This is a genomic window from Clostridium aminobutyricum, assembly GCF_017255415.1.
GTDB lineage: Bacteria > Bacillota > Clostridia > Peptostreptococcales > Anaerovoracaceae > Aminipila > Aminipila aminobutyrica.
In genome coordinates this window covers 288,178-345,848 of the sequence record NZ_JAFJZZ010000002.1, presented here as the reverse complement: position 1 = coordinate 345,848, position 57,671 = coordinate 288,178, and the positions used below count along the sequence as shown (strand labels likewise).

The following is a 57,671-nucleotide window of genomic DNA, read 5'->3' as shown; positions in this document are numbered from 1 at the left end:
GCAGAAGCTATCGGCAACAGTAAAACCATGAATATTGTGCTTCTCGGTGCACTTGTAAAGGCGATGAATGTAGACGGCGCTGATTGGAAAAAGGCAATTGTGAATAACGTGAAAAAAGGATTTGAAGAAATTAATTTAAAAGCCTTTGAAGCAGGTTTTCAATTATAATTTATGAAAAGACGTAAATTCTTGAGCTGTCAGGCAGCGAGTCGGGTTTGTTTCAATCCGGCTGAACAAAAACAAAATTTGAGGAGAGCATAAAATATATGAGAAATTTTGAAGAACTAATCGAACTGGTTCAAAAAAATCCTCAAAAGAAAAAAGTAGTAGTTGTGGCAGCTCATGATGAGCACACATTAGAAGGAATTAATAGGGCGTATGAAAACGGCATTGTGTCTCCGATATTAATCGGAGACACTGCTCAAATACGGGAAATTATTAATAAAGAAGGTTTTTCTTTTTCGGATGCAACGATGATTCATTTAACGGATGACATGGAAGCGGCTAAAAAAGCTGTTTTGATGATTCGAGAAGGTGAAGCGGATTTTATTATGAAAGGGAAGATTCAAACGGCCGATTTACTGAGACAAGTAGTCAATCGGGAAACAGGCCTTCGTACAGGCGGTATCATGTCTCATGTGGGACTGTTTGAAATACCCGGTTATCGTAAATTAATCGTCATCACAGACGGCGGAATGATCCCTTATCCAACGGTACCGCAAAAAGCGATGATTATCCAAAATGCAGTTTCCGTGCTGAAGCAGTTGGGCTATGAACTGCCGAAGGTTGCCGCTTTAGCTGCGACGGAAGTGATCAATGATGAGATTCAGGAATCCCTGGATGCTGCACAGCTGAAAAAAATGAATCTGGAAGGGAAAATAACCGGCTGCATCGTAGAAGGGCCTATTTCCTATGACTTGATGATGAGTAAAGAATCTGCCTATATAAAAGGGTATGACAGTCCGGTGACGGGGAATACCGATATTCTTTTAACCCCGGATATGACAACCGGAAATCTGCTTGCCAAGGCGCTGCTTTTTAATGCGGGAAGCAGGATGGCAGGGATCATCGTAGGGGCGAAGGCTCCGATTGTTTTAGTATCAAGAGGGGCCAGCTCGGAAGAAAAATATTTATCCCTAGTATTAGCGTCTGCGGCATCTAACATGTGGGTAAAGGACCAAAGAGCAGATCATAAAAATAAAATAGTAGCCATTAATCCGGGCTCTACTTCAACAAAGGTTGCGTTGTATGAAGAGGATAAAAAGGTATTTGAACACACTATCGAACATACGTCGGAAGAGTTGGCTGAATTTGAAGAACTGACCGATCAATTGGAATTTAGATATCAACTGATTGAATCGGTATTGAAAAAAGAAAACGTCAATCTTAATGAGTTGACGGCTGTCGTTGGAAGAGGGGGACTCCTTCCAAACATGGGCAGCGGCGGTTATGTGGTAAATGACGCGATGCTGGACGCCTTACAAACCGGATTGGCCTCCCCGCATGCCTCTAATTTAGGCGCACTCTTGGCTCATAAAATGGCTCAGCCACTGGGAATAGCCGCGTATATTTACGATGCGGTGACATCAGACGAGTTTGAAGAGATCGCTAAAATAACAGGTATGCCTGAAGTACGAAGGCAAAGTATGTGCCATGTATTAAATATGAAAGCCGTATCTCGAAAAGTAGCTCAGAAATATGGTAAAACCTATGAGGAGTTGAACCTGATTGTGGTGCATATGGGCGGAGGCATCAGCATCGGGGTCCACAGCGGCGGAAAAATCATCGATGCGATACGGGATGATGCGGGGCCGTTTGCTCCGGAGCGCGCAGGCGGACTGCCGCTGCTGTATATTGTAGATATGTGTTATTCCGGAAAGTATAATAAAAAACAGATGATCAAAAAAATCCGAGGCGAAGGAGGACTCAAAGCTTATTTAGGAACTTCGGATTGCAGGAAGATTGAAAAAATGATTGCGGAAGGCAATCAGAAAGCGGAGCTTCTGTATGAAGCATTGGCTTATCAGGTGGCAAAAGGAATCGGAGAACTGGCTCCTGTTTTAAAAGGTAAAGTTGATTTTATCATTTTAACGGGAGGTTTGGCTTATTCAGCAAAGATGGTAGAAATGGTCACCGAAAGAGTTCAGTTTATAGCACCGATTGAAGTGGCGCCCGGTGAGGATGAGATGGAAGCATTGTCCTTGGGGGCCTTGAGACTTTTAAAAGGCGAAGAGACTGCGAAAGAGTATGTATTGCCAAAGGAGGACAATAGAAAATGATTGCAAAAAGTATGGAAAGCTATGTGACAGGCAGTTCTGCCATTCGGGCGATGTTTGAAGAAGGTGCTAAACTAGCGAAAATTTACGGAGCTGAAAATGTATATGATTTCAGCTTAGGAAATCCCAATTTAAATCCGCCGGAAGAAATCAAGCAGGCGATTCTTGATGTGCTAAATGAAGAAGAGCCTACGTTTGTTCACGGCTATATGAACAATGCCGGCTATGAAGATGTAAGAGCGAAGATTGCAGAACATCTCAATAAGAAGTTTTCGGCAACATTAAAGGCCGATAACATTTTGATGACCGTGGGTGCAGCCGGCGGGTTAAATGTTATTTTCAAGACCTTATTGGATCCGGGGGATGAAGTCATCGTATTTGCGCCATACTTTGGAGAATATCGCAGCTATATAGCCAACTATAGCGGCAAGCTGGTGACCATACCGCCGAATACGGAAACCTTCCAGCCGAATTTGGAAACTTTGAAAGGCAGTATTACGCAAAAGACAAAGGCCGTCCTGATCAATTCGCCGAACAATCCAACGGGAGTCGTTTATTCGGAAGCCACGCTGAAAGAACTTGCCGCCATTCTGACAGAAAAAGAAAAAGAATTCGGCATCGACATTTATTTGGTTGCAGATGAACCTTACAGAGAATTGGTGTACGATGGCGCAGAAGTTCCTTATGTACCACATTATTTTAAAAACACAATCATTGGCTATTCCTACAGCAAATCCCTTTCTTTGCCCGGTGATCGAATCGGCTATTTGGTTGTGCCGGAAGAAGTGGCAGATTTTGAAAATCTGATGGTTGCAGCAAGTACAGCGAATCGTATCATGGGCTTTGTGAATGCACCATCCCTCATGCAAAGAATGGTTGCAAGGTGCTTAGATTGTTCTGTAGATATTGAGATTTACAACCGAAATAGAGAAGCTCTTTACAACGGCCTCACGGATTTCGGCTATGAATGCATTAAGCCGGAGGGGTCTTTCTACTTATTTGTAAAGGCACCGATCGAAGATGATGTAGCGTTTTGCAGAGTCGCTAAGGATTATAGAATATTGATCGTACCGGGAAGTGCATTTGGTTGTCCGGGTTATGTGCGAATTGTATATTGTGTGGCCTATGACACCATCATTCATGCGCTACCGCAGTTTAAGAAGCTAATCGAAGACATAAAAAATAAATAATCGCAGATACATAATTGAAGCAAGGTTCTTCTGAAGAGGGCCTTGTTTTTTTATGTAATAGGAAATGTCGTTGGCTTTTCCTATTACATAAAAAAGGGAAGTGCAGAGGGGTGGAAGTCTCTTTGCCGATCCAGGAGGGTGCGCAGCGAATGACGTGAGCGCCGAAGGGAGCCATAGGGTTCCCTAGCGGAGTGGCGAAGCCATTTTTTTATGTACCGGAAATTTTATCGGACTCACTTTCTGTCGATTAATTGTTTTAATAAGGTATCAAAATAAAGTTTAGTAACATACAATGAATAAAAAATGAGATCACGAATATAGATAAGACTATAGGCTGGAAATACGTTGCAAATAATGTAAATAACTGTTGAAAATTGCTGGTTTGTAGCGTAATATTAACCATGCGAGCTTAAGGAAGTTAAATAAATGTTTAGATGTAAATACCGATTTAGAAACAATGTTTATATAGTAATGAAGGAGTTTCGAGAATGAATGTCGTAACTTGTATACAAAATACAATCAAAGCAAATATAAATTTGATAGTAGATACTATATGGGTTAACAATTCTATTATGAACGAGATTACGTTAATGAACTTTAAGAGGATATCCTATTTTTCTGTTATTGGAATGATCGTAAATTTGACCAGCATAGTTGTTTTAAATCTAAATGCAGAAATAGAAGATCAAATCTTAATGGAATGGCGTAAAGGAATTATTATAAGCCATAGCGTCTTATTTATCATCTTTGCGGTGACAGGCATCTGGTGCTTTTTAATCAGAGAAAAAGAAAAAGCCAATTTTAGTATGAGGTTTATTCAAGGATTTATTAACATAAATACGTTTATATTTGGAACGATTATCACTTTTATCGATCAGCTTGTTACGACCAATATAACACCATTTTTAGTTGCTTGTACGATTACCGGCGCGGTCTTTCTGATGAGACCGGTCTTCGCCTTGATTTTATATCTGGCAGCATATGCTGGATTTCATTATACGATTGGATTGGCACAGCTCAGTCCGATTATCTTGCTTTCCGACCGAATCAATGCGATTACTGCGATTGGGATCGGTTTCTGTATTTCATTAATCATGTGGCAGACTAATAAATCGAGCATCATACAAAAAAGAGTGATTTCAACCCAGCAGGAGGTATTGGAACAAAGTAACTTAAAGCTTCAGACTCTTGCTTTTTATGATTCATTGACGGGGCTTTACAGCAGAAGAAAATTTGAAGAACTGCTTCAAAGTGAGATCTATGATATCCTTCACCATGAGCATGAGTCTTGCTTAATCATTTCAGATATTGATTTTTTTAAAGAGATTAATGACAATTACGGTCATCCTATAGGCGATATGGTGATTAAACAAATGGCTTCTTTATTGAAGAAAAATGTTCGGAAAACAGATTCCGTTGCCAGATGGGGCGGTGATGAGTTTCTGATACTATTGCCCCATACGTCAACAGTGGAAGGCACAGAAATTGCGGAGAAACTCAGAAAGACCATTGAAAAGAAAGCGTTCTTTATTAAAGAAAAAGACATTCAGGTTACATCAAGCTTTGGTGTGGCCGGATTGAAAATCGACACGACTGACACACTTGAATTCGCATATAAGGATGCGGATAAAGCGCTGTATAGTGCAAAAGAGAAAGGCAGAAACCGAGTGGAAACAGCCTGATATACGGTAGATTAAAAGAGGACTCCTAGTTGGAGTCCTTTAAAGATTTCGCCTTTGTTTTATTTACGAGCAGCGAGATTTCAATTAAAAGCGCAGCTAAAGAAACAAACTGAGGATAAGCTAGGTACATAGGGGCCCAATCCGGATCGAATTTATTTTTAAATTTACGCAACCCTTCAAAACTATAAATGAGTCTGCCATGTTTATATACGAAGTGAGCCACTTTTTCCGCAAGATGTGCCTTAGGACCCGCACCCACTTGAGAGAGGGGAGCAACACTGAAGCTAAAATAATGGTAGCCTTCTTCTTTAAAATACATCAACAAACGAATGAAAATAAAGTCCATGGTTGAATTCGGTACATTATTTTTAAACCGCATCAAATCAATACCGATCGTTTCTCGCTGTTGATCATGATAGGTCAAAGAAACAAAGGCTATGATCTCTTGATCTGCCGATCGTTTTACAACAGCTATCGGAGACTGCTGCAGGTAGTCTCTGTTAAACCATCCTACGCAAAAACCCATCTCTTTTCTTTTACCCAGCCATTCCGAAGAGATTTGTTCCAGTTCTTCCAAAAATTCATCTCGAAAAGGCGGATACAGCACTTCAAATTCATATCCATCTTTCGCAAACCGATTGACCGTATTGCGGAACGTTCTGCGATTGGAGCCCAGCATTTCAAAACAAGATAAATCGACTACCGCTTCTTCTCCAAGCTTAAAAAAATAAAAGCCATTATCATGATACATGGACATATTGGATTCTTCGACTTCATAAAAAGCAGCTTTATAGCCGTAAAGGTCGATGAATTGCTGGAATTCTTGGATTCCCTGTGAAAAGAGAGCGGGTTCACCCATCGGATCACCCAATACAATGGCTTTGTCGGAGTATCTGGAATAGGCGATTAGTACTTGACCGTCCGCTGCCCAGAACAAGTTTTTATCGCCGAGATAAATCAAGTGGGATAAGTGATGCCCTTTATATTTTGCAAAGAACTCTTTTAACTTTTTTTCATCGGCTCCCTCAAAACGTGCATCTTCATCGATACCCTCCCGCTTGATATACCAAACAATCATGAAAAGCAGAAACAGACTGTAAACCACAATTCCCGAATGGATAAACGTATGAATGTGATGAAAACCTAGGTGCGGATAGTGGAATATCTTAATGTAGTGAAAAAACAGGCTATGGCTGATCTTCAAATGCACAATCAAAAGTGCAAGAACACTGAGTGAAGCTGCTATAAAATGGCTGGGTTTAGTCAAGACACTTTTTCGATAAAAGTTGGTTTTGGATAATCGCAGAACACCCATTGAAATGAGAATAAAAATAAACTCTTCAAAATCAAGTCCTTTAATAAAAGTGAAAATGCCTCCGATCAAAAAGAGGAGCATCGTAGCATGATAAGCGCGTTTTACCCGAAAGAATATTTCCTTTGCCGTGATCAAAAGCATGAAGCCAACGGCAATGGAGATACTGCGGGAATACTGCAGGAACGTAATCGACGTTAAATCTGCAATCAGTTTACTTCTTGAAATCAGACCGGGTGTCAAACCGGAGATTAGCAGAACCAAGCTGCACATTAATACGATAGTAGCCATAATGGTTGCAATCAATTGGCCGTAAGCGTCTGATTTGATGGCATACCCTTTTTGCTCCGTACGGTTTAAAACTTGTAAAGAGAAAACCAAGATGGCAACTCCTGCCGGAATAAAATAATAGAAAACTCGATACAAGATCGCTACGACAATGGCCTGGCTTGCTGTTAACCCCATCATTTGAAGCGCAATAACCGCGATTAAGTCAAAGGCACCGATACCGCATGGCAAGAAACTCAATAGACCGATTATAGAGGCGATAACGAAAATGGACAGCGTGTTTATGTAGCTAATCTCCGTATTATAATAGTGAACCAGCGCATAGAAAAGCACACTGGTCAACAGCCATTCTCCGGTGGATACGGTTAAAAGCTGAACCCTTAAAATAAACAGCTTTGAAGCACCAAAAATCTCGGGCCACAGCCGACAGCCTTTCACCAAGCGATCCAGAAAAAAATAGGCAGGCAAATATAAGCTGGCAAGCAGCAGACAAAGCAAAACCCATTGATGCTGCTCGATGATAAATGAAATGCTGTGCAGATGAAAGAATGTGAATATCGAAAGAAAAGAGAGGCCCGTCACAGTCGATAAAGCCAAAACATTGTGATAGCACGCTACTTCCTCCGGCTCGATATAACGCGTTTTAAAGAGCAGTTTTTTAACCGAAATTCCTGTGATTCCACCGAAGCCAAATAAAGCATTTAATACATTCGAAACAAAAGAAATGCTGAATAAGTCTTTTATTTCTATTTTACTTTTTAAGTTCTTTAACGCGAAGACATCATAAAAGACCATCGACATGGAAGCGATAATCCCTAGTACGGCAAATAGTAAAAGCCACTGAACAGGAATCGTGCGAATGGTATGCAGAGAGCTTGCAAGGTGAATGCCTTGCAGTTGATGCCTTGCTTCATATAGAATGAGTGTAATCAGTGCACCTGCGAAAAATAATTTAGAAACCCCTTTATAATGTTTTAATAGAAAAACTCTTATCCGTTGAATGATGTTCATACTATCCCCTTTAAATATTTACTTATCCTCAAGAATAGGCAAGCAACTACAGATTGAATAATAGTTACTGCCTTTATCCCTTCCCATGCCTATGGCACTGAACGATAAATAATCTATTAGTGTAATATTATACCATACTCCGCTTTATATCATAGAGAAAATTCAATAGGCTTATATGTTTTAACCAATGCGACGAAGGTATTAGTCGATCGATTGAATGCTGTGTACAAGGCAATTCCGCTATCGCGGAGGAAAGTGCCGCAGTGAAACTCTTTATTGATATGACCAGCAACAGCAGAAATATTACATATTATAAGACCGTTGCTACATTTTGTAAAATATAATATAATTTAACGAATAAGAGTATGTTTACATATATTTGCAAGATACTGTATGAAATCGTAATTAAAAAATAATTGGAGGTAAATTACTATGGATATTGATTATTACGTAGGTGGGATTGTATTATTCCCTTACAGTTTTAACCTATCAGGCTGGCTGCCATGTGAAGGCCAGGAAATTCAAATTATTCAGTATCAGGCTTTGTATACGTTAATTGGTACAAAATTTGGGGGAAATGGATCAACTACTTTTAAATTGCCAAATTTAACAGGTGCAGAGCCAATATCAGGAATGAGGTATTATATTGCAATGACAGGTATTTTCCCATCAAGACAATAAAATAATAAAAATAAATTTATAGGAGGTAATTTATTATGGATTATTACATAGGTGGAATTGTCCTTTTTCCTTATGGTTTTGCTCCATGTGGATGGATGGCATGTGAGGGTCAGATACTCAATATAAATGAAAACCAAGCGTTGTTTGCATTAATAGGACTAAAGTTTGGCGGGAATGGAAGAACTACATTTGCTTTGCCAAATCTAAGGGGTGCAGAGCCGATACCTGGTATGAATTATTATATAGCAACTCAAGGGATTTTCCCGTCAAGGTACTAACTCACTTTTTTAAAAACAATTAATCGCTACTTTCGGAATAAAACAATCAAAATATTTTGATTTAGGAAGGATGGAGATAAAAATGGCAATTACAAATATTGCTTTAAATAAAGCGGCTACAGCAAGCGGATATGTTAAGCCTTTTGCACCATCCATGGCTGTTGATGGCAAGTATACGCCAATTAATCGATGGTTGTACAATGGAGTAAGTGCAAATACTCCCGCCACATTAACTGTTGATTTAGGTAAGCCTTGTGTCATAACGTCATGGGTTGTAAAGCACATGGGAACTATTGCAGGGTGGGCAACACCTGACTACAATCTGTCAGATTTCAAGCTGCAAGGTAGTCTCGGTAACGCAACGTGGGTTAATCTTGATGTTGTAACGGCGAATACGTCCAGTGTTACTAATCGTCCTATTTCTACGCATGCTGTATACAGATATGTAAGATTATATGTAAGCAAAGGTCTGAATGCTAATCACCAATCAGCCTCTGTTGTTGAACTTGAGATTTATGGATATATAACCCCATACCTATCAAGTCTAGGACTTGATGTTAACAGCGTAGCACTTCCTATCAATCCTGCATTTGACTCGATTATTTTCAACTATACAACATCAAATGTGCCTTACAGCACATCAAGTATTAATGTAGTTCCTATCGCGCAGGATCCAACTGCTTCTATAAAGGTGAATAACACACCTGTAGCAAGGGGGTCAAGCACACCTGTTGCATTAAATGTAGGAAGCAACAACATCGGTGTAGTGGTAACAGCAGTAGATGGCGTAACTACTCAAGCTTATACGGTGACGGTGGTGAGGGAAGAGGGTACGATTTGACTGATCCTACAATAAACAGCGATACGCTTAATCCGACATTCTCAAGCAGTACATTTGCTTATACAACTGAAAAAGTAAACATCGTTTTGGGTCAGTACATTACCCAAGATGGTGTTTATTTTTTGGTATATATTGTAATTATTGACTTAATGAAAGTATAATGAGGATAAGAGGGAAAACGAATTCTCTCAATAAGAAAAAAGATTGCTGAGATAAAATTGGAGGGGAAGACATGAATTTAAAGGATAGGATTGAAGAAATTTTATTGGAGTATGTCGCAATAAAAACACATACAGGAACGGAACTGGAGATCAACAATGAGATCTTTTTCAAGAGATGGTTTGAATCAGTACCCTATTTAAAAGAAAATCCTGAATATTGCGGGTTTTATCCGGTTAAAAACGATTATTTAAACAGAACGTGCCCGTGGGCACTCTTAAAGGGAAACGGAAATGACACGGTGATTCTGATGCATCATACAGATACGGTAGATGTGGATGATTTTGGCGCGTTCAAGGACCTTGCTTATCAACCGTATACGTTAGAAAAGTTCATGAAAGAGGGCAATGTCGAGCTGGATGATGCTGCAAGAAATGATTTAGCTTCAGAAGAATGGATGTTTGGAAGAGGGGCATCGGATATGAAAGGCGGTGGCTGCATTCACCTCGCTTTGTTTGAGCAATATTGCCAGCAGCAGGAATTCAATGGAAACCTTTTAATTCTTGCCGTTCCGGATGAAGAAAATCTATCTGCAGGGATGCGGTCAGCAGCTTTTTTATTAAAGGAGTTGAGAGAAAAGTACCAATTGGAATATAAGCTGCTTTTAAATGTAGAACCGCACGAGCGAATGGATGAAAAGAATATAACCATTTACGACGGTTCCGTAGGAAAACTGATGCCGGTGTTTTTGGTGCGCGGTAAACTTTCTCATGTCGGGCAGATTTATAAGGGATTAAATCCGATTCATCTCTTGTCGGCCATTGTGAGAAAGACGGAAATCAATCCGGATTTCATTGAAAAAGACGGCAATACCATCACCCCGCCTCCGGCGTGGTTGTACTTCAAAGACAGAAAGGAAATCTACGATGTATCCTTGCCCCTTTATGCAGGGGGATATATGTCTGTTTTATCCCTGACCAGTTCGCCTAAGGAAATCCTGAGCCGCTTAAAAGTGATCAGCAAAGAGGCTTTTAATGACGTTCTGGCAGATATGAAAAAGAGCTATGAAACATACAATCAGGGACTCGCTGGAAGCGGTGAAGGAATCGAGTGGGAACCTAAAGTAAAATTCTACAGTGAAATCTATGCGGAGATTTCAGCGGAAAGAGGCGAAACGTTTAAGCAAGAGATCAACGTTTATCAAATAAAGCTGGAAAAAAGCATTCGTGCAAATGAAATCACAAGAGTGGAAGGAATTTATAAGCTGATGGAGAAAACCCTTGAATACGGTTCCGATCTTTCTCCTGTAGTGGTGATTGCTTTAGCGCCTCCGTATTATCCAAGTACAAATAATACGATGCTTTCCAATGCCGCACAGACGCAGGAGCTGATTGATAAATTGAAGGCATACGCAGCAGAGGAAATGAGGCAGGAGATCTATACGCAGAATTATTTTACAGGAATATCCGACCTAAGCTATGCCATGTTTACATTGGATCAGGAGGACATAGAATACATCAGCAGCAATATGCTTTTCTGGGGCGACATGTATTACATTCCGTTAGACATTATTAAAGAGCAATCCATGCCTGTACTGAATGTAGGCCCATGGGGAAAAGATTTACATAAATATACGGAACGGGTATTTAAGCCGGATCTGTTTGATCATACGCCAAAGTTGGTGGATTATCTGATAAAAACGATCCTAAACTGACGCGTAAATAGACGCCATAAAAAGCACCTGAATGATACATGTTTGTTTCAAGTGAAAGTAAAATCACCTATCAAACGTTATCCTTTCAGGTGCTTCTTTTATAGGATTTTCACCGTATGGCTTCAATCCTCTCGAGTAATTTTTTTTCGTTGAGAGCCCCTTGATAATCAGAGACGATATTGCCGTCTTTGTCGATGAAGAAGGTGGTAGGGATGGCTGTGATTTTATAGGCCTTTGCCGCCTCTTGTTTGGTATCAAAGAATACAGGAAAAGAATAGTCATTTTCTTCAATAAAACGTGACCCTGTTTCCGTTGATTCACGTATACCATCAGCCAAATCGACGATCAGGAAAACCACATCCTCTTTCACTTCAGGATAAACCTTCTCGAAATGAGGCATTTCCCGCTGGCAAGGCGTGCACCAAGATGCCCAGAAATTTAAAACGATCGGTTTGCCAAAGGAATCGGACAGCTTTACCTCGTTTCCATCGGCATCGAGAACCGTAAAATCAGCTGCCGCAATCTTTTTCGTATTCAAGCTGGAATTCGGGTCAAAAACATTGGAAAGATACTGGTACGCCGCTCCCGCAATAGCAAGAAAGATAACAAAACTAAGCAGAGCTATTAAAGTTTTTCTTTTCTTATTCATATTCTTTACCTCTTAAAACGTTAACAGGGATAGAAAGAATCCCATCGTTCCGGTTGCCATAAGTAAACCTAGCAGGATAAGTAAAGTACCGGAAATCAAGTTAATGATCTTATAATTTCTTTTAATAAAATCGAATGTACTTTTTAGTTGTTCAATCAGTACGGCACTGACTACAAAGGGTATCCCAAGACCTAGAGAATAGCTTAAGAGCATCAGTATGCCCTTCATACTTTCACCGCTTTGAGCTGCCAGCATCAGTGCAGAACCGAGAAAGGCTCCTACACAAGGAGTCCAGCCGATGGAAAAGATAATACCAAACAGAACGGAGGAACAAAAGCCAAGGTTGCTGAATTGGTAATTCAGGTGTCTGTTTCTATTGATAAAGGGAACCTTTATGATGCCTATAAAGTTGAGACCGAAGAGAATGACAATCAGACCGCTGATTAAATTAAACACGGTTTTGTATTCATTCAAAAGGGTTCCCAGAGTCCCTGCAAAGGCACCCAGTAATGTAAAAATTAAAGTAAAGCCCAGCACAAAGCCTAACGCATTGGAGAGTGCCCTGCCGCTCCGAACTTCCTCATTCTGTCCCGCAAAATAGGACACATAAAGGGGAAGCATCGGGAGGAGGCAAGGGGATATAAAGGTGGTGATTCCTTCTAAAAAAGAAAGAAGATAACTCATATTATTTCCCGCCCCTTCTTTATCAAGTTTCTTTTATTATTTACACGGATTGTATGGTTTTTAAACAGTCCAAAAAAATTTTATTCATCCGATCTATCTCTTATTCTGTTTATTCTATTATAGTACAAGATAGAGAAATTTCTATCAGTAATTTAATCATGGATTACTCGAATTCATTTAGAAAACTTTTTCGTTTTTATATTGACTTTTTATATTGACATTTATGCACGAGAGCTATATACTACAAAACAAGTAATAATATCATACTAATCTGATATGAATTGTATGCTATAAAAATGAGGTGAGACAATGCTCCAAATCAAAAACATTCAAAAATCGTTTAAAGATAATGTCGTCTTGGACGGCATTGATATAAAAATTGAAAAGGGAGATGTGGTGGTTCTTCTGGGACCAAGTGGCTCGGGCAAGACGACGCTTCTCCGCTGCATAAACTTTTTAGAGAAAGCAGACAGCGGATCGATACTATTTGATGATCTGACCGCAGATTTCACGAGCATTACTAAAAGAGAGATTGCTGCATTTCGTAAGAAGACCGGCTTTGTCTTTCAAAACTATAACTTGTTTAACAATAAGACAGCGCTCGAAAATGTAGCAATCGGATTAATTCATGCCAGAAAAATTCCGCCGACAGAGGCTTACGAGATATCAAAGAAAGCACTGGATAAAGTGGGACTGAACGATAAATACGATTTTTATCCTTCCCAATTATCCGGCGGGCAGCAGCAGCGGGTAGGTATTGCAAGAGCTTTTGCCTTTAACCCCTATGTTATCCTGTTTGATGAGCCGACGTCTGCACTGGATCCGGAGCTGATCTCGGAAGTACTTTTCATCATGAGGCAGCTGGCGAAAGAGGGAACGACTATGCTGGTTGTGACCCACGAAATGAGTTTTGCTCAGGAGGTTGCCAACCATGTGATTTTTATGGATAAAGGCAAGATTGTCGAACAAGGTACACCGGAGGAAGTATTCACCCAAACGAAAGAAGAACGAACAAAGCAATTTTTAAGAAGAATCAATCATTTTTCTGATTACGCAATATAGAAACAGAGGTGAGGAGAGCATGCGATATGAATCAATAGCCATTCACGGCGGAAAATCAGATGACAGTGGGAAAAATGCGGTGAATTACCCGATTTACTTATCATCCACTTTCACGCAACCAAGTCTTGATCAATTTGAGGAATTTGTCTATAGCCGAGGCAACAATCCGACAAGAAGCAATGTAGAAAAGTTGGTTGCAGAGCTGGAAGGTGCCAAGTATGGGCTGGCTCTCGCATCCGGAATGGCTGCGACAAGTCTTGTCTTTGGATTGCTCAAACAAGGCGACAAAGTATTAATAAATAATAACGTCTATGGCGGGACCTGGCGATATGTCTCAAACATTTTTGCCGATCATGGGATTGAATATGAAGTCGTAGATGATTTTAATTTCTATGATTTCAACGATGCCGCCGCCAACGTAAAAATGGTTTTTATAGAAACGCCGTCCAACCCATTATTGGAAATCACGGATATCCGGAAAGTAAGTGAGGAAGCGAAAAAACGCAATATTTTAACGGTGGTGGATAACACCTTCTTAACTTCTTACTTTCAGAAGCCGTTGGTGTTAGGGGCCGACATTGTCGTCTATTCGGCGACCAAGTATTATGCGGGTCATTCGGATATCCTGGCCGGACTCGTTGTACTGAATGATGAAGAACTTTATACGAAGCTGAAATTTTTTCAAAATACTTACGGCGGTATCTTGAGCCCATTGGATTCTTTTTTACTGACAAGAGGAATCAAAACACTGAGTCTAAGGCTTGAAAAACATCAAAAGAATGCCTTGCTTATAGCGCAGTACTTTGAAAACCACCCGGCTGTAAAAGACGTTTATTACCCGGGACTGAAAAGTCATAAAAATTATGAACTTCAGCGTTTTCAGGCAATCGGGGACGGTGGAGTGCTATCGTTCCGGTTACAGGATGGCTGGGACAGTAAAAAATTCATTGAAAATCTGAAGTTTTTTGGCTTAGCAGTCAGCTTGGGAGGTGTGGAGTCTTTGATTTGCCATCCGGCTTCCATGACCCATGAATCCTATAGTCCTGAATGGCAGGAAAAAATCGGAATTGACAGCAAATTGCTGCGGTTAGCAGTCGGCATCGAACATGAAGAGGATCTTTTGGAAGACCTCTCCAATGCGCTGGATAAAGCAAAAATTTAAAGTGTAATTATAAATAAAAGAAAGAATGAGGTAAAGAAAATGAAAAAGCGAACTATTGCTACAATATTAACGGGAGTCCTCCTTGTAGTGGGGTTAACCGGATGCGGTGCAGCCAAACAGACAGAAGAAAATGAGAAGGATCTGCTTGCCAGCATAAAAGAGGCAGGTGTAATCAAGGTCGGTACAGAAGGGACCTATGCGCCGTATACATACCACGATGACAGCGGTGAACTGGTGGGGTATGATGTAGAAGTGGCCCAGGCGGTTGCAGAGAAATTGGGCGTAAAGGCAGAATTTGTGGAGACAAAATGGGATAGCATTATTGCCGGTCTTGATGCGAAGCGTTTTGACATCATTGTAAATCAAGTAGGAATTACGCCAGAAAGACAACAGAAATACAATTTTTCAATTCCGTATACCTATACAAAAGGTGCGCTTATTGTAAAGGAAAGTAATCAAGATATTAAGAGTTTTGAAGATTTATCCGGTAAAAAATCCGCACAATCACTGACAAGCAACTGGGCGAAACTGGCAGAAAGCTATGGTGCTGAATTAGTAGGAACCGATGGGTTTAATCAGTCCATTGACTTAGTGCTGGCAGGAAGAGCGGATGCGACGATTAACGATAACTTAACCTTTTATGACTATGTGAACCAGAAGCCGGATGCTGATGTAAAAATAGCTGCGTTATCCGATGAAAGCAGTCAAAATGGAATTTTAATCAGACAAGGAAATGAATCGCTGGTGGAAGCTATCGACGCTGCCCTTGCTGAGCTTACCGCAGACGGTACTCTAAAACAGATTTCTGAAAAATATTTCGGAGTAGATGTCTCAGTAGAACAATAATTTTGTAAAAAACGAAAGGAAGGTACCCGTGATGGAGTCCCGTATAATAGAAATTTTGCTCAGTTCATTTTTTAAAATTTTGATTCCAGGATTAGTCTATACAATCCCCCTTACTTTAATTTCCTTTTTTCTCGGGCTGATCCTTGCACTTTTAACCGCCATGGTTCAAATTGCTGATATTAAGATTTTAAAACAAATTGCAAAATTTTATGTTTGGATTATTCGCGGAACGCCATTGCTTGTACAGATTTTCATCATATTTTACGGGTTACCGAGTGCCGGTATTGTGCTGGATCCCTTTCCGGCGGCTATTATCGCCTTTTCCTTAAATGTCGGCGCCTATGCTTCTGAAACGCTCAGAGCAACTATACTGTCGATTCCAAAAGGTCAGCTGGAAGCCGGATACTGTGTTGGTCTGTCTTATGTACAGACGATGAGACTGATTATTCTACCGCAAGCCTTTAAAATTGCCTTTCCACCTCTATTTAATTCGTTTATCGGGCTGGTGAAAGATACGTCTCTTGCGGCCAGCATCACTGTGACAGAAATGTTTATGGCCACTCAGCGAATAGCGGCAAAGACCTATGAACCGCTGGCCCTTTATTGCGAAGTAGCAGTCATCTACCTGATGTTTTGTACTGTTTTGACTCAGCTGCAGAATTATGGTGAGAAAAGAATGAACAATCATGCAAACTAGCATGGTTGTCAAAAATCAAATACATACGGTCACTTAGGTATTTTGCTTAAGTGACCGTTTTATTTGTCTAAAAGAACATACTTGAATTATTCCCTTGCGGAGCATATAATGTAATAGTCGGAATTGTGTGTCAATTTGTGAAAGTTGATGAAATTTGTGGTTTAAGGGAGTGATTATTGTGGCTGGTAAAATAAAAGAAATCATAGATCATATCATACAAGAACGATCAAGAGGGAATCCTGACATTGCGGAAGTGACAAAGGCGAAATTTATTCTAAAAGGGATTAATCCGAACAAATTCAGCAGTGATTCGGCTGATGACGCTGATATTATAAATAAACTTCTCGCTATTGCCAAGCAATTAAATGTGGAGATTTTAGAAGGGGCAAGCAGCAATATAAAATCTGTTGTATCTATGGAAATTAATGAAGAAGAAGCTGTGCAAGATATTAAAAATCAATTAAAAGGGTTTAACGTTAAGCTGCTTGTATTTTTTGCATCTTCCTGTTTTAACCAAGCTCGTATGAGCCATCTGATGCAAGCGGCTTTTAAAGACAGTATCGTATTCGGATGCTCTACGGCCGGTGAAATAGCAAATGGAGCATTCTTAAAAAACGCTATTGTAGCCACTGCCTTTCATTCAAACATTATTGCCGATGCGAAAGTGGAAGTCATTGAGCAAATGCAAAAGGGGCTACGGGTTGAAGCTGCATTTTCCTCCTTTGAAACTTATTTTAGGGAGAGCTGCTACACCATGGATGTAACAAGGTATCTTGGAATCGTGCTGATTGACGGAATAAGCATGAAAGAAGAAAGGCTGATGGATCGAATCGGAAATCGTTCCAATGTATATTTCGTTGGAGGGTCTGCAGGAGATGATGGTAAATATGACAGGACGTTTGTCTATGCAAATGGCAGAGCGTATGCGGATTCAGCTGTTCTCGTTCTGATAAAAATGAACGACGAAGCTTCGTTTGATATTCTTAAAACGCAAAGTTATAAAGCGCTGAATGATAAGTTAATCGCGACTAAAGTGAATGAAGAAACAAGAGAAGTAATGGAGTTCAATAATAAGCCTGCTATTTTAGCCTATGCGGAGGCTGTCGGAGCCTCTTCCATAGAAGAAGCGACGAAATATTTTACGACTCATCCGGTAGGGTTGATTATCGGGGGAAATGATATATTTGTAAGAAGCCCTCGGGAAAGGAACGGAACAAATATAAAATTTTATTGCAATTTACTTCAGGGAATGGAGGTCACATTACTGGAAGCCACCGATATCGTTCAAGATACCAAGGATGCTTTAGAAAAGAAAATGCATGCACCTGAAAAGATCGAAGGTCTCCTCCATTTCCAATGTGTACAGCGGACTCAAGCATTAGAGAAGAACAATCTCGTAAAAGAATACGGCGAAATCTTTAAAGGTATTCCAAACAGTGGATTTTCTACCTACGGTGAAGAATATATCGGGCATATGAATCAAACCTCTACGATGTTGATCTTTAAGACCAATGCAATTCGATCGACTAGTTCCTCTTGCAATTTAGAAGAATTGGCAGACGGCATCCTATCTCATCACGAAAGATGGCACGGCAACAGATATCCAATGGGATCCAAAGGTGAAGCAATCCCAAGAATAGCAAGAATTCTTGCTATTGCTGACAGCTATGCGGCTATGACAAGTGATCGAGTTTATCAAAGTACGTTAAGCAAAGAAGAGGCAATGGGAGAAGAGTAGTCCATAAAAAATGACCGCTCTAAGGGTTGTCATTTTCTAATGCAGAATAAAATGTATTGACGTAGATGCTCCCTATATGATATAATAACTCAATTAAAGGGGAGTAGCTTAAAAGTTATAACGTCAACAACCGGTAATTTCGATTGCCTGGCTTTATACTCCAAAGGGAAAGCAAGACCTTTAACATGAGTCATTTTGAATGAGTTATGTTAAAGGTCTTTTTTATTACTCAGGGGATATCGACGGTCTTTTGGAATATCAAGGAATTTCACAGATAAAATGAAAGTGAATTTTGTAAATAGACTTTTGTTTGCTATAAAACAAATAGGTCTGAAAAAAGGGGAATTTGACAAGATAGATAGTGGAGAGATGTTTCAAATGAAGGAAGGAGCGATTTATTAATGGATGTTTTTTCGGCTCAGTTTTGGTCGGTGTTGCTGACCATTATTGTCACGGACTTGGTTTTGGCGGGTGACAATGCGATTGTCATTGGATTAGCTGCCAGAAACCTGCCGCGTGAGAATCAGAAAAAAGCTATTGTTCTGGGAACATGTGGTGCAATTGTTGTTCGTTCAGTATTAACTTTAGTCGTGGTATGGCTTTTAAGAATCCCGGGGTTATTGTTAGTCGGAGGGCTTTTGCTGATACGAATAGCGTATAAACTCCTTGTAGAGGAAAAGGGACATGACAATATGAAGTCAGGCGACAGCTTACTGGCTGCAATTAAAACCATTATCGTCGCAGATGCGGTGATGGGATTGGATAATGTCCTTGCAGTGGCAGGAGCTGCACACGGAAGCTTTTTCATGGTTGTCTTAGGACTTCTGATCAGTGTTCCGATTGTCGTTTGGGGGAGCACCATCATCCTCAAGTGGATAGAGCGGTTCCCGGCGATTATTTACATCGGTGCTGGAGTGCTGGCTTGGACTTCCTCTAAAATGATTGCGGAAGAACCATTTTTAAAAAGTTTCTTTGAAGAGTATATCTTTATAAAGTGGGCATTAGAGCTAGTGATAGTTCTTGGCGTTCTTTTTGCAGGAAGAATGAAAAAACGAAAGAGCGCTAAAGAATTAGGTTCATCTTAAAAAAGACAGTAAAAGTTTTAGGAGAGTTTCCATTATAGCAGTCATTTGCACAGAAAAAGAAAAGGAGTGTTTTATATAATGAAAAAAATATTAGTACCTGTTGATGGTTCTGCGGGTTCAGACAAATCCGTACTTTTTGCCATTTCTCTTGCAGAAGGCAAAGACGATGAAATCGTTTTGCTCAATGTTCAGCCCAGTTATAATACTCCGAATGTGAAGCGTTTTTTCAGCCAGGAACAAATCCATTCATTTCAGGAAGAATCCAGCAAAGAGGTGCTGGAACATACGTTAGAACTGATAAATAATACTTCTCTTTCCGTTCGCACAGTGGTTAGAAACGGGGACCCGGGTAACGAGATTTGTGAAGAAGCAAAAGAAAGTTCGGTGGACCTTATTGTAATGGGCTATAGAGGTCTGGGAACGGTTAAACGGGCACTGATGGGAAGTGTTGCTACGCATGTCCTTCATGAGACCACTTGTCCGGTCACGATCGTGCCATAAAGTGAACAGAAGATAAAACATTTACGGAAGAGTATGCTGCTTCACTTGAATAATGATGCGATACCTATTATTATATAAATAGACAAGTATATAATAATTAGAAAAAGGAGATGTAAGAACATGTCGGGGAGAAAGCATTTTACCTACGAAGAAGCAAAGAAATATGGAGAAGAGTTGGGTGTTGATTGGAATAGATTTGATGTAGAGCAATTTCGAATGGGCATGGGGGTAGAACTTGAACATGGAAGCAGGAATCCTATTACCAATGTGACCAATGATGACTGTTTAACCACTGCAAAGATTGCATTGGCCCATTTAGAAGAATTTCCGGATTATTATATCCGTCTCATTCAAATGGAAGAAGAAGCAGAAGAATATTGGAAAAATTACAAACGATAGTCTGTCCTTATGCGTACAGGATTGACGGCGGACGGAATAACAACAATACCGCATGAAAAAAAGAGGGGGTTTATTTATTTTAAGCCAGCCTCTTTTTTCATGGATGTATCGTGTTTTTATGAAAGAAGAACTCGGTCGTTGGCAAATTCTTCGCCGCTCGCCTGGCCGAATCGCTTTAACAGCTCTTCTACCGTTAATTGTTGCTTTTCTCCGCCTTTGATATCCAGGATAATACGACCCTCGTGCATCATGATCAATCGATTACCGTATTCAATTGCATGACGCATATTGTGTGTCACCATCAGAGTCGTGAGTCTGCCTTCTTCTACAAGCTTTTTGCTGAGCTGCATAACCTTTTCGGCAGTTTTCGGATCAAGGGCCGCTGTATGCTCATCCAAGAGAAGAATCTTGGGTTTTTGGAGTGTAGCCATTAAAAGAGTCAGCGCCTGCCGCTGACCGCCGGACAGCAGCCCGACTTTGTCGCTTAATCGATTTTCCAGTCCCAGTTCCAGATGGCTCAATAATTCTCGATAGAGGTCCCGTTCTTTATTTTTGATTCCCCATTTTAGCGTGCGCAGCTGACCGCGTCTATACGCAAGCGCTAAATTCTCCTCGATACCCATATTCGCCGCTGTGCCCATCATCGGGTCCTGAAATACACGTCCGATAATACTTGCACGCCGGTGTTCCGACAATTTGGTTAAATCTTTGTCGTCCACAATAATGGAGCCTTGATCCACGCTATGAACGCCGGCTACACAATTCAGCAAAGTCGATTTACCCGCTCCGTTTCCGCCGATCAAAGTGACAAAATCGCCTTCTTCCAGTGTAAGATTCAGATTACGCAGGGCAATTTTTTCATTAATCGTTCCTACGTTAAATATTTTATAGATTTCATTCATTGTGAGCATCTTACACTTCCTCCTTGATCGATTTCTTTACCGGCCGCAGATAAGCCTTGAACATCGGAAGTGATAATGCGGCGGCAACCGTAAGTGCGGTAAATAGCCGCAGGTCGTTTGCAGGCATTCCAAGCCATAATACAAAAGCGATAATCACTCGGTAAATGATGGCACCCAACACCAATGTAAGCAATTTCTTAAAGAAATTTCTGCTTGCAAAGATAACTTCCCCGATAATAACAGAGGCCAGCCCGATAACGATGGAGCCGATCCCCATTTGAATATCTGCATACGTTTGGCTTTGTGCAATCAGTGCTCCGCAAAGAGCTACCAAACCGTTACTGATGACAAGTCCAAGCATAATCATGTTATTGGTATTGATCCCCTGCGCACGAGCCATTTGAAAATTGGTTCCCGTAGCTCGTATCGCGCAGCCGATTTCAGTGCCGAAGAACCAGTATAAAATACTGACCAACCCTATGACAAAGATCAACGCAAACAGGATAACTGAATTGGTATGATTGAGCCCTATGTTTTCCAAACCGGTATAAACGGTGTCAATACGCAGCAGAGAAATCGTCGCTTTCCCCATAATGTGCAGATTCACCGAATATAATCCGATCATCGTCAGGATACCCGAAAGTAGGGCAGGAATTTGAAGTTTTGTATGAAAAATCCCCGTTACCAGTCCGGCCGCCATACCCCCTAAAAGGGCAAGGAGAGTGGCCGCAAAAGGATTCATTCCACTGTAGATGGAGTAAGAAGCAATTGCTGCCCCAGTAGTAATGCTTCCCTCTACTGTCAGGTCTGCGATTTCAAGGATTCTGAAGGTGATATATACACCGATGGTCATAACAGCCCATATGAGTCCCAAAGAAACCGCGCCTAATAAAATATTTAACATGTTTTTTCCTCGCTTTTGTTTCGTGACTTACAATTTATTGCTCTTCGTCTTGAATAACGTATTGCTGAAGATCAGCAGGGATTTCAAGACCGATTTCTTTTGCTACTGTTCCATTGATAGCGAAATCAAACTTAGCTGCCTTTTCAATTGGCATCGTTGCAGGTTCTGCTTCACCCTTCAAGATTTTCACTGCCATCAGGCCTGTCTGATACCCTAAATCTTTGTAGTTAATACCGAGAGTCGCCAGACCGCCGTTCTGTACCATTCCGGATTCGCCGCAGATGACAGGCGTCTTGGATTCTGCCGTAATGCCATGAACGACTGGCATTGCAGAAGCAAATACGTTATCGGTAGGAACATAGATGGCATCACACTGTCTCACGATGGACTGTGTAGCCTGCTGTACATCATTGGAATTTGTTACAGTCACTTCAACATATTTCAAGCCTGCTTTTTCTATGGCTTCCTTTGCCATCTTTGCCTGTAATACAGAGTTGTCTTCACTCGAAGTATAAAGAACACCCACTGTTTTTGCCTCTGGCACTAATTTTATTAATAAGTCAATTTGTTCTTGGATAGGATTCATATCGGTTGTTCCTGTAACATTACCTCCCGGTGCGTCATTGGAGTCCACCAGTCTGGCTATCTCATAATCCGTAACGGCGGTTCCAAGGATCGGAATGTCAGTGGTCTTTCCTGCAATGGCCTGAGTGGCTTGAGTGGCAATAGCCAATACTAAATCTGATTTATTGCTTACAAATCGGTCGCTGATACTGGAAAGGTTGCTCTGATCTCCCTGTGCATTTTGAACATCAATAGTAACCGTCTCACCGTCTACATAACCGTTGTCGGCAAGTGCCTGAATAAACCCTTCACGTGCCGCATCTAAGGCACTGTGTTCAACATACTGAATGATACCGATAACAGGCTTTTTTTCTCCGTCAGCCGCTTTGCTTTTTTCGCCGCCGCAGCCTGTAACTACTGCTGCCATTAATGAAACTAATAGCAGCGCTACAACATTTTTTTTAAGATTTTTCATTTTGTTTCCTCCATTTGCTACTTGATACTACAAACAATATAATCGTGTGAAAAAAGACAATAAAAAACCGACATTCGGATACACCCAAATGCCGGTAATCATTTATACCAATCACGGGTGTACGGCTAATAGCGCTCCCACCCGTAACGAAATATCGTTAGGATACAGAGCGCTTCCTAAAAAAGTAAAAATAATAATTGTCGATAAAAGATACCGTTCTCATTTCAATCACCATTCCAAATTGTTTTTTGTTACTATACCATCATATTTATATCAAGTCAACAGAATTTTCTAAAAAAGTTGTGTGTTGGAAACAATAACCTAAGCAGTTCTTATAGAAATTATTACGGGATAGCATGAAATTGGGATTGTCTGCATTGACTAAATACCATATTATTAATAAGGAAACTATTTTTTAAATGAATGATTTGTTATTTTTTTTGGAAATATTATAGAAGGATGATCGAGATTGCAGCTCATTAGATTGCAATAACAACATAGAGGAGGAAAAATGCAAAAAGGACTGACATTTGGCATATATCCGCTGAGTGCAGCCGGTACTCCCGCGGGTTTGGCAGTGGGACCGGACGACAACTATGAAAAGATTCAAAGCGCAATCAAGAACCTTGGCGGTTTAAAAAAATTATATCCAAGAGTTTACCTCATATATACCAAGGAGTGGGAAGCAAAAATGCTGTCACTTGCGGAACGTTATTATTCGGCAGGATTGCTAGCTGATTTGACATTGGGATGCGGAGATTGGACGACTCATCAAGAGACAGAGATCGAATTACAGAACTGGTTAGAGTTCATTCGAAAAATCGTTAACCGATATGGTAAATATTTAACCTCTCTTCAAATTACGAATGAACCCAACCTATCCTTTATGGAAGGTTCAAAGCCATATATCATGCAAGCACTTGTTGAGGGAGTGATTACTGCGAAAAAGGAATCAAGAAACCAGGGAATTCCTTTAAAAATTGGATTTGGTTCCGTGCCGGACGGCCCCGTGTCTGTACCGCATTTTTGGGAAAACTTAGCGGAAGAAGGCGGAGAGGAATTTAGCAATTCTGTTGATTTTGTAGGACACAACTTCTACACAGATGTGTTTGAGGACAAACCGTTGAGCTCAGCGGAAATAACGAAATTTGTAGAAGAGACTCTTCGTGATTTGAGAGAAAGGAATCTTCCTATTGTCGGAATACCGGATTCCATTTCGATTCGTGTAACGGAAAATGGATGGCCAACGGGAAAGAATCCCTTTACCAACATAGAAAGGCCGTATGATCGTCAGTCGGAGGTACTGGAACTAATTATTAGAACAATATATGATCTGAGAAACGAACTAAACATATCCCATTATGAGTTATTTGGGTTACGTGATGCGGATAGCCGAGAAGAAGATCTTTTTCATCAATTCGGAATTATGCGTGATGATTATACCCCTAAGCCTGCTTATGCTACCTTTAAGAAATTAATAGAAGAGTTGTCCTGTTAATACGTCAAATTTGTTACAAAGCCTACTGAAACTGCTTTGAACATTGACAAAGTTTAATCCAAGTAGTAGCATAAATACATAAACATATGCTTATATGATTATGTATAAGCAGGAGGAGGATGATTGAATGATTAACAGCCAGGAAACGGACGCACTTTGCAATTGCGCAATTATTCATGAAGATACCTTAAACAAAGTGAGGGGGGAGATGATCGGTGATCGTCATCTTCTCAAAATGGCAGAGCTTTTTAAAACATTTAGCGATCCGACGCGTCTTAAGATTATCAATGCACTGATACTTTCGGAAATGTGCGTGTGTGATATTGCGGCATTGTTGAACATGAATCAGCCTGCTATCTCGCATCACTTGAAGGTTCTTCGGCAGGCAGAACTTATTAAATATCGGCGGGAAGGAAAAACCGTCTATTATTCATTGGATGATGAACATATAGAACTGTTGTTTAAGCAAGGTTTAGCGCATGTAATAGAAAAGTAGGATATGCGAAACGGTTTGCCGATGCGGTATCCACGGACATGGGTTAGCTATAGCTAACATAAATTGCATTTCAAGGAATTTTTTCAGAGAGGAGCAGAAACATGATGATCATAGATGAGAACAGTAAAGAACCCCTGTATGCTCAGTTATATAGGCAATTAAAAACGGATATTTTGAGCGGTATTCTTCAATCAGGAACAAAGCTCCAATCAAGCAGGTGTGTATCCGCTGAACTTCATATCAGCAGGAATACGGTTGAATTAGCCTATGACCAATTATTTGCTGAGGGCCTAATAATAAGTATACCGCGCAGAGGCTATTATGTAGAGAAATTAGACATAAAGGAATATCAGGAATGCGAGAATTCCAATCATAATCAGGAAATTTCAATATTGAATGATGAACTCAAATATGATTTTAGATGCGGCAAGCTTCTTTTTTCAGAACTTCCCTGCGGTCAGTGGCATAAATTGCTCAGCAGATGTTTCCGTAATTATAAAGATGAAATGACTCTTCAAAAATCGGCTTTTGGTGAAATTGGTCTTCGTACACAAATACAAAAATATATACATAAATACCGTAATGTAAATTGCTCAGCAGAGCAGATCGTTGTATCGGTAGGAACGCAACTTTGTCTGGATATTATCTGCCGCCTGATAAAGCCTATGAACCAAGAGACGTGTATAGCCGTAGAAGAGCCGGGCTATGATCAATCGCGCATTACTTTTGAGAATAATGGCTTCCAACTGCACCCGATGGAATTGGATAAGCACGGAGCGATGGTGCAGCCCTTAATGGCGAAAGATCTTTTAGCTGCGTATATCACACCTTCTCACCAATTTCCCACAGGGACTGTTATGTCTATGTCCAGGCGAACAGAATTTGTGAAGTGGGCCATGCAAAAGGAAACTTATATTATTGAAGATGATTATAATTGCCATTTTCAGCATGATCTCAGACCAATTCCATCGCTTCAATCTCTTTGCGCGGATAGAGTTTTTTACATAGGAAGTTTTTCTGACATATTATTTCCGTGCATTAATGTTTCCTATATGGTTGTTCCGGAGAAACTGTTAACTAAGTTACATCGTTTGATGGACCATTATGCGCCTTTTGCACCATTCCTAACGCAGAAACCTTTGGAGCTGTTTATGGGAGAAGGTCATTGGGAAAGCCATCTGAGAAAGATGAGAAAAAGGTGCAGGGCGAAAAACGAAGCGCTTGTGAGTATACTTAAACATAGATTTGGGGATAGTATTACTATTCGAGGTGATCATACAGGGTCGCATCTGCTCGTTCAGGTAAATTGGCCTATAGAAGAAAGCGAATTAATCAGCAGAGCCTACCACGCGGGGATAGGTGTTTATCCGACCTCAACGCATTGGAATCAATCTGCGAATAATAAAAATGTATCCGTACTGCTTAGCTATGGCGGACTTTCGCTTGAAGATATACCAATCGCAATTGAACATTTGTATCATGCTTGGCAGGATAGTATGCTTGGCGCCATACAAGAATTTGATACTGGTTCTTTTGCTTCGTGCTAGATCGGTTTACCATATAATTATGGGCAGGATTGATACCTGCGAGGTGACCTCCTACCTACTATATTATAAGGAGTGGTTTGTGATGCTTTTATCGCTGTCACCGGTTGGTGAAGTAAACCAGATCAAAGCAATTTGGGCTGAAGATAACATAAGAGCACGGCTGGAAGAAGTCGGAATATCTGTTGATTGCGAAGTGTCCGTAGTCTTAAAGACATTTAAAGAAGAGGCTCTTATTGTTAATGTTAACGGCAAACGTATTGGTATTGGTGAAGAACTGGCAAGAAAAATTGTTGTATAGACAGGTGGCTGTAACAATGAAAATCAGGTGATTTCATTGTTACAGCCATATTTTTTTACGTAATCGTGGAGCCATCGGGAGAATCAAAACTGGACCTTGTGCTTTTAGTTAGCACAAGCTAACATGGATACAGTGTATCCGTGATACCTATAGAACCTAAAGGATATACGGCTTTAGGTTCTTTATTAATTCTGAAAGGAGGGTGAAAAAGTGCGTAAAATGTTTGCTGTGATTACTACGCTGCTGATTTTTATTAGTATGCTTTCTATAACAGCGTCCGCCGCTACGGCTCATGAAACTTGGAACGATGTGGTGGATGAAATGGAGTCTGTCTTGAATGAATCTTACGATCTGTATGTATCGGGAGAGGCGAAAGCAGCAAAAGAGAAAGTTGATGTCGCCTATTACTCATACTATGAAAAACTTGGCTTTGAAAAAACGGTAATGGCGCATATATCGGGTAACAGGGCGGCAAAGGTGGAATATCAATTCAGCTTTGCCAAAAAAGCTATTAACGCCGGAAAAACAAACGGTGAAGTCAAAGAATCGCTGGATCAGCTAACAACATTTCTGAGAGAGGATGCCAACCAATTGGACGGCAAAAAAGAAAGTGCGGTGAGCGTTTTCCTTGCCTCGCTTTTGATTATAACAAGAGAAGGCTTTGAGGCCATTATCATTGTCGGTGCAATTATTGCTTATTTAGTCAAATCCGGGAATAAAGAAAAAACCGGTGCCGTATATTGGGGCTCCGTTATTGCTTTGGGGGCAAGTGTCGTGATGGCCTTTATCCTGAACAGTTTGTCTGGTGCGAACGGTGCAAATCAGGAAATCACAGAGGGGATGACAATGCTCCTTGCGGTTGTTGTGCTGTTTTATGTCAGCAATTGGATGGTTTCCAAGTCGGAGTCCGCGGTCTGGACGAATTATATCGAAGGGAAAGTCCAAAGCTCAATCAGCAAAGGCAGTATCTTTTCTCTTGCGTTTGCTGCATTTCTCGCAGTTTTCAGAGAAGGAGCCGAGACGATTCTTTTCTATCAGGCACTTTTAGCTGGGACGAGTACATATTACAATATGATCTGGATTGGGCTTGGGATAGGATGCTTGCTTCTCGTGGTCATCTATATTTTGATTCGCTTCATGAGCATTAAGCTGCCGCTGAAACCATTTTTTCTTGGTACCAGTATCTTGCTGTTTATCATGTCCATTTCTTTTGTGGGTTCCGGCGTCAAAGAATTACAAGAAGGCAACTTGATCGGTGTTACGCCGGTATCGGGTATTAATTCCGTTGATATTTTAGGAATTTATCCAACGTTGGAAACGTTGATTCCACAGGCAGTTCTTCTCATATTGACCATCATTACGTTTGTGATACAGATTAAAAAATCGAAGAAATTGCGAGAAATCAGAGAAGCTTCCTCAGATGGACCAGACGTTGGACAATGACAAATGTTACTATTTAAACTTATATTATAAAACATTTTTAGGAGGGATAATCAATGAAACTTAAAAAAACATCTATTATTGCCCTGAGTTTGCTAATGATCCTATCATTTGCATTTACAGGATGCTCATCAAGCGACAATTCCGCTGATTCGACTGACCCGTCAGCAACTGCGGAGGATACAAAGGGAAACGATGACGGTGCGGCTGCTCCCGGTGAGGCCGCTGGCTTTGAGGAATTTCCAATTGGAGATGATCAGGAACTCGGACCACTGAATGTTGCTGCGGTTTATTTCCAGCCGGTAGATATGGAACCGGTCGGAAACAGCCTTCCGGCATCTGAAGCCGATATGCATATAGAAGCTGATATCTCTGCATTAAAAAATGATTTGGGATATGGCGTGGGCGATTTTGTTCCTTATCTTACTGTAAAATACGAAATCCTCAATGAAGCTGGAAAGACAGTACAGGAAGGAACCTTCATGCCGATGAGTGCCAGCGACGGACCTCATTATGGCGCAAATATCAAGCTCGGGGAAGCAGGCACCTATAAGGTTCGTTTCATTATTGAAAACCCGGAAGCACAGGGATACTTGCTGCACGTTGATAAAGAAACAGGCGTTACAGGAAAATACTGGACAGATCCCCTTATAGCGGAATGGGATTTTGATTATGTGCCTAGAGTTTGGTAATCTACTTAACTAATATGAACGAATAATATCACATGGATATTATAAACGCCATGATCAGTCCGAGTGTATGCACGAAACTATCATGGCGTGTTTTATTTGTACCTAAAGGAGGTGGTAATATCATGCTGAAATATATGATACTGGTTGTGCAAAACTCGCTTACCACCGGTATTCTTTTGGCGATGCTGTTTGGTTTCGTACAGCTTAGCGGCAGGCCAAAACAGAAGCCTTTTCTGATCGGAGGACTGATCGTTGGCATGATAGCGGCATTTGTATTGGCCGTGCTCAAGTCCACAACTATTCTAATTAACAGAGAGTATTTTAATATCGGTATTTTATCTGCCGCGATCCTGGCAGAAGTTCTTTTTTATATATTTTTGTGGGGAGGAAAGAGTCAAAACAGGTGGCCGGTGTTTCATGAAAGAGCAGGAAGCATCTTATCTGCCGTCTTAATAACCTTTCTGCTGCTCTATTGCCTGCCGGATATATTCTTGTATCCTACCGATTTTCTAATGTCAGGGGAAAGTGTATTCAGTACAGATTTTCTCTTCAAAACGATTGGATATTTGATTGGATTACTTATTGTGATCCTTTCTGCCGTTGCCCTATATAAGGTCGGAACGAATTTATCGTGTAAACCGGTATGTATTCTTTTGACCATTGGGCTTACGGTAAACATGGTAAACCAATTTGCGGCCATTTTGCAGTTCTTGCTGGGAAGACGTATCATTCCTATGCAAAAGGGACTGTTTGAATTTATCAAAATGGCAATTAACTATAACAATAGCTTTTTATACAGCATTATGGCGGTCACGAGTTTGTTGGCAATCTTATTGTGGGTCAAAAGTAAACATCCTTCCGAACCCTTTACAAATCCTGCACAACACCGGAAGCTACGGGCAGCATCGCGCAGACAAAGGCGCTGGTGCGCAGTTGTTTTGACAGGATATATTCTCGCAGTCCTATGCTTGACGGTCGCTAAGGAATACGATGAAAGAGAAATCGTTCTTTCCCCTGCCGAACCGATGGATATTGTTGGCAGCGAGATTATGATACCGCTTGAAAATATCAATGATGGTCATTTACATCGTTTTGTATATACAACTACGAATGGGACTGAGGTTCGATTTATTATCATTAAAAAAAATGCAAACTCTTTTGGTGTTGGACTGGATGCCTGCGATATTTGCGGACCGACAGGCTATTATGAGCGTGATGACGAGGTGATCTGCAAACTTTGCGATGTTGTCATGAACAAGTCAACTATTGGATTTAAAGGTGGATGCAACCCTGTACCGCTTTCCTACACGCTCAGCGGGGGCAAGATGGTGATCCAAACACAGAACTTGGAAAACGAAAAAAGCAGATTTGAATAAAGGAGGTGACGGTATGTTTTGGAGAATGGTAAAAGGTGCGCTTTTCCGCCAAAAAGGGAAGATGCTGATGATTGCATTTACCATTGCATTAGGAGCCTCTCTTACGACGGCCATGCTCAATGTAATGCTTGATGTCGGGGATAAAGTGAATCAGGAGTTAAAAACCTATGGGGCCAATATCAATGTATTGCCTAAAGGAACTTCTTTGCTGGACGATCTTTACGGTGTCGAAGAAGATTCCGGCGTGACCGGTCAATATTTGCAGGAATCAGAACTTGGCAATATTAAAACCATTTTTTGGGCTTATAATATTGTGGATTTTACGCCTTATCTCGATATACAAGTAACGCTGCCGGATCAAAACAAAGAAACAAAACTTGTCGGAACCTGGTTTGAACATCATATGGAGCTGCCCACCGGAGAGACCTTAAATACAGGAATGAAGAATATGAAAAACTGGTGGGATGTCTCCGGTCAGTGGATTTCAGATCAGGAGGAAAATGCGGCCATGGTAGGAAGTCTTGTTGCAGGCAGAAACAATATTCAGGTGGGAGATACCATTGTGGTTGAAAACGGAGGCCAAACAAAAGAGCTGGTGGTCAAGGGGATTTTCAATGCCGGAAGCGATGAGGACGAGCGAATTTATGTCCCGCTGCAGACCGCACAGAAATTAGCAGAGCGTATCGGGCTTGTAAACAGTGTGGAGGTCAGCGCCCTGACGACGCCTGACAATGAACTGGCCCGCAAGGCGGCGCAGAACCCCAGCAGTCTCTCCATTAAGGAATGGGAAACCTGGTATTGTACCGCTTATGTCAGTGCCATCAGCTATCAGATCGAAGAAGTGATCACGGATTCGGTGGCGAAGCCGATTCGTCAGGTGGCAGAATCGGAAGGAGCCATCCTTGAAAAAACGCAGCTGTTGATGTTGCTTATCACGATCTTGAGTTTGATCGGCTCCGCATTGGGCATCTCGAATCTTGTAACAGCCAGTGTGATGGAACGCAGCCGTGAAATAGGATTGCTAAAGGCAGTAGGCGCCCATAATTCGCCGATTTCAAGGCTTATCTTAACGGAAATTCTTGTCACTGCGATTGTGGGAGGTGTCGCCGGGTACTTTGCAGGACTTGGATTTGCTCAAATTATCGGGCAGTCGGTTTTTGATTCAGCCATTGATATAAAACCGATGGTGATCCCGCTTGTGGCGGTTCTGGTTTCAATTGTAACGCTGGCGGGATGTATTCCGTCTATTCGGCTTTTGCTGTCGCTTCGTCCGGCAGAAGTTCTACATGGCAGGTGATGGTATGAAAAAACAAACAATGTATTTTAAAATGATAACAAGTTCTTTTATCCGCCGCCGTTCCAGAATGATTGTTGCTCTTTTAGCAGTAGCAATTGGTGCGACCGTTCTTTCCGGACTCGTTACAATCTACTATGATATTCCCAGACAGATGGGTCAGGAATTCCGGTCTTACGGCGCAAACCTTATATTGATGCCCGGGGGCAGTGATTCGGTATTAAGCGCTGATGAGATCGAACAGGTGAGAGAATTTCTTCCCGTTAATAATGTTGTGGGAATTGCTCCTTATCGCTACGAGACGGTCAAGATCAACGAGCAGCCGTTTATGGCCGCAGGGACAGAGCTGGCTGAAGTAAAAAAAACGAGTCCCTATTGGTATGTTTCGGGGGAATGGCCGGAGCAGAATGGGGCTGTTCTTATCGGACAGGAAGTGGCAGACTATATTCGTCTTTCACAGGGAGATTCTTTTACGGTGACCGGCACGGATAGTAATGGGGAGAGCTTTAGTCACGATTTTACCGTAGCCGGAATTGTTCAAACAGGGGGTACAGAAGAAGAATTCATTTATATGTCTCTTTTGGATTTAGATAATTTAATGGGGAACAGCGGCGAATTTGACGTTGTCGAATGCAGCATTTCAGCTTCTCAGACAGCGCTTACGGATATTGTAAGTCAGATTAGTGAAAACGTCGAGGAGGTTACTCCCCGCCTGGTGAAGCGTGTCACCGAATCAGAGGGAACGGTTTTAACCAAGCTTCAGGCCTTGGTGTATTTGGTGACAGCTGTTGTACTGCTGCTTACTATGATTTGTGTCGCAACTACTATGATGGCGGTGGTTACAGAACGACGTAAGGAAATTGGTCTGAAAAAAGCGTTGGGAGCCGCCAATAGAGGCATTGTCATGGAATTTCTTGGAGAAGGAGTGCTTTTAGGCGGATTGGGAGGCTTGCTGGGGGTTGCGCTTGGATTTGTGTTTGCTCAAACAGTCAGCATCAATGTCTTTAACCGCTCCATATCTTTTCAACTTTTACTGGTACCGGTAACCTTAGCCGTTTCGATTGCGATTACCGGGCTTGCGTGTCTGATTCCAGTCAGAAGTGCGACAGACGTTGATCCGGCAATCGTTTTACGCGGTGAATAAAGGAGGATGCAGAGGATGAATTTATTAGAGCTGAAAGACATTTCAAAAATTTACGGAAACGTCAACGCCTTGCAGCACATCAACCTGACTGTTCAACAGGGTGAATGGCTGGCAATCATGGGGCCTTCCGGTTCCGGAAAAAGTACGATGATGAATATTATAGGATGTATGGATAAACCTTCCAATGGATCTGTTATTCTTGACGGTACAAATATTTCAAAGGAAAATGCAAAAAGTTTAACGAATATACGGCGTGATAAAATAGGTCTGATTTTCCAACAGTTCCATTTGATTAACTACCTTACCGCCTTAGAGAACGTGATGGTGGCTCAGTATTACCACAGTATGCCGGATGAAAAAGAGGCATTACAGGCGCTGGAACGCGTTGGACTTGGAGAACGGGCCAAACATCTTCCCAGTCAGTTATCAGGGGGTGAACAGCAAAGAGTTTGCATTGCCCGTGCGCTGATTAATTATCCTATGCTGATTCTGGCGGATGAGCCTACGGGAAACTTGGACGAAGCAAATGAAGGAATCGTATTGGATATTTTTAAACAGCTTCACAAAGAAGGCAGTACCATCATCGTTGTCACCCATGATCCTGAAGTGGCCGAGGAGGCGCAGCGCACCGTTGTGCTTGAGCATGGACGAATTGCAAAGATTGTTCAAAATGAAAGATAGACAGGAGGTATGTTTCAATGAAGCAGAAGACACTTTTTATTGTTTTTACGCTTATTTTTACATTATTGGTTTTGTCAGGATGCAGCAGCGATCCGGATACGATTACCTACAAAAGCGGTACGTATGTTGGGAAAAGCAGTGAGGATGACAGGGGTGCTTACGGAGAGGCGACGATTACCATCGACGATGGAAAAATTACAGACTGTGAATATGTGACCTGGCAGAAAGATGGAACTCCTAAGGATGAAAATTACGGGAAAGTAAACGATGATGTATCCAATGAGGATTATTACAAAAAGGCACAGGTTGCTGTAGCAGCAATGAAACAATATGCAGAGAAGCTTGTGGAAGTTCAAAAGCTGAAAGACGTAGAAGCCATATCCGGAGCTACGGTCTCTTTTAACCAATTCAATGAAGCGGTAAACGATGCTTTGGATAAAGCGAAGGTGTAAAAGAGGCAGTTAAATTTAAAAGAGAAACATCCGGTTATATTGTTATGTTTGAAATAGGAGGTAGTAGCTATGAAAGGCAGATTGTTATCCGGTATTACGGTTGCCGTTTTAGGAGCAATGATTATTTTGGTTCCGGTTTGCATATTTCCGACTTGTTCAGGAGTTATTGAAACTGCCGCCGGTGGCACGGTACCGATGAAATGCTTTTGGTCAGGACGGGCTGAAATCGGGATTGGTCTTCTGATCCTTTGTTCCGGCATCTTGTTTATCCTTGTTAAATCGCCGTTGATACGGATCGGAGTTAGCATTATGACTGCGCTATCCGGTTTTGTGGGTATTTTAATTCCCACACTGCTTATAGGCGGTTGTGAGATGATGACCATGAGCTGCAGGATGACATCATTCCCGGCGGTTATTGTATTAAGTGTTCTGACCATAGTTGTTAGTATAGCAAATTCCATTTATCTGTGGAAAAAGGATAAAAAATTACAAGGGAAGACCGATGGACAGTAAGCCGTTAAACACCATTAATATTGCGCGCTATTCTTTAAAACACAAGTCCTTTCGGTCAATGGGATTGATTCTTCTTGTGGCGGTGTTCGCCTTTACGCTTTTTGGAGGAACTGTATTATCAAAAAGCCTTGAGAATGGTATGAATAACCTGTCAAAAAGAATGGGAGCGGACATCCTTGCCGTGCCATATGGATATGAAGCAGCTATTCAAAGTGCTCTGTTAAGGGGAGAACCCAGTACTTTTTACTTTGATAGTGCCGTTGCCGATAAAGTAGCAGGTGTGGAGGGTGTGGGGAAGGTATCTCCGCAATTGTATATCGCAACATTAAATGCAGGCTGTTGTTCTTATCCTCTCCAACTGATTGGCTTTGATCCTGAGACGGACTTTGTCATTCAGCCTTGGATGTCAAACGAGCTGGCGCAACCGGTTTCAGATGGTGAAATTGTAATCGGCAGCAGCATCAATGCAGAAGTCGGGAAGAAACTTAAATTCTTTAATCAGACTTTTTTAATAGTCGGTCGTTTGGAAAAAACAGGTATGGGATTTGATACTTCCATATTCATGAATTTAAACACGGCCAAACAGGTGGCAAAAGCCTCCGAACGGCTTAAAGAACATCCGGTGGCGGAAAATGCGGATCTGATTTCTTCCGTTATGGTTAAAATTGAAAACGGTACGGATGTAAAAGATATTGCCAACAATATTTTGCAGGCTTATGCAAAAGACGGTGTGCATGTGGTGGTAGCTCAAAATATGATCAACAACATTTCAGACAATCTGCACGGACTCACCACTTATATTCTTATATTGGAAGCCGTTCTCTGGATATTGGCTGTTAGTGTACTTATTATTGTATTCTCTGTGACTTTAAACGGAAGGAAACGGGAATTCAGTATGTATAGGGTTCTGGGCGCGACAAAGAGCAAACTGATAAAATTGATTCTATGGGAATCATCGTTGATAAGTCTTTTGGGAACAATGGTTGGAATCCTGACAGCCATTCTTATTGTTTTCCCTTTCAGTACCTACATCAGTTCACTGTTGGGTTTACCTTATTTGATGCCTTCCTATGAAACCTTATTCGCCATAGCCGTGATGAGTTTTCTGATGTCCTTTATCGTAGGTCCACTTGCATCCGTTTATGGCGCGGTTAAAATAGGAAGCGCTGAGATCTATACGACCATGAGGGAGGGAGAATAATGCTACTGGAAATTAAGGCACTAACTAAAGAATACAAGCGTGGGAATAAAAAGTTCTTAGCTGTAAAGAATGTGGATTTGTCTGTAAATGATGGGGATTTTATCAGTATCATTGGACGCTCCGGGAGCGGTAAGAGCACGTTTCTCAATATGATTGCGGGACTGATTAAACCGACGGCAGGCAATATAAGGCTGGAAGGAACAGAAATTTATGGTTTAAACGATAGGGAAATTTCAAACTTGAGAAATACAAGACTTGGCTATATACCGCAGGGGCACGGTATCCTTACCAATTTCACTGTTTTCGATAATGTCAGATTGCCGCATTTCCTTTCAAAACGTCATGGCGATGCATCCGGAAGGGCAGCGTTTCTTCTGAACGAGGTTGGCATTTCTTCTCTTTCTGAAATGATGCCTTCTCAAATTTCCGGCGGAGAGCTACGTCGTGTTTTAATTGCAAGAGCATTGATGAATGAGCCGGAACTTTTGATTGCAGATGAACCTACATCCGATTTAGATATTCGAACAACGCAAGAAATTATGGAGCTTTTCGCCCGTATCAACAAGAGTGGTACAGCAGTTTTGATTGTCACACATGAACTGGATTCATTGAATTTTGGGAATAGAGTATTTACGATGAAATCCGGAGAATTATTGGAAGGAAATCAATTAAACTTCACTTAAGCTTTTTATAAAAAGAATAAGATAATTTAACGATTATTTGGAATATACAGAGGTGTATATGAATGAAAGATTATCTCCTACTTTAGAAAATTATATCCGGGCAATTTATGAAGTATGTGACAGCAGGGCTCAGGCGCGTGTAAGTGATGTTGCCATTCACTTAAACGTTACCAAATCCTGTGTTTGCCATACCACAAAAAAATTAGTTGCTTTTGGAATGTTGGAAAGAACTCGCCACAAAGAAATAGCACTTACCTCGCTGGGCATTAAGTATGCTATATTCCTGTGGAAACGTATTTTTATAGTAAAGTATTTTTTAGTTGAAACGATAGGCGTTACTATACAAGCTGCTGAGCTTGATGCTTGCCGCATAGGACATAAACTCAGCAATGAAACGTTATATTGCATGAGAAGGATAGTACCAGAAGTGGGGAAAAAGATCAGCACTGAAAAGCTTTTATCTAAATTTCAACCGGTCGGGATAACCCCCTTTTATTCATATGGTACACCCTCAGGAGGTCACACAAATGCCTCCGCATTTGCTGCTTTGCACTTCCTTTCTCAGGAATCTTGAATTGTAGCCTACACCTCAGTGTACCGCACTGCTTCGCTTACGGCTACGCTCTTTCGGTTTAAGTCCTATGAAAATTTAATAAATAAGTAGAAAGACTATAGCAAAAGCTATAGTCTTTTTGTTGAGCTGGTACTTGATGCATAGCTATTAAGCGGATGCAGTGGGCGCTTGCGTAAGGAGGTTGGAGGCGCAGATCGTGGCAATAAAAAAACCGCTCCTATGAAGGAACGGATTTATTACGAGAGTTAGGCAATACGAACGTTAATCGCGCGCATCTTTCTGGAATCTCTGGAATCAGCTTCGGTGTCGTATGTCACCTTCTGACCTTCAGACAGAGATTTGAATCCCTCATCTTGTATCGCGGAGAAATGGACAAAAACGTCCTCTGTTCCGTTGTCATTTGAAATAAAACCAAATCCTTTGTTCTCGTTGAACCACTTTACAGTACCATTATACATACAGGTACCTCCTAAAAAAATATTATCCCGGTGCAAAAAACAAAAAACACAGATCTGTAAGCCAAAATAGAAATTGACTTAAGTCCGTGACAATCAATTAATACATTTAGAATTAACTTTAGTATATATGATAGGAATCCAAATGTCAAGCTAATTTTTAAACATCCAAGAAAGGAATATAGGCTAGAATGTGAAAAACTAAAATTAGTGGAGGAAAAAACCGTGCTATTGCTCCTGTCGATGCCCAGGCCGCCCGAATAGGCGGCGGGGAATCATAAGTCTTGCAGATCTCCGGCGGGCATATCGTTTTCAAGGTTGTCCCGTGCAAGATCGGTGTCTATCACCGGATAGACATCCTCTGGAATAGGTTTATCAATATCTCCATCCCAGATGGATCGGTTTCTTAAATCCATTTTTATCACCTCAGAATTAGGATAACCAAGAAAAAAAGAAATTATTTCACAAGTGATAGAGTATTTGAATTTTACAGGAAGAAAAATAAATGCAAAAAACTTTACTAAAACAGAGGGGTGACGGGGCATGAGTAATCGTAAATACACCCCAGAGCACATAGAATATATAAAAGCCAATATAGAAGGATGAACTAAAGAGCATGTTGTAATATTTGGAGGTAGTAATCAGCAAAACTTTGATCTAAATAATTTGATTCTCATCCCTAATAAGAAGTTGGCAATTATTAATAAAAGGGGCCTGATTCAAAACGACGCGGAATCCACAAAGACTGGACTTGTAATTGCTGATATTTATCTAAAAATCGGTGAGCGTAAAAAAAATAAAAGGAGCTGATTGAATGAAACAACCGAAAGCACCCTGTTTTGGATGCGATGTAGTAGAGGCAGAATGTAAAGTGCATTGCGATAAATACATAGCCTACAGTGAACAGTATAAGGCGTATAAGGAGCTGGTTGACAAAGCCAGAGGACGGGATACAAGGATGGACGTTTTTAAATTTGAAAGGGTAGAAGCTAGTATTAAAGCAGGAAGGTGATACTTTTGCCTGAGGTAAGACCGATGGTGTGCCAAACATAAAATCACGACAGGAGATTAAAATAGTTTGGGTAGTTCTATACCGAATAAACAGGAGTGAAAGAACACTTGGCTAAAACCACACTTACCTGCGGGATTGTCTTGCAGGTAATGTGGAAGGGTAGAGATATAATAAAAATTGGATTTGTATATTATGTTGAAATTTGTAATATTTGGGAGTATGATAAAAGGAAAAATCGAGGAGGATAATATGAACGATATCACAAAAAGTTGTACTGGCTTTTTCATTTTATTACTAGTACTAGGATCGGTATGTATTTTAAAGGGCTATGATATTGGGATGTATTTCTTGATGAATTCTGAGAACGGATGGGATATTAACCGACAAATATTAAGCGGCGCTGCATGGATTACATTTGGAGGAGTCCTCTCATTGCTATCTGGATATGGATTAATTAAAATTATACTAAAGTATATCGGCTGATTTTTATACACAAATGCTCCGCATTTGCCGTTCTGCTCCTCCCCGTTCAGCAGGCTTGAACCATTCGCTAAACAAACCTCCGCTGGACATTTGTTCTTTACGCTCATGCCCTTGCGGGTTTGAACCCCACGAAATTTTAATAAATCAATAAAAAAACTATAGCTTCTGCTATAGTTTTTTTATTGATCTGGTACACCCTCAGGGGTTCGAACCCTGGACACCCTGATTAAGAGTCAGGTGCTCTACCAACTGAGCTAAGGATGCACATTTTATTTTCATAGTGTGTTTGGCACGTTTATTAATATACCATCTTGGACAAGCCGTGTCAACAAGTTTTTTATATTTTTTGAAAAGGCATTATACAGTTTAGAAAAACCAGTTAACTTGGCTAATCAAAAATAAGGAGAACGCAAAAAATCCTCGAGAAATGATGATATCATACACTCAAGGACTTTGTAAATACTTTTTTCCATATAGAACCTGTCATTGTTTGAATAGAGCCGTTAAATAATAATATAAGCCATATGGTTTCTAATGATACCATAGCTTATCGGCCACAGGCTTCCATTGTTCTGCGCAACTTCTGCATTTTTCCGATAATACGTCGATATCTTCCGGATTTTCTAAATCTGTTGAATGGGCACCGGAAGCATGCACCATCTCTGCCAACGCACCGGGATTATCCAGTAACGGGCAAACGCGCAATCTATTTTCATGAAAAGGCTGATGCTTTCTATATTGCATAAAGAATGGAGAACAAAGCGCTTCGAGCAGTGTTTTTTCTTTGATATTGGAATCTGAGTAATGAATAAATGCGCAAGGATCAACATCTCCGTTTGCATTAATATGTAGATAACATCTGCCGCCGGCAATACAGCCGTTTACATATTCACCGTCATTCCAAAAGTCCATCGTAAAAATAGGTTTTGTCTGGCGGAATTTTCGTATTTGATGATACATGAACTCACGCTGCTGTGCGGTAGCCATCAGGTCAGGAATGGCGTTCAACCCAACGGGCATATAGGTAAAAATCCAACCGAATTTACAGCCTCTTGCAATCATATCATCGAAATATTTTTCACTTCCGATTACCTCTGTATTATGCTTGTGATAGCAAGTAGAAAAGCCAAAAGGAAGTTTTCTTTCTTTTAATATCTCCATGGCTTTTACGACTTTTTGATATGTACCGTTCCCGCGGCGCATATCTGTTTCAGCTTCAAAGCCTTCCACACTTATTGCAGGGATAAAATTTTTGACTTGCAACATTTTGTCCGCAAAAGCTTCATCAATAAGGGTACCATTTGTGAAAGATAAAAAGATACAATCAGAGTGTTTTTCACATAATTGAATAATATCGTCTTTCCGAACAAGCGGCTCGCCTCCCGTATAGATGTACATATACATACCGAGTTCTTTTCCTTGCCTGATGATATCATCAAGCTGTGAGAGAGATAACGATAACTGGTTTCCATATTCAGCGGCCCAGCAGCCTGTGCAATGAAGGTTGCATGCGGATGTCGGATCCATAAGAAGCGTCCACGGCACATTACAGTCATACTCTTTTTCGATTTCTCGTTTTCTGCGCCCGCCTATCAGAACGGAATTTACTAAGAAATTTTCAAAAAAAGTTTTTCTGACATCCGGATCAATATCAGTAAACAAACTCATTAGGAAGGAATGCCAAATACTAGCTGGATCATTTACAGCAGATTTCCCCAATTTAAATGCACCGGCATATTGGTTATCCAAATCCAATTTACTTAACCAATCAAAAACTTTCGGCATATTTTCTTCCGGATTGGAATCCAAATAGTCGATGACTTTTTTTATACCATAAGCTTCAACTTTTTCTTTCATTGTACTCATATTGTTTCCTCCTTACTAATTTCGTTACCTTAATTCTACCACTTCATTTCAGAAAAAATAGGTGACAAGGTTAAAAATCGAAAAAGACAGTAAACTTAAAGAAAATAAGAAGACCAACTTGCTATATAAGGAATATTTAAATGCGGATTGTATAAATAAATTTATATAAACTGAATATGATAGTTCGTATAATTCTTATGCTTTTGAACAAAAAATATGACTTGAATTCCTCAAATTTCCGCACATACGAACAGGGTTTGTGAGCAGAATATTAAGTGAGGAGGGATGAGAGATGAAGAGAGAAAAAACGGAAAGGCCGAGCTATTCACAGTGCACTTCAAAAACGGAGAGCAAGGCAACAAATGCAAAGACAAACGCAAAAAAAACTGGTGAAGGTTTCAACAGTGGAACAAATTGTGCAACAAACTGTGCAACTAATTGTACTACAAACAGAACAAACCCAAATACAACGAGCCGAGGCTAATTAGACCGATAAAAAATCAAGGTCTGAACAAAAAGAGTCGGGAATATTATTTCTTATTTTTATTGAGCGGTAAACCCGCTCTTTTTGTTTGGAACAATTGATATTGCGGGCAGAGTGTAGTATAATGCTTAAAGGTATATTCTGGGGAAGGTGCACTCAAATGATTACAAAGTACATAATGTTAACAGTAGAATACATTGAAAAGAATCTCCGAGTGGAAGTTATCGGGGCAATTGTAATCCTGACATTAATAATCGTTGCAACTTTAGGGATCTTATTTTTACTATTCCGAGGCGTCAGGCTTTGGTATTGGCGTGTAAATGAACAGGTTGCCGCCTTAGAAAAAATTAATCAAAAGCTCGAAAAACTAGAAGATTTGAATCAAGTGATCCCTAGCCTTGCTGCACCTCAACCGATTTTATATGAAGAGTCTAAAGACTTTGAAGAGGAAGCAGTGCTCCTTTCGAAGACGGATAATGAAGATCATCAAGAGATAGAGCAGCCTGAAAATCAAGCAGCTCTTCAGCCTGACGTACTGGACCTTCTCGTGTGTGAGGAAAAAAAGGAAGGATATAACGTGGGCAAAACAGGGAAAGTATATAGTGAAAATGAACTTCGCCAGCAAATACAATTCTAGAATAAAGCTACAGGGAATGAAGTAGATTTGATAGATTTATGATATTTGACGAAAAAGAACTGGAGGGTATTAGATGTTTTGTAGAAAATGCGGAAAATCTTTAATAGATGGTGATAGATTCTGCAGCTACTGTGGCGCTCAGGTTATAGAACGAAATGACAGTATCAGTGGGGATGAACCTGTTGAAGAGGTGATTTACAATAGCACTCCCAAATCAATAAAAGAACCACTGGATGCAAGTGTTCCTCAAAAATCCATTGCTCAAACTTGGCATGAAATAAGTGAGAGCAATGTGGAAAAATCTCCGACTTGGAATTTAAAAGGATTTCCTTCGCACAGCGAGGAAACCAAGAAGACGGAAGATATTGTTGTGGATTGGAAGGCCCGGCGTATTGAAGCTCAAGCAGAAAATAAGTTTTCTTCAAATATCTCTGCAAATAGAATAAAGGAACCAGAGCCGAAAATAGAATCCGAAGAAACTCCGGAAACAGGAAGAACGACATTTACCCGTAAGGATTTGCTGGGCAAAGATCGGACAAGAGTTTTTGAAAAAAAGAAGATTGATGAATGCCTTGGAACGAAAGAGGAGCAGCCTGAACTCATTCAAGAGGAAAGTACGTCGGTCTTCACTTTAGAGGCAGAATTATTTGGGAAAAAATCGAATTTGCAGTTTGGTGCCGGATCGGCTGCATCAACGGATTCTGTTGATAAATTTTATACGTTTAGTAAGAAGAATGAGGAATTCCAAAAGCTTTTAGATAAAGAATATGAACGGCTCCGAAAAGGAGGCTTACCGGAAAGGACAGAACCTTCCAATCTGGGGAATTTAGAAATAAAGCCAAGTGGAGGAGAGTCGTTAACGGGGATTGAAAAATTAATCCCGGAAAAACCAGAAGTACAAGAACCAAGTATAAATCCGCCACCAGCACTCAAAATGGAAGCGGTGAATACAGAAAATGACCACAAATTTTGGTCGAAGGTAAATTTAACGGACAAGCCTGCGACTGAAAATCTAACAAAAGAGACAAATATAGAAGCGGAGACGATAGTAGAAGATCTTCTTCCGCCTGAAGCTACAGCATCTATTTTAAGTGTACCTCTTGATTCTTTCGATCATAAAGAAGAACCCCCAACGCTTGAAGAAATAAAGAAACCAGAACAGATAGATACAGAGGTGGATGAAAAAGAGCCTTCTGACAGTGAACTCAAAGAAGAGATCGCAGAGAAAGACGCGGAAGAGGTATTGCTTCCTTGGGATGAAGAGTATGCTCCGATGCAAGCATTTGTTGATGAGGATACAAATAAAAAGAAGAGTTCGCCTGTAAAAGTAATATTAGTCATACTTATTGTACTGTTAACGGCTGAAATCGGCATTTTGGGGATAAAATATTTTTTGCCGGAAAGCGGTGCGGCAACCTTCATCAACGAAAAGCTAGGCATCGCCGTTAATTGGGTAGAGGTTTTAAAGAAACCGGATGATAAACAAAACTCACAAAAGAAAACCAAACAAACAACAGACGAAGAGACAAAAGCGGTGAACGCGCAAGCAGAAGCGGAGAAAGAACGAAATTTAAATGACGTATTAGAACCGTTACGTGTATATAATGATAATATTAAGAAGATCAGCATCAATAAATCCCTTGTTTTTGATGAAAGTAAAGATTATGGGATAGACGATTTAAATAATTCGGTGCCTATTGAAAATAATCTTTGGTATAAAGATAAAGAGGGCGAACCGGTTTATTTTGATTCTGAAATCATGAAGACGATCATCCGCTTCGATTCCTTGTGGATTGACTATCTTGATCAAAAAAATAAAGAGGTCTTAACCTTGACCAAGGAAGGCTCGGTTGCGTATAACAATGCAAAGACGTATACCGGCGTAGGCAAAATATCCGAAGTGTTTAACAGTTTAGAACTGGGCGAAATGAATAAGGGCAAAACCGGATATTACATATGGGCGAAGGAAGATATTGATGTAACAGAGAAAGGGAAGGTTACAAACAAAGTTTATACTTATATTTACTATCTTGAACCTGTAGGCCAGGAACTGAAGATTGTAAGCTATATAAAAATAAAATAATTTTATGCAGGCATATGCAGGAAAAGGAGAGTGTTTAAAATGTCAACTATAGCAAATTTCAGTAGAGAGCGAATCGACAAAGAAAATAAAGCGTTTTCGATGTCGAGAACAACCATAGAAACTGCTTTCTACGGAAATAATGTGGAGAGGGTTCTTGATTTGCAATTAGCTTATGAAATGGCAAGGAAATCAGCTGGAACAATTGAAACAGACATGCCCATTTTTTTCCCGGAAAAAATCGGACTTCCGGAGGGAGCTAAAATTTTATTGTTTAACGATGGGGAAACAGTAGGAAGATTTGCAGGTGCAAGAGTCATTCTCGGAGAAGAGGGAGTTGACGAAGTAGAAATCGCAAAAGTACTGAGAGAGGCTGTATATAACACAAGGTATAAAAAGATGTACCATACCGAATCCTATATAGGGCTGGATAAAGATTTTATGGTAAGAGCCCATTTGCTGGTACCGGAAAAGTATGAGAATACCTTGTTGAATTGGTTATTGAATTTCCAATATAAGAATGCAGAATATAACGATATGTACAAATCTTCTAAGCCGATCGGCGAGGAAGCAGATATTTATATATTGTCGGACCCGGATTATGTGCATCCTAAATTCCCGAATGGTCTTGCCTATTTCGACCCAGAACATAACTGTGCATGTTTACTGGGAATGCGGTATTTCGGAGAGCATAAAAAGGGAACCTTAACGCTTGCATGGAGCATTGCCAACAGAAACGGATATGCTTCCTGCCACGGGGGGCTGAAAAGGTGCTTGAAGGAGGATGGCGAAGCGCATGTGCTGGGCGTATTCGGGCTTTCCGGATCGGGAAAATCCACATTGACTCACGCTAAGCATGACGGAAAATATGATGTGACGGTGCTTCATGACGATGCCTACATTATTTCAAGTGAAAATGGTTCCACTGTTGCACTGGAACCCTCTTATTTTGATAAAACATCGGACTATCCGTTGACGTCCAAAGACAATCAGTATTTAGTAACGGTTCAGAACTGCGGTGCGACGATAGATGATAAGGGCAAACTGGTTATTGTTACGGAAGATATGAGAAACGGAAACGGAAGAGCCATTAAATCAAAACTTTGGGCAGAAAACCGAGTGGATAAGATGAATGAGCCGATCAATACCATCGTTTGGCTGATGAAAGACCACACGTTGCCTCCGGTTATAAAAATTGAAAATCCAGTCCTTGCTTCTGTCATGGGAGCTTGCCTTGCTACCAAAAGAACAAGTGCGGAGCGTTTAGCGGAGGGTGTTGATGTAAATGCCCTTGTATTTGAACCTTATGCGAATCCATTCAGAACCTATCCGCTTAGAAATGACTATGAAAAATTTAAGGCACTATTCCAGGACAAAGGCGTTGCAAATTACATCATCAATACCGGTCATTTTATGGATAAAAAGATTCCGAAGGAAGTGACCATTGATATTATAGAAAAAATCATCGACGAAACGGCGGAGTTTAAAAACTTTGGAATTGTTTCTGAATTGAAAACAATGGATGTAGAAGGATTTATTCCGGATTTTTCAGACAAGAAATATGTGAAAGAACTCGTTTTAGGTATGATTGGCAGAATGAATTACGTTGAATCATTAAAGAGGTATAAAGGGGGGAGAGATGAACTTCCACAGGAAGCAAAAGATGCTATTGAAGCACTTGTGGATAAAATAAAGTAAAATGTCTCATAATTGTGTTGTCACTTGAACTATACAAAAGGGAGGAAACGTTTTGAAAAAAAAGAGAAAAAGCCCGATAATTATTTTAATCGTATTGATCGTTTTGGTTGGCCTATTTCTAAGCCTGATCGGATTTATTACCGATTTCTTATGGTTTAAAGAATTGGATTATGTCAGCGTCTTCTTTACTCAGTTATTTACTCAGTTGAAGATCGGCATTCCGGCCTTTGTCGTGATTACTATACTGGCAGATTTATATTTAAGGGTACTGAAAAGAGGTTATTTCAAGAAAGTTGAATCGAGCGATGTTGCAAACGAAAAATTAATCGGCAGAATTGGATGGGGGATGTCCGCTATCTTTGGCGCGCTGATTTCGTATGCGGTTGCTGGGACTTTATGGTTTCAGATCCTGCAATATTCACATAGTACGAAGTTTAATATAACCGATCCGTTGTTTAGCAAGGATTTGAGCTTCTATATTTTTAAATTTGATTTTATGAATGCCTTAAATAGTATGGCTCTTGGAATCATTATAGCTTTTGCCGTATTGACCATATTGTATTACATGGTATTGCTTTCATTGAGAAAGCCTCAAATCTTTGAGAAAGAGGAACCTTTCGGTTCAGACGGCCAGTCCGACTATGATGAGCACGACAATGTCAGACGAGGAAATTTCGGACAGAATGCCGGAAATTTTGGCGGCCCATTTGGAGATATTTTTGGAAAAGTCTTTGACGCCATGGGCGGAAGCGGCGGTTTCACTAAACCGAATAGGTCAAAAAAGCAGTTTGACAATGAAAATTTCAATCAGTTAATGCATATTGCCTCGAAGCAAATCATTATTCTGGGTGTCCTATTTTTCTTAATGATAGGCGTAAACTTCTTTTTGAGACAGTTTACTTTGCTGTTTTCACAGACAGTAGGCGGTGCCGTATACGGAGCTGGATTTACAGATGTAAACGTAACGTTATGGTTATACAGACTTCTGATGGTATTGTCAGTTATAGCAGCGATTGCTTTTGCAATGGGTATTTTGAAGAAAAAATACCGTGTGATATTAACCGTACCTGCTATTATGATTATCATTGGTCTGATCGGCGGCGGAGCTGCTACACTGGTACAAAATCTAGTGGTATCTCCGGATGAAATCAATAAAGAAAGCGAGTATTTACAGAGCAATATTAAATATACGCAGATGGCTTATGACTTGAGTAACGTGCAGGTGAAAACTTTCCCTGCAAGCAATACCCTGTCAAAGGAAGACATCTTGAATAATATGGACACCATTTCCAATATCCGAATTAACGATTATACACCGGCTATGAAGTTCTATAATCAGACGGAAAGTATTCGTCAGTATTATTCCTTCCATGACGTGGATGTAGACCGTTATATGATTAATGGAAAATATACGCAAGCTTTTCTGGCAGCAAGAGAAATTGATGAAAATCAGATCTCTGATTCCTGGATGACAAAGCACTTGAAGTATACGCATGGATACGGCATTGCGCTTTCCAGAGTAGATCAGATAACGGCCAGCGGTCAGCCGGATATGCTCATTGGAAATATCCCGCCGGTATCCGAAGTCGATGAAATCGAAATCACAAGACCTGAAATTTACTTTGGCGAATTGACGAACAATTATGTATTGGTCGATACGGATGAAGAAGAATTCGATTATCCGGATGGAAACAACAACAAATACGCTACCTATAAAGGAGACGCGGGTATTGATCTGAACTTGATGAACCGCGTATTGTTTGCTATTCGAGAGCAGAGCTTAAAAATATTAGTTTCCACTAATATTAACAATGACTCTAAGATTATTATTAATAGAAATATCGAGCAGCGCGTGAAGAAAATTATGCCTCGCTTAAGCTACGATTCTCCATACATCGTGACGGCAGACGGGAAATTATATTGGATGATTGACGCATACACGGTGAGCGCAAACTACCCTTATTCAGAGCCGTTTAGTGAAGCAGGATACAATTATATCCGAAACTCGGTAAAGGTAGTCGTAGATGCTTATAACGGAGATACCAGCTTCTATTTAGTCGATGATAAAGATCCGATCGCAACGACTTACAAGAAGATTTATCCGGATCTATTTAAAGATTTTGATAAAATGCCGGAAGGATTACAGTCCCACATTCGATATCCAAACCAGTTATTTGATATTCAGGCCAATGTTTATAAGCGTTATCATATGAACGATGTAAAGGTCTTTTATCAAAATGAAGACCTTTGGGATATTGCAAATGAAATTTACGGGACCGAACAAAAGGTCATGGAACCAAACTACTACATCATGAAGTTACCGGGAGAAGCCGATGCAGAGTTTGTGAATACGATTCCGTATACGCCGAAAAATAAGATGAACATGACAGGGCTTCTGGCGGCGAGAAACGACGGGAAGCATTACGGTGAACTGGTGCTATATCAATTCCCGAAAGACCGAATTGTATACGGCCCGATGCAGATAGAAGCCCAAATTGACCAGAATACAGAGATATCCAAGGAATTCTCCTTGTGGAACTCTTCGGGCTCTACCTATAGCAGAGGAAATCTATTCGTGATCCCAATTGAGCAGTCCCTGCTCTATGTGGAACCGGTCTATTTGGAAGCCGTGAACTCCAGTATTCCTGAAGTAAAACGAGTAATCGTTGCTTACGGAGATAAGATCGCTTATAAAGAAACTTTGAGCGAAGCGCTTGACTCCTTATTTGGCAGCAATTCAACGGGAACAGAGGAGCCTCAAGGTGGTACGATCGGTGACCAAACCGGAAGCGGTACTTCCGGAGAAATGACGAACAGTGATTTGATCCGTCTGGCCAATGAGGAATTTGAATTGGCGCAGAACGCTCAGAAAAATGGTGATTGGGCCGGATATGGTGAGCATATTACTGCATTGCAGAAATATTTGCAGCTTCTAATGCCGGAGCAAGGCACAACACAAGCGACAAACCCGGCCGCGAATGATTCGAACGGACAATAACGGAATAATTGACAGTATACGTTTAGGGGCTATCTTTTGAGACAGCCCCTTTAACATTCTGTCCGCACTTAATGCCGTTGACAGAATGTAGGCTAGAAAATCATGAATCGTTGATTCATCGATTTTCATCGTCAACGTATGCCGAAATAAATTGTATAGGAAAACAAAAACCTAATAAAAAAACTGTTTAAAAATAAGCAAAAACGTAGTATGATTAAATATTATAGAAAAACTAAAATTTTCAAAATAGGAGGACAATATGCTGGAATACGAAAGCATGCTATTTAATATCCCCGTCAAAGACCATACGCCGGATAAGATCAAGGCTACTTTATTGAAGCATCCGGAAGTGAAGTTCGTTTCCCTTGTAGGTTTAGATATTGGCGGACAAAATACCGATGAGAAAATTCCCACAGCTAGATTTTTAGAGGATATGGAGAAGTTTTTGGTGGACGGCGTTCAAACAGATGGGTCCAGCGTTGTGCTACCTATTATTGCGGAATTAAATAATGCGCGTGTGGATATCATACCGGATATGGACGTAAATTGGTATGTCGATCACAATTTTGACTTTATAGACAATGCTACCGGATTACCGGTAGGTACCTTACGAATCCCTTCGTTTCTTGTACACAACGGAACGACACAAGTGGGTTCGAGAGCCATTCTCAGAGATGCTGTTGCGACTATAAAGAAAGAATTGCTTCAATTGATCAAGGAAAACCCCTATGTGCTGGATTATTTACCGATTGATTCGGCTGAGGATATTGAAGAGATTGTGTTGACTTGTGCAACAGAATTGGAATTCTGGGTAAAAACACCCGATGAAAAGGCTGACAGAGAAGAGCTTTCGACTGCACAGGTCATGAAAGAGCAGTATTGGAAGCGAACAATAGGGCCGGTTCGAACCGCATTGGAAAAGACATTGATTCTGCTGGACTATTACGGTTTCGAGATGGAAATGGGGCATAAAGAAGTAGGCGGAATCAAAGCGAAGCTGGGCAGTTCGGGCAGCTTTGACCACATTATGGAGCAGCTTGAAATCGACTGGAAGTATTCCACTGCCATGCAAGCCGCAGACAACGAAAAGCAGGTAAAATATATCGTTCGAGATATTTTCAGGATGCATGGACTGGAAGTGTCGTTTCGAGCGAAACCGATCGAGGGCGTTGCCGGAAGCGGAGAACATACGCATTTTGGTATCGCAGCCCGATTAACCGATGGAAAGACGGTCAATTTATTTGCACCTACCGACATGAAGGCAGAGTTTCTAACTCCGATTGGCTTTGGTGCGTTGATGGGAATGTTAAAGAATTATGAAGTATTAAATCCATTTATTACTTCTACCAACGATGCATTTAACCGATTGAAGCCAGGTTATGAGGCTCCGGTTTGTATCGTAACCTCTATTGGACATACGACGGAGCAGCCATCGAGAAATCGAACCGTGTTAGTTGGCTTGGTAAGAGATTCGAATAATCCGCTTTCTACAAGGTTTGAGTTACGTTCACCAAATCCGAAGAGCAATACGTATTTAGTCATTGCGTGCTGTTATATGGCTATTTTAGACGGCATTACGGAAGCATTGAAGGCGAAGAAAGCATCGAAAGAGCTGGAGGCTTCTTTGTCAAAGGCTTTCGGGAGAGAGGATTTTTATCTGGAAGAAGATCGGGAATATCGAAGCGAAAAAGATGTTTTTGAAGAATATACAGTGGAAGAGCGTGACAGGTTGTTTGGAAAAGCACCGAGAACCGTTTGGGAAAATCTGTCCGCCTTTAGAGCCAATCCGCAAAAGTTGAAAGTGCTATTAAGAAATAATGTCATTCCGCTAAGCGCTCTTGAATCTTATAGAAAAGCTACCTTAGACCAATGGTCGACGGAACTGCATAACCGTATTATTCCGGATACGATGGATTTACTTCGGGATTGTAAAAAACTTCATGCAGAAAGTGACTGTGCGGATTTTGATGTGCACATGTGGGATAAGATTCACAGCAGCAGAGTGTACTTAGGGCAGGATACCCTGTCTCAATTATGTCTGCTGACCAGAATAAAGGTCGCTCTGGATGAGGAGAATTATCAGGTCGCCTCTGACTTGCAGCTTGAGATGCAGGAAAAAGTGAAGGAACTTACGGACAATTATATACAATATAAAAAGAACTTATTTTAGAAAGAAGGTTAGACGATGTTAGACATTAAGAAAATCAGAGAAGACTTTGAGACCGTTAAAAAGTCTGTAGAATCGAGAGGTAAGGGTGACTTTGGTCTGAGTAGTATTCCTGAACTTGATGAAAAGAGAAGAGCTATTCTTGCAAAGGTCGAAGCGATGAAGAATAAGCAGAACCAAGATTCCAAGCAAATTCCAAAGCTCAAGAAGGAAGGCAAGGATACCACGGAATTAATGGCAGAAATGAAAGCTTTATCGGACGAGATCAAGGTTCTTGACTCAGAAGTAAGTGCAGTAGAAGAGGAATTAAAGCAGGCTCTTCTGAATGTACCGAATACACCGCACCCTTCTGTTCCTATCGGCAATGACGATCAGGATAATGTAGAGATCAGAAAATGGGGAGAACCGAAAGCTTTCGATTTTGAGCACAAGGCACATTGGGACGTAGGAACAGACCTTGATATCTTGGATTTTGACCGGGCTGCTAAGATCTCCGGAGCAAGATTTACCGTATATAAAGGATTAGGGGCAAAATTGGAACGTGCCGTCATTAACTTTATGTTGGATCTTCATACGGAAGAACAGGGTTACACAGAGATACTGCCGCCTTTTATGGTAAATAGAGCGGCGATGACGGGAACAGGGCAGCTTCCTAAATTTGAAGATGACATGTTCTGGCTTCCGGCAAAGGATTTTTTCCTTGTTCCTACGGCTGAAGTTCCAGTGACCAATTTGCTTATGGACGAAATCATTGAAGAGGATAAACTCCCGATTTACTATACAGCCTATACACCATGTTTCAGAAAGGAAGCAGGTTCCGCCGGAAGAGATACCAGAGGTTTGATCCGGCAGCATCAGTTCAATAAGGTTGAAATGGTGAAGTTTGTAAATCCTGAAACGTCCTATGAAGAATTGGAATCCTTAACGGACGCAGCGGAAGACGTGCTTAGAAGACTGAACATTCCTTATCGTGTGGTTCAATTAAGCTCCGGGGACCTTGGATTCTCCTCTGCTATGACATACGATATCGAAGTATGGATGCCAAGCTACGGAAGATATGTAGAAATTTCGTCTTGCTCCAATTTTGAAAGTTATCAGGCCAGAAGAGCAAATATAAGGTTCAGACCGGAGCAAAAGGGCAAACCGGAATTTGTGCACACGCTGAACGGTTCAGGACTTGCGGTTGGAAGAACGGTTGCCGCTATCCTGGAAAATTACCAGCAGGAAGATGGAAGTGTTATCATTCCGGAAGCATTAAGACCGTATATGGGTGGATTGGAAAAAATCGAAAACAAATAAAGTAGACGCAATAATGGGAATATAGTGTGTGGACTGTCTCGTTAGAAATAATGAGACAGTCCCATGTGCGTTATGCGGGGAATATCGCTTGCGGTATAGATGGATAAGTAGATGAAAAGGAGAAACAAACTTTGGTTACTATTGCAATTGTATTTATATTATATTTAGGGCTGATGCTAGGTATCGGCTTTAAATTTTATAATAAGACAGATGATCTTTCAGAATATATTTTAGGCGGAAGAAAGTTGAACAGCTGGCTTACCGCAATGTCCGCACAGGCATCCGACATGAGCGGTTGGCTTCTAATCGGTTTACCCGGGACAGCGTATGTACTTTATAACGGGACGTTGGAAGGGATTTGGACAGCAATCGGTTTGATGCTCGGGACCTATTTAAATTGGTTAGTAGTAGCAAAGAGGCTTAGAACGTATACGCAAATTGCCGGAAATGCACTTACGCTTCCGGATTATTTTGAAAATCGGTTTCGGGATAAAAAGCACTTTTTAAAATCATTCGCTGCAATTTTTACATTAATCTTTTTCTTGGTGTACACGGCCTCACAATTTGCGGCAGGAGGTAAGCTGTTCAATACCATCTTTGGTGTAAACTATACAACAGGTCTTTTAATCGGAGCCGTGATAATTTTGATTTATACGGCAATGGGCGGATTCAACGCCGTCTGCTGGACCGATACCATTATGGGCGTAACGATGTTTTTTGCGCTTATTATTGTTCCGGTTGGTGCCATTATGCACATGGGAGGCTTCGGTGAATTACATATGAGATTGGCATCCTTGACAACAGAAAGTTTAGGACTCTTCCCGCAACAGAACGGTGCGATTAATACCATGCTGCTTGCGTCTTCCTTGGGATGGGGACTTGGATATTTCGGGCAGCCACACATTTTGGTTCGGTTTATGGCAGTTGAATCGCCGGATATGATTAAAAAATCAAGAATTATCGCAATGATTTGGGTTATTATTACTTTGTCTGCAGCGATTGCAATCGGTGTAGTCGGTAAGGCTTATATGCCGAACCTTGCAGACGGAGAGACCGTTTACATGTCCATGATTTATGATATGTTCCCTCCCGCTTTAGCAGGAATCCTTCTTTGCGCCATTTTAGCAGCAATCATGAGTACGGCGAGCTCACAGCTTTTAGTATGTGCTTCTGCGGTATCAAACGATTTATTACCGCATCTTCTCAAAAAGGACTTCTCGGGAAGCGGCATGTTATGGATAAGCCGTTTGACCGTTATTATTGTTTGCATCATTGCTATCGCATTGGCATTAGATCCGACAAGTTCGGTATTTGGATTGGTTGCTTGCGCATGGGGCGGAATCGGTGCGACATTTGGACCGATCATCTTATTCTCTTTGTTCTGGAAAAGAATGACGCTGCAAGGTGCTATTTGTGGTATGCTTGTCGGCGGTATCGTGGATATCCTCTGGTATTTATTGAGCGGAGGGATTTTCGATATCTATGAAATCATTCCTGGATTCCTTCTATCTTCGTTGACTATCATTATTGTCAGCTTGGCTACGAAGGTTCCGCAAGATATGCTGGACGAATACGATGAAGTGGTTAAATTTGAAAGAAGCTTTAAGTAAATAAAAAATCGAACTATACAAAATGAAAAAACTGTCTAGGATTTAGACAGTTTTTTCATTTTGACTAAAAACTAGACAAAAGTAAGAAAATATCTATTTTCAAACAGTGTGAAAGCGGGTATTATAGCCTTTGTATTTAAGAAAAACCTTTTAATGGGATTATATATGGGAGGAAAAGACGTGAAGAAGAAGTATATGTATATAGCCTTAGCCTTTGCTTTAACGTTGAGCTCTGCTGTTAATACGTTTGGAGCAACGGCAACAGGGGGCACCGCGGACGCAAATACGGTGACTTCGCCAGCCATCACGGCAGTGACTTCATCTGCTGTCACCGCATCGACAGGAACGGCAATCAGTACAACGACAGATTCAGCCGTTTCTACTTCAGGAACGGCGATTGAAGGGGTCTCGCTGCCCCAAATAACCGATGCAAAGACTCTTTCATTGGAAGAAGCCATCAAAATAATGAAAACAACCGGAGCATCCGCAGAAACTGCAGAACTTCATCGGCAGTCTGATATATCAGTTGGGAATGGATATTCCGAGACCGTCAGCAGGATAAAGGACACCCAAGACAAGCTGGATGCATTGTCACAGGCTCCGGATGCATGGGTAGAAGCAAATTATGGGCAAAGTGTAGTAGAAATGTCTTATGAAGCTCAGGTAGCAGGTGTTTCGTCAAATAATAAAAAGATTATGCAGCTTAGACGGGACTTCGCCAGAGCAAATACGGAAAACAATTATCAGGCAGAGTTAAACCAAATTGAGGCAGACACAACAAGCCTTTATTATAAAGTCCTTCTAGCTCAGGATAGCTTGAAGATTGCTAAAGATAATTTAACCACACAGCAAAAAACACTGAAAAATGTAGAAGCGAAAAAAGCCGTAGGAGTATTGTCAAAGAAGGATGTGCTGCAAGCAAAATCTTCTGTAGCGGATGCGGAAAGTGCAGTCAGGAGTGCAGAAACACAGCTGAAATATGCAAACATGTCCTTTAACTATCTGCTTGGATACAATGTTCAGCAAGAAGTAATCTTTACAGATACCTTAGATACTGTTGCAGCTTCGGCAGAAATGCCTTCAGCAGATACAGCAGTGCAAAATGCGTTAAATAGCCGGATTGAATTGAAGGGTGCTAACTTTGCCATTAAAGTGTACCAAATTCTGTTGGAGGATGTAAAAGCCTATCCGAAGAATTCGTCCACCTATTTAAACGCAAAAATAAATTTGGCGGAATCGGAGAAAACCGCAAAGGATGCCTACAGTAAAATAGAGATCGATATCAGAAATAAGTATAATGTAGTACAGGATAAAAAAGCAGCCGTCGAGGCGGCAAAAGAGTTGCTTACTTATGCAACGGAAGGAGAACGGCTGGTGGAGCTGACCAATGAGGAAGGGTTAAGCACAGTAGAAGAATTGCTGGCAACACAGGTAAACGTGTATAAAGCAAAATTAAATGTAGCCAATGCCAACTCCGAATACGCGTTGGCCGTAAAGAGCTATACCTTTGCTCAAGGAGTAGGTACAACCAGAATCTCATTATAATGGTTGAGGGAAACAGCGAAGCAATAAAAAAGAGAAAACCCTTATCTGGATTTTCTCTTTTCTGCAAACCGTTCAAGAGCAGCGCGAGCTGTTCCGGAAACGATGGTGTCTAAAATATCAATCACTTCTTCAGGCGAGCGGTCGCTTCCGCTTGAAAGCCAGTCTTCGAGAAGTGAAGCGAAGCATATGGTGAAATAGTGAACGACATGGTCGAAATCTTCTTCTGAAACATCGATGTCAGAAGCGACTTGTGTGATATACCGCGTTGCCACATTTTTTACATCAAAATGCAAAAATCTTTTGATAGCGTTCCTTCCTAAAGAGTTCAGCGCACATAGCAAAATGGTAGAGTTTTTTTCCATATACCGTAAAAGATACACGCCGGCCTCCTGCCAAGTAAGAAAGTTATCATTATCTTCAAGAATGGAAAGGATCTCTTTTTCCAATATCCACTCTAACAGTCCGTAGATGTCAGGAAAATGATAATAAAAGGTTTGGCGGTTCACGCCACAGTCTTCTACAATTTCTCGAATGCTGATCTTGTTTAAAGGCTTTTCGAGCATGAGCTTTTTTAGTGAATCAGCCATTAGTTGTTTGGTTATTTCGGTAGTGATTGAAGTTGACATAAAACCTCCGTGATAAAAAAATAGGAATAGATTCATTATACCTAAACAATTGTCAAAAATCCATACAATTGTATAAAACAGTAAAAAGAAAGGGAAAGTCATGAACGGTAGATATGCAATCGTGCTGAAAAGTCAATTGGGGCCTAAAAAAGGCTTTATAACCTTGCAGGCAAACGGAGAAGAGCTTCAGGGGATATTGGAATGTCTTGGGAATGCACATTCTTTCAATGGTAAGGTGATAAACAGCGATAAAATCAAATTGGAAGGGATGTTGCATACGCCGTTGGGTGAAGTACCTTTTTATCTTACGGGAATAGTAGAAGAAAACATGCTTACGGCTGCGTTTATCGTAAAATCCCAAAAATATGAACTTTTGGGTCTAAAAGTGAATGACAAGGAAGGGAACTAGTAGTTATGGAAAAGGAAATCATTACAATAGAAAAAACGAAAAGGACGACTGAAATTTTGATAGGGCTCATTGTGGTCGCGTTGATAGCGGCAGGAAGCCTGACTTTTTTATCAAGAGGAGACACGAATGACGATTTTATTGTTCAGGGAAATGTGAAAATGACGGACATTGATTTAAACTCAAAATTAGCGGGAAACATTGGAGAGATTCTTGTGAAAGAAGGCGATGAGGTAAAAGCCGGCGATGTGATCATTAAGATCTCCAGTGAAGCGGTGGAAGCAAAATTAAAGCAGGCGGAAGCGGCAAAAGCAGCAGCAGAGGCGGTAGCGAAGAAGGCGGAAAACGGAGCGAGAAGTCAGGAAGTGGCCCAGGCAAAAGCAGCCTTTGATTATGCACAGAAAACCTACGACAGAATGAAAACATTATTGGAGCAAGAGGCCATATCCCAAGCAAGCTTTGATCAGGTAGAGGCACAGTATATAGCCGCTAAAGAAACGTACAATATGGCCGTAGAGGGAGCCAGAAGTGAGGACGTGGCAGCAGCAGATTCTCAGGTAGCACAGGCAGACGGGGCGATTGCGGAAGTGAATAGTTATTTGAACGATGCACAGATTAAAGCACCGGTAGACGGTACCATCACGTCGATCAATGTGAATCAAGGAGAACTCATTTCGACCGGCATGCCTTTAGCCACACTGACAACGAAAGAGGAGGCTTGGATTGAAGTAAATGTGAAAGAGACAGATTTAGGAAAAGTTCAGGAAGGACAGGAAGTGCAGATTACTTTCCCGGCTTATCCTGACAAACAATATAAAGGAAAGGTAACTGTTATCAATAAAAAACCGGATTTTGCCACGAAAAGAGCAACCAATGAAAATGGTGATTTTGATGTGTTATCCTATGGTGTCAAAATCGCTATTTCTGCAATAGACAAAGAATTATATTCGGGCATGACCGCTATGGTTGATTTTGGAAGAAATGAAGGAAAGTAAAATGCTTCAAACAAATAGGTTGGCAATCGCCTTCTACAAATTTAAATGCAAGCATCCAAGATTTGTCATGGCAACGTTGGTATTTGTCGTGATTCCCCTCGCGTCAGGTTTGATATTAGGCTATGAAATGAAAGCAGATGTACCGGCGAGTATACCGACGGTGATCGTAAACCATGATAACTCGGAGTTCAGCAGAACTTTTACGGGTTTCATAGAAGACAGCAATTACTTTGATGTAATAGAATACACAGATCGTGATGAAAGAATAAAGGAGAAGATGGACAAAAATCAGGCTTATGCAGGAATCATCATACCGGAAAA

At 40.8% G+C, this 57,671-nt stretch carries 55 protein-coding genes, 1 tRNA gene and 1 pseudogene (2 of these 57 only partly in view); 46 read left to right on the top strand and 11 right to left on the bottom strand.

The features are described from left to right. From JYB65_RS07875 to JYB65_RS07855, 4 genes are all read left to right on the top strand, one after another. Positions 1-168 carry the final stretch of an indolepyruvate oxidoreductase subunit beta gene (locus JYB65_RS07875; protein WP_206582101.1) on the top strand. It extends 405 nt beyond the left edge of the window, so the window shows 168 of its 573 coding nt (coding positions 406-573); its start codon lies off the left edge, out of view; its stop codon occupies positions 166-168. A gap of 98 nt (positions 169-266) precedes the next feature. After that, positions 267-2,279 carry a butyrate kinase gene (gene buk, locus JYB65_RS15210; RefSeq protein ID WP_342366639.1) on the top strand — a complete coding sequence of 671 codons (2,013 nt, stop codon included), beginning with the start codon at positions 267-269 and terminating at the stop codon, positions 2,277-2,279. Beyond that, positions 2,276-3,466 (top strand): pyridoxal phosphate-dependent aminotransferase, encoded by a 1,191-nt coding sequence (locus JYB65_RS07860; protein WP_206582100.1) that lies wholly within the window; start codon positions 2,276-2,278, stop codon positions 3,464-3,466. The genes buk and JYB65_RS07860 overlap by 4 nt, the downstream gene beginning before the upstream one ends. A 488-nt stretch (positions 3,467-3,954) precedes the next feature. Beyond that, positions 3,955-5,148, top strand: a complete 1,194-nt coding sequence (locus tag JYB65_RS07855) for a GGDEF domain-containing protein (protein ID WP_206582099.1) — start codon at positions 3,955-3,957, stop codon at positions 5,146-5,148. Between the two features lie 25 nt (positions 5,149-5,173). On the opposite strand, the gene mprF is transcribed toward JYB65_RS07855, so the two are convergent. Further along, positions 5,174-7,759: a bifunctional lysylphosphatidylglycerol flippase/synthetase MprF gene (mprF, locus tag JYB65_RS07850; protein WP_206582098.1), complete on the bottom strand. Its 2,586-nt coding sequence runs from the start codon at positions 7,757-7,759 to the stop codon at positions 5,174-5,176. A 432-nt stretch (positions 7,760-8,191) separates the two neighbouring features. On the opposite strand from mprF, the gene JYB65_RS07845 reads away from it, so the two are divergent. The 5 genes from JYB65_RS07845 (at position 8,192) to JYB65_RS07825 (ending at position 11,432) form a co-directional block, all read left to right on the top strand. Next, positions 8,192-8,440, top strand: a complete 249-nt coding sequence (locus JYB65_RS07845) for a phage tail protein (protein ID WP_206582097.1) — start codon at positions 8,192-8,194, stop codon at positions 8,438-8,440. 35 nt (positions 8,441-8,475) lie between these two features. Further along, positions 8,476-8,718 carry a phage tail protein gene (locus JYB65_RS07840; protein WP_206582096.1) on the top strand — a complete coding sequence of 81 codons (243 nt, stop codon included), beginning with the start codon at positions 8,476-8,478 and terminating at the stop codon, positions 8,716-8,718. Between the two features lie 82 nt (positions 8,719-8,800). Then, positions 8,801-9,559 carry a cadherin-like beta sandwich domain-containing protein gene (locus tag JYB65_RS07835; RefSeq protein WP_206582095.1) on the top strand — a complete coding sequence of 253 codons (759 nt, stop codon included), beginning with the start codon at positions 8,801-8,803 and terminating at the stop codon, positions 9,557-9,559. Beyond that, on the top strand, positions 9,556-9,720 hold the full coding sequence (locus JYB65_RS07830; RefSeq protein WP_206582094.1) for a hypothetical protein: 165 nt from the start codon (positions 9,556-9,558) through the stop codon (positions 9,718-9,720). Before JYB65_RS07835 ends, JYB65_RS07830 begins: the two co-directional genes overlap by 4 nt. A gap of 71 nt (positions 9,721-9,791) precedes the next feature. After that, positions 9,792-11,432: a M20/M25/M40 family metallo-hydrolase gene (locus tag JYB65_RS07825; protein WP_206582093.1), complete on the top strand. Its 1,641-nt coding sequence runs from the start codon at positions 9,792-9,794 to the stop codon at positions 11,430-11,432. Positions 11,433-11,541: 109 nt separating this feature from the next. On the opposite strand, the gene JYB65_RS07820 is transcribed toward JYB65_RS07825, so the two are convergent. Next, entirely contained in the window at positions 11,542-12,081 is a 540-nt protein-coding gene (locus JYB65_RS07820; RefSeq protein ID WP_206582092.1) for a TlpA family protein disulfide reductase, read from the bottom strand. 12 nt (positions 12,082-12,093) lie between these two features. Then, positions 12,094-12,765, bottom strand: a complete 672-nt coding sequence (locus JYB65_RS07815; RefSeq protein ID WP_206582091.1) for a cytochrome c biogenesis CcdA family protein — start codon at positions 12,763-12,765, stop codon at positions 12,094-12,096. A gap of 309 nt (positions 12,766-13,074) precedes the next feature. On the opposite strand from JYB65_RS07815, the gene JYB65_RS07810 reads away from it, so the two are divergent. From JYB65_RS07810 to JYB65_RS07775, 8 genes are all read left to right on the top strand, one after another. Beyond that, positions 13,075-13,827 carry an amino acid ABC transporter ATP-binding protein gene (locus JYB65_RS07810; RefSeq protein ID WP_206582090.1) on the top strand — a complete coding sequence of 251 codons (753 nt, stop codon included), beginning with the start codon at positions 13,075-13,077 and terminating at the stop codon, positions 13,825-13,827. 19 nt (positions 13,828-13,846) lie between these two features. Then, positions 13,847-14,989: a trans-sulfuration enzyme family protein gene (locus JYB65_RS07805; RefSeq protein ID WP_206582089.1), complete on the top strand. Its 1,143-nt coding sequence runs from the start codon at positions 13,847-13,849 to the stop codon at positions 14,987-14,989. A gap of 39 nt (positions 14,990-15,028) precedes the next feature. Then, a complete protein-coding gene (locus JYB65_RS07800; RefSeq protein WP_206582088.1) occupies positions 15,029-15,835 on the top strand; it encodes an amino acid ABC transporter substrate-binding protein in 807 nt (268 codons plus the stop codon). A 31-nt stretch (positions 15,836-15,866) separates the two neighbouring features. Further along, positions 15,867-16,532: an amino acid ABC transporter permease gene (locus JYB65_RS07795; protein WP_206582224.1), complete on the top strand. Its 666-nt coding sequence runs from the start codon at positions 15,867-15,869 to the stop codon at positions 16,530-16,532. 178 nt (positions 16,533-16,710) lie between these two features. Further along, positions 16,711-18,270, top strand: coding sequence for an FIST N-terminal domain-containing protein (locus JYB65_RS07790; RefSeq protein WP_342366638.1), 1,560 nt, complete (start codon positions 16,711-16,713; stop codon positions 18,268-18,270). Positions 18,271-18,671: 401 nt separating this feature from the next. Continuing rightward, the gene (locus tag JYB65_RS07785; protein ID WP_206582087.1) at positions 18,672-19,355 is read left to right on the top strand and encodes a TerC family protein; all 684 of its coding nucleotides are present in this window, start codon (positions 18,672-18,674) and stop codon (positions 19,353-19,355) included. Between the two features lie 78 nt (positions 19,356-19,433). Beyond that, a complete protein-coding gene (locus tag JYB65_RS07780; protein ID WP_206582086.1) occupies positions 19,434-19,856 on the top strand; it encodes a universal stress protein in 423 nt (140 codons plus the stop codon). A gap of 120 nt (positions 19,857-19,976) precedes the next feature. Further along, on the top strand, positions 19,977-20,255 hold the full coding sequence (locus JYB65_RS07775) for a DUF5661 family protein (RefSeq protein WP_206582085.1): 279 nt from the start codon (positions 19,977-19,979) through the stop codon (positions 20,253-20,255). 116 nt (positions 20,256-20,371) lie between these two features. Here JYB65_RS07775 and JYB65_RS07770 read toward each other — a convergent pair whose 3' ends face one another. Genes JYB65_RS07770 through JYB65_RS07760 form a run of 3 tightly spaced genes read right to left on the bottom strand, consistent with a single transcriptional unit; the run spans position 20,372 to position 23,100 of the window. Then, complete coding sequence (locus JYB65_RS07770; protein WP_206582084.1) at positions 20,372-21,166, bottom strand: ABC transporter ATP-binding protein; 795 nt, start codon at positions 21,164-21,166, stop codon at positions 20,372-20,374. Position 21,167: 1 nt separating this feature from the next. Continuing rightward, positions 21,168-22,061: an ABC transporter permease gene (locus tag JYB65_RS07765; protein ID WP_206582083.1), complete on the bottom strand. Its 894-nt coding sequence runs from the start codon at positions 22,059-22,061 to the stop codon at positions 21,168-21,170. Positions 22,062-22,095: 34 nt separating this feature from the next. Beyond that, on the bottom strand, positions 22,096-23,100 hold the full coding sequence (locus JYB65_RS07760) for an ABC transporter substrate-binding protein (RefSeq protein WP_206582082.1): 1,005 nt from the start codon (positions 23,098-23,100) through the stop codon (positions 22,096-22,098). 511 nt (positions 23,101-23,611) lie between these two features. On the opposite strand from JYB65_RS07760, the gene JYB65_RS07755 reads away from it, so the two are divergent. The 15 genes and pseudogenes from JYB65_RS07755 (at position 23,612) to JYB65_RS07685 (ending at position 36,989) form a co-directional block, all read left to right on the top strand. Next, the gene (locus JYB65_RS07755) at positions 23,612-24,598 is read left to right on the top strand and encodes a hypothetical protein (protein ID WP_206582081.1); all 987 of its coding nucleotides are present in this window, start codon (positions 23,612-23,614) and stop codon (positions 24,596-24,598) included. A gap of 127 nt (positions 24,599-24,725) precedes the next feature. After that, complete coding sequence (locus tag JYB65_RS07750; RefSeq protein WP_206582080.1) at positions 24,726-25,094, top strand: ArsR/SmtB family transcription factor; 369 nt, start codon at positions 24,726-24,728, stop codon at positions 25,092-25,094. A 101-nt stretch (positions 25,095-25,195) separates the two neighbouring features. Beyond that, the gene (gene pdxR, locus JYB65_RS07745) at positions 25,196-26,641 is read left to right on the top strand and encodes a MocR-like pyridoxine biosynthesis transcription factor PdxR (RefSeq protein WP_206582079.1); all 1,446 of its coding nucleotides are present in this window, start codon (positions 25,196-25,198) and stop codon (positions 26,639-26,641) included. A gap of 82 nt (positions 26,642-26,723) precedes the next feature. Further along, complete coding sequence (locus JYB65_RS07740; protein WP_245156636.1) at positions 26,724-26,939, top strand: FeoA family protein; 216 nt, start codon at positions 26,724-26,726, stop codon at positions 26,937-26,939. Positions 26,940-27,158: 219 nt separating this feature from the next. Next, positions 27,159-28,382 (top strand): FTR1 family iron permease, encoded by a 1,224-nt coding sequence (locus JYB65_RS07735; RefSeq protein WP_209010504.1) that lies wholly within the window; start codon positions 27,159-27,161, stop codon positions 28,380-28,382. A gap of 53 nt (positions 28,383-28,435) precedes the next feature. Beyond that, the gene (locus JYB65_RS07730; protein WP_206582076.1) at positions 28,436-29,071 is read left to right on the top strand and encodes an iron transporter; all 636 of its coding nucleotides are present in this window, start codon (positions 28,436-28,438) and stop codon (positions 29,069-29,071) included. A gap of 122 nt (positions 29,072-29,193) precedes the next feature. Next, positions 29,194-30,447, top strand: a complete 1,254-nt coding sequence (locus tag JYB65_RS07725; protein WP_206582075.1) for a Fe-S-containing protein — start codon at positions 29,194-29,196, stop codon at positions 30,445-30,447. Positions 30,448-30,460: 13 nt separating this feature from the next. Then, the gene (locus JYB65_RS07720; RefSeq protein WP_206582074.1) at positions 30,461-31,744 is read left to right on the top strand and encodes an ABC transporter permease; all 1,284 of its coding nucleotides are present in this window, start codon (positions 30,461-30,463) and stop codon (positions 31,742-31,744) included. 4 nt (positions 31,745-31,748) lie between these two features. Next, positions 31,749-32,885, top strand: a complete 1,137-nt coding sequence (locus JYB65_RS07715; RefSeq protein WP_206582073.1) for an ABC transporter permease — start codon at positions 31,749-31,751, stop codon at positions 32,883-32,885. A 6-nt stretch (positions 32,886-32,891) separates the two neighbouring features. Then, positions 32,892-33,332, top strand: a pseudogene (locus tag JYB65_RS15280) (ABC transporter ATP-binding protein); the annotation flags it as partial. Positions 33,333-33,583: 251 nt separating this feature from the next. Then, positions 33,584-34,018, top strand: coding sequence for an FMN-binding protein (locus JYB65_RS07705; protein WP_206582071.1), 435 nt, complete (start codon positions 33,584-33,586; stop codon positions 34,016-34,018). Between the two features lie 69 nt (positions 34,019-34,087). Next, complete coding sequence (locus JYB65_RS07700; protein ID WP_206582070.1) at positions 34,088-34,531, top strand: DUF4418 family protein; 444 nt, start codon at positions 34,088-34,090, stop codon at positions 34,529-34,531. Continuing rightward, positions 34,521-35,732 carry an ABC transporter permease gene (locus JYB65_RS07695; RefSeq protein ID WP_206582069.1) on the top strand — a complete coding sequence of 404 codons (1,212 nt, stop codon included), beginning with the start codon at positions 34,521-34,523 and terminating at the stop codon, positions 35,730-35,732. Before JYB65_RS07700 ends, JYB65_RS07695 begins: the two co-directional genes overlap by 11 nt. After that, complete coding sequence (locus JYB65_RS07690; RefSeq protein ID WP_206582068.1) at positions 35,732-36,415, top strand: ABC transporter ATP-binding protein; 684 nt, start codon at positions 35,732-35,734, stop codon at positions 36,413-36,415. The genes JYB65_RS07695 and JYB65_RS07690 overlap by 1 nt, the downstream gene beginning before the upstream one ends. 58 nt (positions 36,416-36,473) lie before the next feature. Then, positions 36,474-36,989 (top strand): metal-dependent transcriptional regulator, encoded by a 516-nt coding sequence (locus JYB65_RS07685; protein WP_206582067.1) that lies wholly within the window; start codon positions 36,474-36,476, stop codon positions 36,987-36,989. A 245-nt stretch (positions 36,990-37,234) separates the two neighbouring features. Here JYB65_RS07685 and JYB65_RS07680 read toward each other — a convergent pair whose 3' ends face one another. Together JYB65_RS07680 and JYB65_RS07675 are read right to left on the bottom strand one after the other, a co-directional pair. Further along, positions 37,235-37,447, bottom strand: a complete 213-nt coding sequence (locus JYB65_RS07680; RefSeq protein WP_206582066.1) for a cold-shock protein — start codon at positions 37,445-37,447, stop codon at positions 37,235-37,237. A 272-nt stretch (positions 37,448-37,719) separates the two neighbouring features. Beyond that, entirely contained in the window at positions 37,720-37,860 is a 141-nt protein-coding gene (locus JYB65_RS07675) for a hypothetical protein (RefSeq protein ID WP_206582065.1), read from the bottom strand. Positions 37,861-38,258: 398 nt separating this feature from the next. Here JYB65_RS07675 and JYB65_RS07670 point away from each other — a divergent pair, with 398 nt between their 5' ends. Together JYB65_RS07670 and JYB65_RS07665 are read left to right on the top strand one after the other, a co-directional pair. After that, complete coding sequence (locus JYB65_RS07670) at positions 38,259-38,456, top strand: hypothetical protein (RefSeq protein WP_206582064.1); 198 nt, start codon at positions 38,259-38,261, stop codon at positions 38,454-38,456. Between the two features lie 249 nt (positions 38,457-38,705). Continuing rightward, on the top strand, positions 38,706-38,939 hold the full coding sequence (locus tag JYB65_RS07665) for a hypothetical protein (RefSeq protein WP_206582063.1): 234 nt from the start codon (positions 38,706-38,708) through the stop codon (positions 38,937-38,939). A gap of 188 nt (positions 38,940-39,127) precedes the next feature. On the opposite strand, the gene JYB65_RS07660 is transcribed toward JYB65_RS07665, so the two are convergent. Both JYB65_RS07660 and JYB65_RS07655 read right to left on the bottom strand, forming a co-directional pair. Beyond that, positions 39,128-39,203: transfer RNA gene (locus tag JYB65_RS07660), tRNA-Lys, on the bottom strand. A 267-nt stretch (positions 39,204-39,470) separates the two neighbouring features. Next, positions 39,471-40,805 carry a radical SAM/SPASM domain-containing protein gene (locus JYB65_RS07655; RefSeq protein WP_206582062.1) on the bottom strand — a complete coding sequence of 445 codons (1,335 nt, stop codon included), beginning with the start codon at positions 40,803-40,805 and terminating at the stop codon, positions 39,471-39,473. Positions 40,806-41,097: 292 nt separating this feature from the next. Here JYB65_RS07655 and JYB65_RS07650 point away from each other — a divergent pair, with 292 nt between their 5' ends. From JYB65_RS07650 to JYB65_RS15205, 9 genes are all read left to right on the top strand, one after another. Next, entirely contained in the window at positions 41,098-41,289 is a 192-nt protein-coding gene (locus JYB65_RS07650; RefSeq protein WP_206582061.1) for a hypothetical protein, read from the top strand. Positions 41,290-41,449: 160 nt separating this feature from the next. Continuing rightward, positions 41,450-41,926: a hypothetical protein gene (locus JYB65_RS07645; RefSeq protein WP_206582060.1), complete on the top strand. Its 477-nt coding sequence runs from the start codon at positions 41,450-41,452 to the stop codon at positions 41,924-41,926. A 73-nt stretch (positions 41,927-41,999) separates the two neighbouring features. After that, on the top strand, positions 42,000-44,009 hold the full coding sequence (locus tag JYB65_RS07640) for a zinc ribbon domain-containing protein (RefSeq protein WP_206582059.1): 2,010 nt from the start codon (positions 42,000-42,002) through the stop codon (positions 44,007-44,009). 39 nt (positions 44,010-44,048) lie between these two features. After that, positions 44,049-45,704 (top strand): phosphoenolpyruvate carboxykinase (ATP), encoded by a 1,656-nt coding sequence (locus JYB65_RS07635; protein WP_206582058.1) that lies wholly within the window; start codon positions 44,049-44,051, stop codon positions 45,702-45,704. 52 nt (positions 45,705-45,756) lie between these two features. Beyond that, positions 45,757-48,702 (top strand): UPF0182 family membrane protein, encoded by a 2,946-nt coding sequence (locus JYB65_RS07630; protein ID WP_209010502.1) that lies wholly within the window; start codon positions 45,757-45,759, stop codon positions 48,700-48,702. Positions 48,703-48,961: 259 nt separating this feature from the next. Continuing rightward, positions 48,962-50,872, top strand: coding sequence for a type I glutamate--ammonia ligase (locus JYB65_RS07625; RefSeq protein ID WP_206582057.1), 1,911 nt, complete (start codon positions 48,962-48,964; stop codon positions 50,870-50,872). A gap of 15 nt (positions 50,873-50,887) precedes the next feature. Continuing rightward, positions 50,888-52,168, top strand: a complete 1,281-nt coding sequence (gene serS, locus JYB65_RS07620; RefSeq protein ID WP_206582056.1) for a serine--tRNA ligase — start codon at positions 50,888-50,890, stop codon at positions 52,166-52,168. A 131-nt stretch (positions 52,169-52,299) separates the two neighbouring features. Continuing rightward, entirely contained in the window at positions 52,300-53,778 is a 1,479-nt protein-coding gene (gene putP, locus JYB65_RS07615) for a sodium/proline symporter PutP (protein ID WP_280634486.1), read from the top strand. A 180-nt stretch (positions 53,779-53,958) separates the two neighbouring features. Further along, positions 53,959-55,323: a TolC family protein gene (locus JYB65_RS15205; RefSeq protein ID WP_206582055.1), complete on the top strand. Its 1,365-nt coding sequence runs from the start codon at positions 53,959-53,961 to the stop codon at positions 55,321-55,323. A 41-nt stretch (positions 55,324-55,364) separates the two neighbouring features. Here JYB65_RS15205 and JYB65_RS07605 read toward each other — a convergent pair whose 3' ends face one another. Next, positions 55,365-55,949: a TetR/AcrR family transcriptional regulator C-terminal domain-containing protein gene (locus JYB65_RS07605; protein ID WP_206582054.1), complete on the bottom strand. Its 585-nt coding sequence runs from the start codon at positions 55,947-55,949 to the stop codon at positions 55,365-55,367. Between the two features lie 100 nt (positions 55,950-56,049). On the opposite strand from JYB65_RS07605, the gene JYB65_RS07600 reads away from it, so the two are divergent. The 3 genes in view from JYB65_RS07600 to JYB65_RS07590 are tightly spaced (at most 5 nt apart) and all read left to right on the top strand, a layout consistent with a single transcriptional unit that may run on beyond the window. Beyond that, positions 56,050-56,358 (top strand): hypothetical protein, encoded by a 309-nt coding sequence (locus JYB65_RS07600; RefSeq protein ID WP_206582053.1) that lies wholly within the window; start codon positions 56,050-56,052, stop codon positions 56,356-56,358. 5 nt (positions 56,359-56,363) lie between these two features. Next, on the top strand, positions 56,364-57,350 hold the full coding sequence (locus tag JYB65_RS07595; protein ID WP_206582052.1) for an HlyD family secretion protein: 987 nt from the start codon (positions 56,364-56,366) through the stop codon (positions 57,348-57,350). A 1-nt stretch (position 57,351) separates the two neighbouring features. Then, positions 57,352-57,671, top strand: the 5' portion of a protein-coding gene (locus tag JYB65_RS07590; protein WP_206582051.1) for an ABC transporter permease. 850 nt of this gene lie beyond the right edge of the window; 320 of the gene's 1,170 nt are visible here — the first part of the coding sequence; it begins with the start codon at positions 57,352-57,354; its stop codon lies off the right edge, out of view.

Coding starts and splice junctions, on each gene's coding strand:
- JYB65_RS07785 (WP_206582087.1), top strand. CDS start 18,672: ATGGATGTTTTTTCGGCTCAGTTTTGGTCGGTGTTGCTGACCATTATT.
- JYB65_RS07670 (WP_206582064.1), top strand. CDS start 38,259: ATGAAACAACCGAAAGCACCCTGTTTTGGATGCGATGTAGTAGAGGCA.
- JYB65_RS07775 (WP_206582085.1), top strand. CDS start 19,977: ATGTCGGGGAGAAAGCATTTTACCTACGAAGAAGCAAAGAAATATGGA.
- JYB65_RS07750 (WP_206582080.1), top strand. CDS start 24,726: ATGATTAACAGCCAGGAAACGGACGCACTTTGCAATTGCGCAATTATT.
- JYB65_RS07640 (WP_206582059.1), top strand. CDS start 42,000: ATGTTTTGTAGAAAATGCGGAAAATCTTTAATAGATGGTGATAGATTC.
- JYB65_RS07770 (WP_206582084.1), bottom strand. CDS start 21,166: ATGCTCACAATGAATGAAATCTATAAAATATTTAACGTAGGAACGATT.
- JYB65_RS07860 (WP_206582100.1), top strand. CDS start 2,276: ATGATTGCAAAAAGTATGGAAAGCTATGTGACAGGCAGTTCTGCCATT.
- JYB65_RS07820 (WP_206582092.1), bottom strand. CDS start 12,081: ATGAATAAGAAAAGAAAAACTTTAATAGCTCTGCTTAGTTTTGTTATC.
- JYB65_RS07800 (WP_206582088.1), top strand. CDS start 15,029: ATGAAAAAGCGAACTATTGCTACAATATTAACGGGAGTCCTCCTTGTA.
- JYB65_RS07805 (WP_206582089.1), top strand. CDS start 13,847: ATGCGATATGAATCAATAGCCATTCACGGCGGAAAATCAGATGACAGT.
- JYB65_RS07720 (WP_206582074.1), top strand. CDS start 30,461: ATGTTTTGGAGAATGGTAAAAGGTGCGCTTTTCCGCCAAAAAGGGAAG.
- JYB65_RS07740 (WP_245156636.1), top strand. CDS start 26,724: ATGCTTTTATCGCTGTCACCGGTTGGTGAAGTAAACCAGATCAAAGCA.
- JYB65_RS07655 (WP_206582062.1), bottom strand. CDS start 40,805: ATGAGTACAATGAAAGAAAAAGTTGAAGCTTATGGTATAAAAAAAGTC.
- JYB65_RS07780 (WP_206582086.1), top strand. CDS start 19,434: ATGAAAAAAATATTAGTACCTGTTGATGGTTCTGCGGGTTCAGACAAA.
- JYB65_RS07735 (WP_209010504.1), top strand. CDS start 27,159: ATGTTTGCTGTGATTACTACGCTGCTGATTTTTATTAGTATGCTTTCT.
- JYB65_RS07650 (WP_206582061.1), top strand. CDS start 41,098: ATGAAGAGAGAAAAAACGGAAAGGCCGAGCTATTCACAGTGCACTTCA.
- JYB65_RS07665 (WP_206582063.1), top strand. CDS start 38,706: ATGAACGATATCACAAAAAGTTGTACTGGCTTTTTCATTTTATTACTA.
- JYB65_RS07645 (WP_206582060.1), top strand. CDS start 41,450: ATGATTACAAAGTACATAATGTTAACAGTAGAATACATTGAAAAGAAT.
- JYB65_RS07760 (WP_206582082.1), bottom strand. CDS start 23,100: ATGAAAAATCTTAAAAAAAATGTTGTAGCGCTGCTATTAGTTTCATTA.
- JYB65_RS07700 (WP_206582070.1), top strand. CDS start 34,088: ATGAAAGGCAGATTGTTATCCGGTATTACGGTTGCCGTTTTAGGAGCA.
- JYB65_RS07625 (WP_206582057.1), top strand. CDS start 48,962: ATGCTGGAATACGAAAGCATGCTATTTAATATCCCCGTCAAAGACCAT.
- JYB65_RS07855 (WP_206582099.1), top strand. CDS start 3,955: ATGAATGTCGTAACTTGTATACAAAATACAATCAAAGCAAATATAAAT.
- JYB65_RS07810 (WP_206582090.1), top strand. CDS start 13,075: ATGCTCCAAATCAAAAACATTCAAAAATCGTTTAAAGATAATGTCGTC.
- JYB65_RS07685 (WP_206582067.1), top strand. CDS start 36,474: ATGAATGAAAGATTATCTCCTACTTTAGAAAATTATATCCGGGCAATT.
- JYB65_RS07845 (WP_206582097.1), top strand. CDS start 8,192: ATGGATATTGATTATTACGTAGGTGGGATTGTATTATTCCCTTACAGT.
- JYB65_RS07715 (WP_206582073.1), top strand. CDS start 31,749: ATGAAAAAACAAACAATGTATTTTAAAATGATAACAAGTTCTTTTATC.
- JYB65_RS07725 (WP_206582075.1), top strand. CDS start 29,194: ATGCTGAAATATATGATACTGGTTGTGCAAAACTCGCTTACCACCGGT.
- JYB65_RS07675 (WP_206582065.1), bottom strand. CDS start 37,860: ATGGATTTAAGAAACCGATCCATCTGGGATGGAGATATTGATAAACCT.
- JYB65_RS07815 (WP_206582091.1), bottom strand. CDS start 12,765: ATGAGTTATCTTCTTTCTTTTTTAGAAGGAATCACCACCTTTATATCC.
- JYB65_RS07690 (WP_206582068.1), top strand. CDS start 35,732: ATGCTACTGGAAATTAAGGCACTAACTAAAGAATACAAGCGTGGGAAT.
- JYB65_RS07825 (WP_206582093.1), top strand. CDS start 9,792: ATGAATTTAAAGGATAGGATTGAAGAAATTTTATTGGAGTATGTCGCA.
- JYB65_RS07730 (WP_206582076.1), top strand. CDS start 28,436: ATGAAACTTAAAAAAACATCTATTATTGCCCTGAGTTTGCTAATGATC.
- buk (WP_342366639.1), top strand. CDS start 267: ATGAGAAATTTTGAAGAACTAATCGAACTGGTTCAAAAAAATCCTCAA.
- JYB65_RS07840 (WP_206582096.1), top strand. CDS start 8,476: ATGGATTATTACATAGGTGGAATTGTCCTTTTTCCTTATGGTTTTGCT.
- JYB65_RS07835 (WP_206582095.1), top strand. CDS start 8,801: ATGGCAATTACAAATATTGCTTTAAATAAAGCGGCTACAGCAAGCGGA.
- JYB65_RS07795 (WP_206582224.1), top strand. CDS start 15,867: ATGGAGTCCCGTATAATAGAAATTTTGCTCAGTTCATTTTTTAAAATT.
- JYB65_RS07595 (WP_206582052.1), top strand. CDS start 56,364: ATGGAAAAGGAAATCATTACAATAGAAAAAACGAAAAGGACGACTGAA.
- JYB65_RS07605 (WP_206582054.1), bottom strand. CDS start 55,949: ATGTCAACTTCAATCACTACCGAAATAACCAAACAACTAATGGCTGAT.
- pdxR (WP_206582079.1), top strand. CDS start 25,196: ATGATGATCATAGATGAGAACAGTAAAGAACCCCTGTATGCTCAGTTA.
- JYB65_RS07680 (WP_206582066.1), bottom strand. CDS start 37,447: ATGTATAATGGTACTGTAAAGTGGTTCAACGAGAACAAAGGATTTGGT.
- JYB65_RS07635 (WP_206582058.1), top strand. CDS start 44,049: ATGTCAACTATAGCAAATTTCAGTAGAGAGCGAATCGACAAAGAAAAT.
- JYB65_RS07765 (WP_206582083.1), bottom strand. CDS start 22,061: ATGTTAAATATTTTATTAGGCGCGGTTTCTTTGGGACTCATATGGGCT.
- serS (WP_206582056.1), top strand. CDS start 50,888: ATGTTAGACATTAAGAAAATCAGAGAAGACTTTGAGACCGTTAAAAAG.
- JYB65_RS07705 (WP_206582071.1), top strand. CDS start 33,584: ATGAAGCAGAAGACACTTTTTATTGTTTTTACGCTTATTTTTACATTA.
- mprF (WP_206582098.1), bottom strand. CDS start 7,759: ATGAACATCATTCAACGGATAAGAGTTTTTCTATTAAAACATTATAAA.
- JYB65_RS07695 (WP_206582069.1), top strand. CDS start 34,521: ATGGACAGTAAGCCGTTAAACACCATTAATATTGCGCGCTATTCTTTA.
- JYB65_RS07600 (WP_206582053.1), top strand. CDS start 56,050: ATGAACGGTAGATATGCAATCGTGCTGAAAAGTCAATTGGGGCCTAAA.
- JYB65_RS07755 (WP_206582081.1), top strand. CDS start 23,612: ATGCAAAAAGGACTGACATTTGGCATATATCCGCTGAGTGCAGCCGGT.